This is a genomic window from Acinetobacter sp. 1130196, assembly GCF_000588095.1.
Classification (GTDB): domain Bacteria; phylum Pseudomonadota; class Gammaproteobacteria; order Pseudomonadales; family Moraxellaceae; genus Acinetobacter; species Acinetobacter nosocomialis.
The window spans coordinates 1-42,814 of the sequence record NZ_JFWX01000037.1; the positions used below are offsets into that span (position 1 = coordinate 1).

The window sequence follows — 42,814 nt, forward strand, 5'->3', positions numbered from 1 at the left end:
AACTTAGCACCGGAAATTGCTTTTGCTACAGCCTTACCGTGGCTTGGTGGAAGTAAGCGGTCACGCGAGCCATGTAAGACTATAGTGGGTTGCTTAATTTCACGGTCCAGTTGCAGTAAGGAACCTGTACATAATATTGCTAAAAACTGTTGAAGTACACCAGCAGGATAATAGCTACGTTGATAAAGTTTTCGTGCAGTTTGTACAGCTTCAATATGGTTAATATAACCAGGAGAACCAATCAATTGGAATAATTTTAAGCTGTGGTTAACAATCCCTTCTTCATCACGTGATTCTGGCTTGCCAATTAAGCTTAAAAGTTGTTTAGGAAACGGTGGAGGTAAAAACGGTTGGTTGTTACTTGTAAACATTAAACCTAATTTTTCTACTTTTTCCGGATATTTTGCAGCAAGTATCTGAGCAATCATGCCGCCCATTGAGGCACCGATCACATGCGCTTTACTTATGCCTAAACGGTCGAGAAGCATCGATACATCATCTGCCATATCATAGAGCGTATAAGGTGCACCTTGATTACTTAACCCTAAAGCAAAGCGCCCCATCAATTTCATGGTATTTAAACGTTTACCCTGATGACGTACTTTCGAAGAAAGGCCAATATCACGGTTATCAAAACGAATAACACGAAAACCTTGATCAATGAGCGATTTACAGAAAAAGTCCGGCCAAAATAGCATTTGGGCACCTAGACCCATAATCAGCAAAATGGTGGGATGTTCTGCTTTTCCTCCTACTTCTACATGCAATTCAATACCATTGCCTAAGTTGACTTTAGTTTCTTGCATAAAAGGAGTGTAGGGTGAAATACTAAATTGTAAGGCGCTATTCATGTTATGCATTCCTTGAAGGGAATACTCTCGAGCGAGCATTCCCAATTTAAACCTTATGCTTGGGCAGGAATAAGATCTGGAACAAGCTTAGTTAACGTTAAACGTTGCTTGCCTGCTGTTGCACCTAACAATACGAAACCACGCAATGTTCCTTCATTGTCAATTGCTTTGGCAAGCATACCATCGTCGAATTCTTCAGTTTCCCAATTTACATCGACATCAACCGGAGCCGGTAAAACTGTAAGCGGTGCAGCCGGAGTTTTTACCGCAACTGGCATAGCGGGGTAATGTACATTTGTCTGTTGACCGCTTAATGTTTTTGCTAGAGCACGCGCTTGTTGCATAATTGGCATTACATAAGGAAGCAGGGTACCGTTCACTTCTGCACAGTCACCAATTGCATAAATATCGGCTTTATTGGTTTTAAGCAAGCTATTGGTAATTACACCACGGCTAGTTTGAATATTTGCGCTTTGAGCAAGAGAAATATTCGGTTGTAAGCCAATGGCTGAAAGCACAATATCAGCGACCAAAGTCTGACCATTTGCCAATGTAACCGCGTAATCTTCACCGTTATTGATTTTACTTACTTTTTCAACGGTTGTGCCTAATGCAAATTTAACCCCAGCTTCTTCAAGATTTTCTTGGAAAGCTGAAGCAATGTGTGAAGGTAATAAACGGCCTAACGGTTGAGGCGCTAAATCAATTACCGTTACATCATATTCGCTATGAAGTAAGTCATTGGCAAATTCACAACCAATCAAACCAGCACCCAAAATCACAACACGTTTATCTTTGCGCTGAGCTAGATTTTCACGGAAAGAACGATAATCAATAAGAGAGTTCACCACATGAATGTCATCACTGCCATCACCTGCAATTGCAAGACGAATCGGGTTAGCACCAACGGCTAAAATCAGTTTTGAATACGGCTGATTTGAAGTTACCCCATCTTTTTCCAGAACAAGCTCATGACGCTCAGCTAAAATTTCTTTTACCCATGTAAAAGGTTCAATACGCATATTGAGCTGCGCACTCATTTTTGCGGCATCACCTAAAGGAATCTGTTCTGGAGCCTTTTTACCTGCAAAAGCGTTAGATAACGTTGGTTTTGCATAGTTCACTGCATCATCCGCACAAATCATCACAAGTTCTTGCTCTGGGTTAAGCTTACGGAACTCACGTGCTAAGGTATAACCCGCCATGCCTGATCCGATAATGACGATTGGATGCATTTTTTTCTCCAGAATTAGAATTGTTCATTTAATACGGTGATTGGTGATATATAAAAAAGACCATGTAAATCATGGCCTTTTAATTTAAGACATTAGATCTCGATCATTTCAAAGTCAGCTTTTGAAACGCCACAATCAGGGCAAGTCCAATCATCAGGGATATCTTCCCATTTTGTTCCAGCTGCAATGCCGTCTTGTGGCCAACCTTCTGCTTCATCGTAAATCCATCCACAAACGATACATTGATATTTTTTCATGAGACTCTCCGCACTGATAAGTTTGCTCAAAGCTGCCTTTCAGTAAAACTATTCCATCTATTAATAATGTAACTACGATCCGTTCAATAATAACTAATGTAGCTTTGATCGGGTATCAAATTTTTACGCAGTTCTACATTTAAAGTAAAGCACATAAGGGAGTTTAATCATTCGTAAGCAAAGATGAATGGCATATCGAGACAAATAAGTGGTTATTTAGGCAAAACTTCCACTTAAACGCATAATAAATCATATGTTTTTATTCACTCACTAATGTAATAAGACCTTACGTGATATGAAGGGTTACAAAAAGAACAAAGCATTTATATAAATAAAGCTCTTAAAAACATAAGCTGATTAATAAATAGACAGATAAATTGATGTTTATATAAAACGAGAAAGTTTATTGAACACTTGAGTAACAGAGATAAGGAAATTGAATATGGAAATTCTAGTATATGAAGTAGAAATTAATGCGCCTATAGAAAAAGTATGGGACATACTCTGGAATAGCGAGACATATAATGCATGGACAAAATTCTTTGCACCGGATTCTTCAATGAAGACGGACTGGAAAGTTGGCGGTAATACATATTTTCTAGACGGAGAAGGAAATGGAATGGTTTCAACCATTGAAGAAATGAAAAAGCCTGAAGTATTAATTTTTAAACATTTAGGAATGATTAAAGAAGGAAAAGAAGACTTAGAAAGTGAAGAGGTGAAAAGCTGGAGTGGTTCGTTAGAAAAATATTTTTTAAGCCAAAATGGGAATACTACAACTTTAAAAGTTGAATTGGCCACCTTACCTGAATATATCGGTATGTTAAAAAGTGGCTTTGTTCAAGGTTTTGAAGTTGTAAAACATATTGCTGAAGGAAGTTAATTTATCTTATTCAGTTAATTGTTTAGGCAAAGTATTTTTTATGAATTTTAGAAATAAGATCATTGAGACGAGAAGGATAAGCAAGACGATGATGGCCTCCGTCATATGTTTCTACTGTCATATAAGGTGAAAGCTTTTCCTGTACTTGGTACATATCAAGTTGCTCGTCTCCTAATTCTAAATAAGCCATTTTAGGATTAGAGTGATCAAGATCTTCATCACAAAGGTCGGGATAATCATTACGAAAACTAGGATTAAGGCTTGGATTGGCAACAACAACAGCTAACTTATGTTGAGCAGCTGTTTTTAAAGCCCAATAGCCACCAAGGCTATGACCAACTAATAAATCTGGTTTAATCGTTTCAATTGCTTGATGATAAAAGTCCTTCACTGAGGCATAACTCAAGTTACGATAATCCACATCAATACAAAATTTTTCAGGATGCAAGATGGCATGGAATTTTGTTGATTCACGAGAAGAATCCAAGCCATGTAAAAATAGAATTTTCATTATTTGCTACACAATCTCATAGATAAAATAAAAGGCAAAATAGGCCTTTTAAAAATCGAGGTTATTTGGATTTTTTTATATTTTACTTAAAGCTAAAAAAAATGATCTTAGCGATTGGTCTAACTAATTTTCATCATTCAAACCGCCTTTAATTTGATGGCTTTGACTTTTTTCATTTTTGTTTGATTGAAATCATTCGAAAAACCTCAGCAATCTGTTAAGCTATGCCACTTCATTTTTACTTAATCGAGGCAGAGATGACGCAACAAAACGCTCAATCGACTTCTGAACCAACTATTTCCGAAAACGATTTAATTGCACAGCGTCATGCCAAATTAAAGCAAATCCAAGATGTTGCAAAGGATACTGGAAAGAGTCCTTGGCCAAATACATTCAAACGTGAACATTACGCTGCTGATCTACAAGAACAATTTAAAGATCAGTCGAAAGAACAAATTGAAAGCGCTGAACATGTATATGTAAAAGTCGCTGGCCGTGTCATGTTAAACCGTGGTTCTTTTATGGTGATTCAAGATATGACTGGTCGCATTCAGTTATATGTTGACCGTAAAGGTTTACCAAAAGATACGCTTGAAACGATTAAAGGTTTAGACCTAGGCGACATTATTGCTGCTGAAGGTTATATTGGTCGTTCAGGCAAAGGTGACTTGTATGTACACCTTGAAGGTTTTGAACTTCTTACAAAATCACTTCGTCCGTTGCCAGATAAATTTCATGGTTTGAACGATACAGAAGTTAAATACCGTAAACGTTACCTTGATCTAATCGTAAATGAAGAAACCCGTAAGACTTTTGAAATTCGTGCCAAAGTTGTTGCAGGTATTCGCGCATTTTTAACAAATGAACGTTTCATGGAAGTTGAAACGCCAATGATGCATGTGATTCCAGGTGGTGCGTCTGCACGTCCGTTTGAAACGCATCACAATGCTCTAGATATGCCATTATTCTTGCGTATTGCACCTGAGCTTTACTTAAAGCGTTTGGTTGTTGGTGGTTTTGAGCGCGTGTTTGAAATTAACCGTAACTTCCGTAATGAAGGGGTGTCAACGCGTCACAACCCTGAATTTACAATGATCGAGTTTTATCAAGCTTATGCTGATTATAAAGACTTGATGGCTTTAACTGAAAACATGCTTGAAAAGCTAGCTCTTGATATTTTAGGTACGACTGATGTGCCTTACCAAGGTGAAGTGTTTAGCTTTAAAGGGCCATTCAAGAAAATCTCTATGTTCGATGCGATTTTAGAGAATAACCCTCAGTTCACACCTGAAAATGTAGGTGATCGTGAGTTCCTTGCAAAATTTGTGCGTGAAGAGCTGAAAGAAGAAGTTAAACCTGGTTTCGGTTTAGGTAAACTTCAAACAATTGTATTTGAAGAAACGGTTGAGACTAAACTCCGTCAACCTACTTTTATTACTGAATATCCAGCCGAGACTTCTCCACTCGCTCGTCGTAATGATGACAATCCGCACATTACCGATCGTTTTGAATTTTTCATCGGCGGACGTGAATTGGCAAATGGCTTTAGCGAGTTAAATGATCCGATTGATCAGGCTGAACGTTTCCAAGCTCAGGTTGCGGAAAAAGATGCAGGTGATGATGAAGCAATGCATTACGATGCAGAGTTTGTTGAAGCGCTTGAATATGGTTTACCTCCAACAGCGGGTGAAGGTATTGGTATTGACCGTTTGGTTATGCTTTTTGCAGATGCGCCAAGTATTCGTGATGTAATTTTATTCCCGCATATGCGTCGTAAAGAAGGTTAATTTAATATTCAATAAAAAAGGCAGTGTAAACTGCCTTTTTTATTAACTATTTATATATAAAAAAAACTTAAATTATAGAAAACTTAAGACCTCGTTAAAAAATGTAATTGCACAGTTTAACAATTGCAAATTTGCAATAAAAAAATTAATGTGTTGCTCATAAATAACTTTGAGAATTGTGCTGACATGTTTTTAAGAAAAACACTTTCAATTGCATTATTAGCTACTGCCTCATCAGCTGTTTTTGCCCAAGGTTTGGTGCTTAATAATGATGATTTACGTACAGATTTAAATTGGTTAAATCAGCAAGGTGTCATTAACATCAGTACTTCTACTTGGCCTTTAAGTGGTGATGAAATTCAGCGTGCACTCTCTCAGGCTAAAGTAACACATCCAGCTCAACAAAAAGTTATTAACTCAGTTCTCAATGCATTAAAGGCAGATAACGATACAGTTAAAGTGGGTGCTTTTGCTGGAACAGATATCAAAGATATTCCTCAAGCATTTGGGAATAATCATAAATCACAGTATCAAGGCTCTGTAGAGTTTAATGCTGGTGGTGAAAACTGGGATGCAAAAATCCGTGTAAACGCAGAAAAAGATCCGCAAATTGATAATGGTCATGATGCCAATGTGGAAGGTTCGTATGTCGCTGGTAAAATCTGGAACCAATGGGTTGTTGCCGGTCAAATTCCAACATGGTGGGGACCTGGGCATGATGGTAGTTTAATCCGTGGTGATGCAAGTCGTCCTGTTTATGGGGTGACAGCTCAAAGAGCTATACAAAATGCATTTGATACCAAATGGTTATCTTGGATTGGGCCTTGGCAATACCAACTATTTGCAGGTCAGTTAGATGATTATAAAGCTATTCCACATGCTAAGTTATTAGGTTTGCGTGTTACTGCAAGTCCATTACCTTACTTGGAACTAGGTGCTTCACGAACTTTACAATGGGGTGGTGAAGGGCGTTCTGAAAGTTGGAACTCATTATGGAATGCAATTAAAGGTAATGATAATGTTTATGATGCAGCTGAAGACAGATCTAATCAAATTGCTGGATTTGATGCTCGTTTAAATCTTCAATCACTTTTAAATGCCCCTGTTGGTATTTATGGTCAATATGTAGGTGAAGATGAAGCGGGGCACTTACCATCGAAGAAAATGTATTTAGCTGGTGCTGATTATTCTTCTAGCTATAAAAATATGCCTTATCAACTTTATGCTGAATGGGCAGATACACGTACTAATGGCGATGTAAAAGGAATTTCTTATAACCATTATATTTATACAGATGGTTATTACCAGCATGGTTTCCCTCTAGGGCATGCAATGGGTGGTGATGGTCAAATGTATTCTGTTGGTGGCGATATTCGATTTGACACGATGAATCGCTTAAGTGGTCGTGCAATGGTTGTTAAAGTGAATGAATCTAACTTGGCAATCAATAAAGCTTTCCCTAAAGAAGATAAAATTAAAGCGCTTGATTTAACTTGGACGCATTACATCAAACCAGATCTTCCATTAAAAATTAATGGTTGGATTAGTGACTCTGATTTAGAGGGTAATGATTCAGGTGCATCTATTGGTATTGAAATTCCGTTAGAACGTAAAATGTTTGGTTTCTAAGAATTAAATAATGCTATAGAAAGAGAGAAGCTAAAATGGCTTCTCTTTTTTTATTGTATTTAAAGAAATCTAAAGATGAGATCGTGATTTGCTTCGGTTAACGATGCGAGCTAGGATGGACATGTTATCTATGCGAATCAGTATCTTACATTTATATGATGAATTTGAATATCAATATGAAAAAACAAGCAAAAGAAAACAGTTTTAAATCACTATAATGCATAACTAATGCTATAAGCCTCATAAAGGCTTGTGGTTGGATTATTTATCACAAAAAATTGGAGTTGTTATGGCACTCGTTCCTCCACATGGTCTTCTAAGTGGTGGTTTAATACCACTTCTAGATTTTATGGGCAAAATGGATAGAGAAGGACGTGTTCATGACTGAATCAAGACTTACACATCTCAAGCAACTTGAAGCTGAAAGTATTCATATTATTCGTGAAGTTGCGGCAGAATTTGAAAACCCAGTCATGCTTTACTCAATTGGTAAAGACTCGGCTGTAATGCTCCATCTTGCATTAAAAGCATTTTATCCTGCGAAGCTTCCTTTTCCTTTATTACATGTAGACACTGGATGGAAGTTTAAAGACATGATCGCGTTTCGCGATAACATGGCAAAAACGCATGGCTTTGATTTAATTGTTCATCAGAACAAAGAAGGCCGTGAAGCAGGTATCAATCCATTTGATCATGGTAGCTCAAAATATACAGATATTATGAAAACCCAAGCTTTAAAACAGGCTCTGGACAAATATCAATTTGATGCTGCTTTTGGTGGTGCGCGCCGTGATGAAGAAAAATCACGTGCGAAAGAGCGTGTGTATTCATTCCGTGATAGTAAGCACCGTTGGGATCCTAAAAACCAACGTCCTGAACTTTGGAATCTTTACAATGGTAAAGTGAACAAAGGCGAAAGTATTCGTGTATTCCCATTATCAAACTGGACTGAGTTAGATATTTGGCAATATATCTATTTAGAAAATATTCAAATTGTTCCTCTTTATTTCTCTGCTGTTCGTCCTGTGGTTGAGCGTAGTGGTACGCTCATTATGGTGGATGATGAACGCATGCGTTTAAAAGAGGGTGAAGTTCCGCAAATGAAGTCTGTACGTTTCCGTACGCTAGGCTGTTATCCATTAACAGGTGCAGTCGAGTCTGAAGCTGATACATTGCCAGAAATTATTCAGGAAATGTTATTGGCAACAAGTTCTGAGCGTCAAGGTCGTATGATTGACCATGATGAAGCAGGCTCAATGGAAAAGAAAAAGCAAGAAGGCTATTTCTAAGACAGTTTCTAAATTTGTGGAGTTTGAGCAATGTCTCATCAATCAGACTTAATCAGCCAAGACATTCTGGCTTATTTAAAACAACATGAACAAAAAGACCTTTTACGCTTTTTGACTTGCGGTAATGTAGATGATGGTAAAAGTACCTTAATTGGCCGTTTACTTTACGATTCAAAATTGATTTATGAAGATCAATTGCAAGCTGTAACACGTGACAGTAAGAAAGTGGGTACAACAGGTGATGCACCGGACTTGGCATTACTTGTAGATGGTTTGCAGGCCGAGCGTGAGCAGGGTATTACCATTGATGTAGCTTATCGCTATTTCTCGACTGAAAAGCGTAAATTTATTATTGCTGATACACCGGGACATGAACAATATACCCGTAACATGGCAACTGGTGCATCGACTGCTGATCTTGCAATCATTTTGATTGATGCACGTTATGGTGTACAAACTCAGACTCGTCGCCATACATTTATTGCAAGTTTGCTTGGTATTAAGAATATTGTAGTTGCCATTAATAAAATGGACTTGGTTGAATATTCACCTGAGCGCTTTAATGAAATTCAGATTGAATATGATGCATTCGTGAGCCAGTTAGGTGATCGTCGCCCAGCCAATATTTTATTTGTTCCAATTTCTGCTTTGAATGGCGATAACGTTGTAAATCCATCGGCTCATACTCCTTGGTATAAAGGCCAGACTTTGATGAGTATTCTTGAGTCTGTGGAAATTAGCCGTGAGTCAAATAAACATGAATTCCGTTTCCCAGTTCAATATGTGAACCGTCCAAACCTCGATTTCCGTGGCTTTGCGGGTACGGTTGCTTTAGGTGAAATTAAAGTTGGTGATGAAATTGTAGCGTTACCTTCTGGTAAGCGTTCTACAGTTAAAGAAATTGTTACTTTTGACGGTAACCTTGAGCAGGCAGTTGCAGGCCAAGCAGTTACATTAACGTTAAATGATGAAATTGATATTAGTCGCGGAAACGTGCTGGTACGTGCAGGTGAGCAACCATTAATTTCACGTAGCGTTCGTGCTTCTGTGGTATGGATGAATGAGCATCCACTTGTAAAAGGTAAGTTGTACAATATTAAGATTGGTACACAAACCGTTCCAGCAAAAGTGACGAACATTCACTACCGTGTAAATGTGAATACACTTGAGCATACTCAGGTCGAAGAGCTTGAGTTAAATGCAATTGCGGATGTTGTGGTTGAGTTCGATGCTCCAGTCGTGTTTGACCGTTATCAAGATTCGCGTTACACAGGTTCATTTATATTTATTGACCGTTTAAGTAACGTGACCGTTGGTGCGGGCATGGTAGAGGCGGCTGTAGAATGGACTGCTCATAGCAATGCTGTTACTGCCGAAGACCGTGCTGCTCGTTTAGGTCAAAAACCTGCCGCTATTGGTGTTTCTGCACAATTAATTGAAAAAGCTCAAGCTTTAGAAAGTTTGCTGATTCAGCAAGGTGTAGTTGCAATTGCAAAAGCAAGCTTAACAGCTGAGCAATTGGTTCTATTACGTGAGACGGGTGTTGTGGTTATCACAACTTCTGTGGAAGGTATAGATACAGAGATAACTGCTGAAACTGTGGAAGAAGCAGTAGAAAAAATCGTGGAATTGGTTCGTCTTTAATAGATTGAAAATGAGTTCTAAAAAAACCCGCGTAAGCGGGTTTTTTTATTGAGTTTAGAAAATATTTTGAGTTTTTAACATTAAATATTCTCTTAAATCTTTAGGATAGTTCTGAATCATCTTTAAAAATGTATCTCGATCACCTTGATATAAGGCACGTGTTGCTTCTTCATAATTTGGCATATTACCTAACATGGCAGACATAAAACGATCGATGGCTTGTTTGGCGAGCATAATATTGCCTTCCGAATTTGGGTTATTTAACTCTTTATCAATTAACTTGCGAATCACTGCTGATGCACTCGCACTTTGTTGATCTAACCAATCCCAATGTTTTTTCTGTAAAGTGATTTCACGCGAAATTACGCCAAGTTTAGGTCGTCCAACTTTTTTAATTTCTTCCGGCTCAGCATAACGTTGTTGAAATTCTTGTTCCGAACCAGAAAGGTCAAGATCAATTTGTTGACCTGTTTGATCATTAAAAATCAGAATATTTTCCGTTGTTTTCGGAAGTTCTTTGAGTTTTTTTGCAAGTTCAACAAGGGAGTCACTCGCAATAAACGTGCTTCCAGTGAAAGCAGTATAGGTGATTTTAGTATTCATTTTAGCCGTATATTTTTATCAGGGTAAAATAATATTATCAGGGTAAAATTAATTTGGCAAATAGTAAAATTCATAACCAAAGAATTATCAGGTTTTATGAATGTAGTCTCTTAGATTAGGACTATAAAAATAGTCAAGATAATCGACCATTTAAAATTTTGTTCTGCTTTAATATTGCTTTTATGAGAGAATGTGTCTTTAGTTGTATGTATAAGGACTCCTATGTTTGAGCAATCTCCTGAATCTTTAAGCGATATCGAAATTTTAGACATTTTACAGTCGATGAAAAAAGATAAGCTAGATACGGAAGCACATGAGATCATCCGTAGCGGGGGGAAAGCAGGACGTCAGGAAGCGCATAAACAGGCTTTGGTAGCACTAAATACAAATTTTGAAGAGAAATTTGTAGAAGCAGTTACTCTTGCACTAGGTTTAAATGCAGCTCAAGCTAAAAAAATTCGCTATAAAAAAGATCGAATTCGTATTTTAAAAGCACGTGGTATTGATTATTTAGCTATTGATGGGGCAGAAACAGCGCAAGTTTTGGCACAAATTTCACAAGCAATTGTTCGTGAAGATGGGATAGTTACCCATGACTTACATGATATCTTCCCATTTTGGAAAGAAGGTTGGCCAATGGTGCAATTTGATAATGCCTATAAAATTTTAGAAGAAGATATTACCTTGCACTTTCATGCGTTCTTAGATGCCATGATTGAGTATGTGAATAAATAAAAAAAAGCCCCAATTGGGGCTTTTTTTTTTATAGCAGAATATGCTTAGATTGCACTAAAAAGTGGGAAAACACCAATCACTAAAGCTGTACCCATTAACACCATACAAGTAATAAATGCCCATTTAAAAGTGAACTTTTGATGATCTGCAAAATCGACTTTAGCAAGACCACATAACAAGTAAGTTGATGGAACAAGAGGTGATAATAAGTGTACAGGTTGACCTACAATTGAAGCACGAGCAATCGCTTCTGGACTAATACCATAATGTGAAGCAGCTTCGGCAAGAATAGGCAATACACCATAGAAGAATGCATCGTTTGACATAAAGAACGTCAAAGGCATGCTTACCAACGCTGTAATTGGTGCAAGATATGGTCCCATGCTTGCAGGAATCATTGCGACAAATTCTTTAGACATCGCTTCAACCATGCCTGTGCCAGATAAAATCCCTGTAAAAATCCCTGCCGCAAAAATTAAACCGACAACAGCCAAGATACTATCTGCATGCATAGCGATACGTTTCTTCTGCATATCAACATCTGGATAGTTAATAAGCATCGCAATACAGAACGCCAGCATGAATAACACTGACATTGGTAAAATACCTTTGATCAACGCAATCATAAGAATAATGGTAAGTACCATATTTACTTTACGTAAATGTGGACGAGTCGCTTCCGGATCTTTTGAAACGGTAATGTTGTCACCATGGTGACTTTCAAGCTCAATTACCCCTAGACGTTTTTGCTCATAACGACCATATAAATATGCCAAGAAGAATAACCAGCCAATACTAATCACCATTGGAATGATCATTGGTACAAAAATATGGCTTGGGTCGACTTGAAGCGCACTCGCTGCACGAGCAGTAGGGCCTCCCCATGGTGTTAAATTCATGACACCACTACATAACAACATAAGTGCTGTCATGATCAGTGTATTCATACCTAGACGTTGATAGAGAGGAAGCATTGCTGCGACACAAATCATATATGTAGTCGAGCCATCACCATCAAGAGAAACTAATGTAGTTAAAAAAACGGTCCCTAATGTAATTTTTAGAGGGTCACCTTTAACTTTTTTCAAAATCCATTTAACCGGAGGATCGAAAAGACCTGCGTCGATCATTAAGGCAAAATATAAAATCGCGAATAATAGCATTACGCCAGTAGGCGCAAGTTTTTTGATGCCTTCTAGCATCATTTCGCTGAGACCCTTAAGCTCAATATGACTTAAGCTTTCAAAATAATGACCAAGGCCCCAGGCGATAAGAGAAAAAATAAATGGGATAAGAATTAAAGCAATAATAGGGCTTAAACGTTTGGACATGATTAAATACATGAAGCATAAAATCATGCCAACACCAAGTAATGTCAGCATACAATCAATCCTTTGCCTTTAGTTTTACTGAACAAGTTTATTCAAAACTCTGACTTTGATTATTCTTATGAATTTTTATTAAAAAGACAAATAATATATTTAGTTTATTTGGTTAATATATATTCACTTGGAAAGGTATATTCTAGGAAAATACTGAATATATATATTATTGGTATAGTCTATTTATAATATATAGTAGTTATTATTAGAGCATATAAAACCTTTATCATATTTGGAATTATCATATATTTTTAACAATTATATTTGTTTTTGAATGCTGAAATGAGAAGTATACCCATTTACATTGCTTGCTATAGCTACGTTACATAAGTAAGAGGAAGCTGTAAATGCTTTATGTGCAAATTTTTATTTCTATTTAATTAAAAATTTTTATTTTAATTAAAGAGTTAATTTATATATTTAAAAATATGATTAAGATAATAAATTAAACTTTTAAAATGACAATATCTTAAAATAAGTATGAGTTTAAAAATTATTTTATTAAAAAAATATCCCGCTTTAATTAGCAGGATATTTTGCACCAAAATAAATCAATTTTCATCTGGTGTTGAGGGGAGGTCAGATTTTTCTAATACACGTGTTACCAGTAACTGATCAATTTTAAAATGGTCCACATCGACAACTTCGAATTTATAACCACCGAATTCAACAAAATCTGCGGGGCGAGGAATTTTGCGTAAACGGTACATCATAAATCCGGCTAATGTTTCATAATTTTCTTCATCAGGCATTTCATCAATTTCTAGAGCATGTCTTAGGTCATCAATTGGTGTACTTCCATCAATTAACCAAGAATTATTATCACGTTTAATAATTTGCTGCTCTTCTTCAATTGGGGTAACCCAATCGCCCATAACGGTAATCATAATATCGCTTAAGGTAATAACACCGACCACAAGCGCGTATTCGTTAATTACAACGGCAAATTTTTCTTTTGTTGAGCGGAAGCGATCAAGTAATTCAGAAAGTGTTAAAGTGTCAGGAATAATGAGAACATTACGTATAGTTGATTCATTTAACTGTGTAGGCGATTGATTATTTAAAATACGAACTAAAAAATCTTTGGCATCTACATAACCAATAACCTGATCAATATTTTCATTACAAACCAAAAATTTAGAATAAGGATATTCCGCTAGTTTTTGTCGAATGCTGTCTTCATGTTCATTTAAAGTAAAATACACAACATTTTCACGCGTTGTCATACTTGACGGCACTGTGCGTTCTTCAAGCTCAAATACATTTTCAATAAAGTGATGTTCTTGTTTCTGAAGTACGCCTGCTTGGGCACCAGCATCCATAACTGCTGAAATATCATCAAAAGTTATATTATCTTCACGTGTTGTATTTACTTTAAATAAGCGAAATAACAAGTTTGCAATTGCGTTGATTCCCCAAGCTAAAGGCTTACAGATTTTAATAAAAATCTGAATAGGATTAATCACGCTAATTGCGATTTTTTCAGGTGCAATCATTGCCAATCGTTTTGGCATGAGATCGGCAAATAAAATAAATAAAGAAGTTACCAAGGTGAAAGATAGGGCGAAACCAATTGTTTGCGTCCACGGACCTTGGTAAAAGCGGTCAACTAAGTTGACAAAGAAAGGACGAAATGCAGCTTCACCCAAGATACCGCCTAAGATTGCGACAGCATTTAGGCCAATTTGGGATGCTGCAAAAAAGTCTGCAGATTGTTCTTGTAAATCAAGTACCTGTTGAGCACGTTCTTCGCCAGCTTCGGCCAAAATTTTTAACTTTACTTTTCTGGCACCAGCTAGAGCAATTTCAGTTAAAGATAAAAAGCCTGCTGCGATGATGAGCAGTACGATGATAATGATATTTTGAAAGAGACTCACAAATCACCCGAGGATCATCATTATTATGACTATGTTTTAACACAAAAAAGCGCTGAGGTAATCAGATTGATTGCTCAGCGCTTAAGATAATGTTTGAAAGAGACAATTAAATTAAAATTTATTTAATAGTGGGAAAATTGTGAATTATTAGTTAGGAATTCACGATTTTCCTCTTCGATCATTTGGCGAGCAACGAATAAAATAAGTTGGCGTAACCAGCGATGAGCTGGATGATGATGTAATAATGGACACCATGCCATCTTGAGTTCGAACTCAGGAATATAAAACGGTGGATCCTTAATGACTAATTTTGGATTTTGTGCTTGCAAACGAGCCATTCGAGTTGGAAGCGTCGCAATCAAATCAACATTTTGAGCAAGTAATGCTGGCATTTGATAGTGGCGCGTAAACACAGAAATTTTACGACGTTGACCAATACGTTCTAATGCCTGATCAATCCAGCCTAGGCCACCTTGTTTGTCAGGGTTTACCCCAAAACCTACACCCATACCAGTTTTAGATACCCAAATATGTTGAGCATCTAAATAGCTTTTTAAGTTTAAATGAGTAACAGCAGGGTGTTTGTCATTTAAAATACAGCTAAAGCTATCACGCCAAACTAAAACTTGGTGGAAGCTTTGTGGAATTTCATTGAAGCGATTAATTGCTAGATCAACTTTACCTTGCTCCATGTCTCTATATGACACGTCACTTGGAGTGAGAAAATCGAGTACAACGTTGGGTGCTTCAGAGCGTAGAGCTTTAACAAGACGAGGAACTAGGGTTGCTTCTGCATAGTCAGAAGTCATAATACGGAAAACGCGATTACTGGTATAAGGGCGGAATTCGGTACGCGGTTCCAAAATCATGGAAAGATCAGAAAGGGCATCGCGAATACGTGGTTGTAATTCAAGCGCACGTTCTGTCGGCGTCATCCCTTCAGATGAACGGATCAGGAGAGGGTCATTAAATAAATTACGCAAACGGCGTAAAATATTACTCATGGCAGGTTGAGTAACACCAAGTTGTTCGGCTGCGCGAGTAACATTTTTTTCACGAAGAAGAACATCAAGATATATTAATAGATTAAGATCTACCCGCTCCAGATTCATAAAAAAAATACCGAAAATAAAACCCTAAAATTGTTTCAAATTATGCCATATTTAAAGAACATTGTGTGAAAAAATGATGAGAAAAACGACATTTTTTGTTGAAATTAAGTATGCCTGAAAAGCACCTCAAATGCTCGATTTTGTTATCTTTGATATGTTTTTATATTTGTAGTTATGGAAGAAATATTTTTAATTAATATTTAGTATTGTTCTAGCATGTTGATTGACTTTTTTCATTGGCAAAAGTCGCCTAATTTACAATTGACTTTTAACACTAAAAATGAATGGAAAAATCTTAAGAACTGTATAAAAATAAAACTTGGAGAGTTTTTTGATCAAAATACTATACTCCTTTAGGATTATTTTGTTTTTATAAACAAAGTGTTATGTTTTTTAGTTTTACTTATAATATCGATTTATTGGTATATTTTTTAAATAAATACTGAAGATTAACGAAGGATATTGGATTAATTGATTGGCTAAGTCTAAGCTGTGTACATGAAGAAGCAGCTGGTGTCATAAGAAATTTAAGTAACATGACTCTAGGCTTCGATCGATGAAATCCTAAAATGAATACAGGACAATATCATGACTACATATCAAACAGCGATTGATGCAGTACGTGAATTAAAATCAAAATTCGGCAACACTTGGGCAGACATTAGCCCAGAAGATGCTGCTCGTATGCAACTTCAAAACCGTTTCAAAACAGGTTTAGATATTGCTAAGTATACAGCTGCGATTATGCGTCGTGATATGGCTGAATACGATGCTGATTCAAGCAAATATACTCAATCATTAGGTTGCTGGCATGGTTTCATCGCTCAACAAAAAATGATTGCTAACAAAAAATACTTCGGTACTACTAGCAAACGTTATATCTACCTTTCTGGTTGGATGGTTGCTGCACTTCGTTCAGAATTCGGTCCACTTCCTGACCAATCTATGCACGAAAAAACTTCAGTACCTGCTTTAATCGAAGAAATCTACACTTTCTTACGTCAAGCTGATGCAAAAGAATTAAATGACTTGTTCCGTGCTTTAAACAAAGCAAAAGAAGCGGGTGACTCTGCGAAAGTAGCTGAAATCACAGCTCAAATCGACAACTTCGAAACTCACGTTGTGCCAATTATTGCGGACATCGATGCTGGTTTCGGTAACGAAGAAGCAACTTACTTACTTGCTAAGAAAATGATTGAAGCTGGTGCTTGTGCGCTTCAAATCGAAAACCAAGTATCTGATGCAAAACAATGTGGTCACCAAGCTGGTAAAGTAACTGTTCCACATGCTGACTTCATCGCTAAGATCCATGCTCTTCGTTATGCATTCTTAGAATTAGGTGTAGAAGAAGGCGTTATTGTTGCTCGTACTGACTCTGAAGGTGCTGACCTTACTCAAAGCATCCCAGTAGTTAAAGAACCAGGTGACATCGCCTCTAAATATATTAGCTACTTAGACACTCAAGAAATTGATATTTCTGAAGCAACTGATGATGAAATCTTAATTAAACGTGATGGCAAGTTACACCGTCCAACTCGTTTAGCTTCTGGTTTATATCAATTCCGTGAAGGTACTCAGATTGACCGTGTTGTACTTGACTGTATCACTAGCCTTCAAAATGGTGCTGACTTACTTTGGATCGAAACTCCGACTCCAAACGTAAAAGAAATTGCACACATGGTTAACCGTGTTAAAGAAGTGGTTCCAAATGCGAAGCTTGTTTACAACAACAGCCCATCATTCAACTGGACTTTAAACTTCCGTCAACAAGCGTATGACCGTTGGGTTGCTGAAGGTAAAGATGTATCTGCTTACGACCGTGCTAAATTAATGAGCGCTGAGTACGACAACACTGAATTAGCTGCTGATGCTGATGAAAAAATCCGTACTTTCCAAGCAGACGCTGCGCGTGAAGCTGGTGTGTTCCATCACTTGATCACACTTCCTACATACCACACTGCTGCTCTTTCTACTCACGAATTGGCACAAGGTTACTTCGGTGATCAAGGTATGTTAGCTTATGTTGCTGGCGTACAACGTAAAGAAATCCGTGGCGGTATCGCATGTGTGAAACACCAAGCAATGGCTGGTTCAGACATCGGTGATGATCACAAAGAAATCTTCGCTGGTGAAAACGCACTTAAAGCTGGTGATGACTCTAAAAACACAATGAACCAATTCTCAGCTCACTAAGAATTGACTTCATAAAAAACCGCTCAAATGAGCGGTTTTTTTATTTATATTGAAAAAATTTATTAGTCTTCTTTTTTCAACACATAATGTTCAGCCAAAGAACCTTCAACTTTTTTACCTTCCATGTCTAATGCAGTAGCAGTATTCTCACCAATAAAGAATTTACGGTTTTGAGCTTTATCATCTAAGGTAATAACAGAAGTATTGTCTTTATCGAAAGCAAACTTACCGTGTGTTTCAAATGGGTTTGTATCACCTTTACCTAAATAAGTTTCATTCAACTCATAAGTTTTATCATCTTTTAATTTTAATTCAGTTTTGATGCCTTCACAGTCTGCGCAAGGAAGTGTTCCTTTGTATTTACCATTCCAGTCGAGAGAGTTCTCTGCTGTATGTTCAGTATCTACGGCAACAGCATTACTTGCTTCAGTAGTTTGTACAGGGGTAGATGCATCAGAAGTTGTCTCTGTTTTATTTTCGTGTTTATTACATGCGACAAGGAGAGTACTCATAAGTGCAATTGCTAATAATGATTTTTTCATAATGACCAAAACCTCAAAATAAAAAATAAAAAGTATTTAAAGCCTAGAAAAAAAGAAAATAAAATAAAAGCGTTACTATGTTGCTTAATTTTATCAAAAGGTAAAGTGAATGCTTATTAGGAACCTTTTAATAGTAATTTTTAAAATTAAGTTGGTGGGGTAGAGGTATCCATTCGGGCGATTTAATGGATACCTGTTTTTAATTATGGCTGTGCAGAAACTCCACCTAGAGAGTCGCATGCTGCTTTATAAAGTTCATATTGCTTCTTTACCACTTCATCTAAAGGCATAGCGAATAATTCTTCACCCTCTTTATAACTTTCTACATAAGTGGTCGCTTTATCTTTACTCACGGCTAAAGTTTGTTGGTAATAAGAATTGATAGAGCTTGTAGGCATTTCACTGGTTTCAACATTTTTACATTGAAAATTATTTAATAGTTTTTCTGCACGTTTGAGCTCACTAGATTGGCCAAAAATACACCCAGTTAAAAATACAAAAGGTACTAACACGAAAAAGATTTTCATGGAAAAAATTTATAAGAGCGAGGATGGGCGCTATTGTATAAATAATTCCATGCTTTACTGTGGTTTTATGTTAGACATTGACTATTTTTTAACTCATTAAAATAAAAAAATTGTTTCTAAGTTTGTAATGACCTCTTTTTGTATTTGGTGCATATTTTGCTTACTAAAAAAGCCATTATTAAAAATGAGCCAAAATGAATCGGATTCAGCAATTTTCTCAGACTTCTTTAGCACCATTTTGGTATGCACAATTAGAGCTTGGTTTTAGTTTTAAAAATTCTCGCACCATAATGAGTCATAGAAAACATCATGGCCCTGTTCGGGTGCAAAAAATGCTCTGGCCCGAAAAAACTGGAGTTTGCCACGCTATTATTGTTCATCCACCAGCAGGAATTGCAGGAGGGGATCATCTTACTTTCCAAATTGAAACAGCAGAGCAGGCACATGCAGTTATTACCACACCTGGAGCTGGGAAATGGTATAGAACCAATGGTAAACAGGCTTTTCAGCATATTTATCTGACTGTAAAAAATGACTCTATTTTAGAGTGGATGCCACAAGAAACGATGTTATTTGATGGTGCTGTAGCACATTCGGAAACACATATTCACCTTGAACAAACAGCAAGTTTTATTGGATGGGATATGCTGGTTTTGGGCCGACAGGCTCGAGCTGAGAATTTTGTTCATGGAAGTTATCACAATCAATTTAAGTTATGGCGTGAGAATAAATTACTAGTTGCCGATACTTTATATTTTGAGGGGGGAGATCGCTGGTTAAGCTCATGTTTAGGAATGAATAATCTGGCTGTAATGGCAAGTTTCTGGGCTGTACCGCCAGCAAAATTCCGTTCTTCATTTTATTTAGAGCAACATATTGAACTCATTCGTGAACTCATTATGCGTATGGATGTGCCTGTGACTTTGACGTTACTAGAAGATGTGCTGTGTGCGCGGTTTTTAGGAAATGATGTGCGAGTTTGCCATGATGCTTTCGCGGCTATAAGAGCAAGATTAAGACGGTATTGGTTTGATTTAGATGAGGAATTCCCAAGAATTTGGAAAACTTAATTTACGTTAAATTGCGTATTTTAAAAACGATTAAAACAAGTATGCTGCTTTTGAGCACGCATTTTGCTTAAAGAAAACTAGATGCTATTAGGAAAGAGATATGGAACTCAATCCAACAGAAAAAGATAAGTTACTCATTTTTACCGCAGGTTTGGTGGCTGAGCGTCGTAAAGCACGAGGTTTAAAGCTGAATTATCCAGAAGCTGTTGCGTTTATTTCGGCAGCCTTACTTGAAGGTGCTCGAGATGGAATGACGGTGAGTGAACTTATGCACTTTGGCACGACTTTATTAAAGCGTGAAGATGTTATGGATGGCGTAGCGGAAATGATTGCTGAGGTTCAGGTCGAAGCAACTTTTCCTGACGGTTCGAAATTAGTCACTGTTCATCAGCCAATAGTATAAAAGGAACGCTTATGATCCCCGGTGAAGTTATTACTCCAGACACTGATATTGAACTGAATGTCGGACGAGAAACTTTAAAAGTTGTGGTGGCTAATCTTGGCGACAGGCCTATTCAGGTGGGTTCACATTTTCATTTTTATGAAGCAAACGATGCCTTACAGTTTGATCGTGAGATAGCAAAGGGTTTTCGCTTAAATATTGCGGCGGGTACTGCGATACGTTTTGAACCAGGGCAAAGCCGAGAAGTGGAACTTGTTGCTTTAGCTGGTAAGCGAGAAGTATATGGTTTTGCTGGTCGGGTAATGGGGCGTTTGGATGAAAATGTTGATTAGAAAAGCAACGAAAGATGACACGGATAATATTGTTGCCATAATTGCTCCATATGTAGATCAAGTGATTGCAAATGATGAAGGGCGCTCACGCTTTAAACCAGAAGTCATACAAACAATTTTTGATCGAGAAGATATTCATTATTTTGTTGGAGAGATTGATCAACAGGTCGTGGGTATAGTCGCTTATATGGAACCCTCACATTTAATGCATTTTTTTATTAAAAAAACATATTTGAAACTAGGTCTAGGGCGACAACTTTGGGATTTCATAGAAGAAAAAATTAAAAATGAAAATATAGACGTTGAAAAAATTACGGTGAATTCAAGTTTTTATGCTCAAGATATCTATGAAAAATTTGGTTTTATTGTAAGTGGTGATGCTGCTGAAAAATGGGGAATCCGGTTTATCCCGATGACAAAATATTATGCTTTGCTATCAGAAAAATAAGGAACTAATCGTATGAAAATGTCACGTCGTGCATATGCTGAGATGTTTGGTCCAACGGTTGGAGATCGTATTCGACTAGCTGATACAGAGCTTTTTATTGAGGTTGAACAAGATTTAACGACATATGGTGAAGAAGTTAAATTTGGCGGTGGTAAAGTCATTCGTGACGGGATGGGACAATCGCAACTTTTAGCTGATGAAGTTGCCGATACAGTCATAACCAATGCTTTAATTCTGGATTGGTGGGGAATTGTTAAAGCCGATGTAGGTTTAAAAAATGGCCGAATCTGGAAAATAGGAAAAGCTGGAAACCCCGATATTCAACCTGACATTACTATTCCTTTAGGTGCTGCAACAGAAGTGATTGCGGGTGAAGGGCAAATTTTAACGGCAGGGGGGATTGATACCCACATTCACTGGATCTGCCCGCAGCAGGTTGAAACCGCGCTGATGTCTGGGACAACAACAATGGTAGGTGGGGGTACAGGACCAGCAGCCGGAACTTCGGCAACCACAGTAACTCCAGGGCCTTGGCATATTGCGACCATGTTGCAGGCGATTGATGATTTGCCTATGAATATTGGCCTGCTAGGCAAAGGGAATTTGAGTTTACCTGACCCTATTCGTGAGCAAATTAAGGCTGGGGTAATTGGATTAAAATTACATGAAGATTGGGGCTCAACACCAGCAGCAATTGATAACTGCTTGAGTGTGGCAGACGAGTTTGATGTTCAGGTCGCAATTCACACGGATACTTTAAATGAAGGTGGTTTTTTAGAGGAAACCCTAGCAGCTTTTAAAGATCGTACCATTCATACGTACCATACTGAAGGTGCAGGTGGTGGACATGCTCCCGATATTTTAAAAGCAATTGGGCAAAGTAATGTCTTGCCATCTTCGACCAACCCAACGCGACCTTATACCATTAATACCATTGACGAGCATTTAGATATGCTCATGGTTTGTCATCATTTAGACCCTGCAATTGCTGAAGATATTGCTTTTGCGGAAAGTCGTATTCGCCGTGAAACTATTGCTGCCGAAGATATTTTACAAGACTTAGGTGCAATTGCCATGATGTCATCAGACTCGCAGGCGATGGGGCGCGTGGGTGAAGTCATTTTACGTACTTGGCAAACTGCCCACAAAATGAAAGTACAACGTGGCCCATTAGAGGGTGACAATGAGCTTCATGATAATAATCGGGTTAAACGCTACATTGCCAAGTATACAATTAACCCAGCAATTACCCATGGTTTAAGCCATGAAATCGGTTCGGTTGAAGTCGGAAAACTTGCTGATTTAGTGTTATGGAAGCCTGCGTTTTTTGGCGTAAAACCTTCCATGATTATTAAAGGTGGCATGATTGCAGCTGCACCGATGGGTGACATTAATGCTTCCATTCCAACCCCTCAACCTGTGCATTACCGTCCAATGTTTGGGGCTTATCCGCGTGGTGTGCATAACACTTGTATTACCTTTTTATCTCAAGCAGCAATTGATGAAAAAGTTGCTGAGAAACTAAATCTGAAAAAGTTAATTAGCCCATGTAAAAATACGCGTTCAATTACCAAAGCCGATATGAAACACAATACATATTGTCCAGTTATGCATGTGCATCCCGAAACTTACGAGGTACGAGCAGATGGTGAATTACTAACGTGTGAGCCTGCTGACGTGTTACCAATGGCACAGCGTTATTTCTTATTTTAATGAATTTTATAGAGGTGATTTGCCTCATTAACTTATATGAAAGAAATAAGTAAGGAGAGAAAAGCTAAATGAAAATTTACACCCAACGTCTTGAAGATATTTCTCCTGATCAGACATTTGAAACGGTTGAGCTAACGTTTGATACCCGTCAGAAATCACGTTTTCGAGCGGCTTTAGCAAGTGGCGTAGATATCGGTGCGGATTTGCCTCGTACTGGCATTTTGCGTAGTGGTTCATATATTGCAACGCAAGAGGGCGATGTATTGCGAGTTGATGCAAAACCTGAACGGTTAATGCAAGTTACTGCTCAGACTGAATTTGATTTGCTTAAAGCGGCCTATCATTTAGGTAACCGACATGTTCCATTAATGCTGACACCAACAGCTTTATATTTTGAGCCTGATCATGTACTTGCTGAAATGGTAGAAGGTTTGGGGCTTACTGTGACAGAAACCGATCATCCGTTCGAGCCTGAAAGTGGTGCCTATGCACAGCATAGCCATGATCATCGTTTAAGCCCAATCAAAGCTTTGCACCATGTCCATTCATAACGCAGCGCAATTACTTCAACTGCTGACACTGTCTTCGACGGCATTGCCAGTTGGAGCGTATTGTTATTCACAAGGTGTAGAAACAGCCATTGATATTGGCTTAATACACGATGAAAGCTCTGCCATTGCTTACTTTGAAGAAGTGCTTGAAATGTTGTTGGTACGCTTTGAGTTACCTGTACTTAAGCGTCTTATGCAACATTATGATGACTCAGACGAGTTCTTGACTTGGGCACATTTGTATAAGGCAAGCCGAGAAAGTAAAGAGCTACTTGCTGAATCTCAGCAACTCGCATTTTCTTTAAATGCATGGATTAAAGATGTTTTGAAAAAGCCAGTTGAGGTTAAAAAGCAGTTTGGTTTTGTACCTGTCTATGCACAGCTTTGTGGGCGTTTAGAGCTTAAAGATATTGATGTACTCACGGCGTATACCTTTACTGTTTTAGAAAATCAGGTTTTAGCAGCCGTAAAAACAGTCCCATTGGGACAAATGGCAGGACAAAGAATTTTGTGGCATTTGCATGGGCGAGTACCACACGCTGTAGAGAAGGCTTTAAAACTTAAAGATGAGCAACTGAGTAGTGCTTTACCTCGCTATGCCATGCTGAGTATGAAACACGAAACACAATATTCACGATTATTCAGATCTTAAAATTAGGAAATAAAAGGATAAAAATCATGACAGAACGTAGTCCATTACGAGTTGGAATTGGCGGACCAGTCGGTTCAGGTAAAACAGCACTTACGCTTAACTTATGCCGTGCCTTACGTGATAAATACAATATGGCTGTAGTGACAAATGATATTTATACCAAAGAAGATTCAAACTTTTTAACCCGTAATGAAGCGATGTCACCAGATCGTATTGTGGGTGTGGAAACAGGTGGTTGCCCTCATACAGCAATTCGTGAAGATGCCTCAATTAACTTGGCCGCGATTGATGATTTGTGTGAGAAATTTGATGGCTTAGAACTCATTATTATTGAAAGCGGTGGCGATAATTTGGCCGCAACATTTAGCCCAGAACTTTCTGATTTAACCTTGTATGTTATTGACGTGGCAGGTGGTGAAAAAATTCCACGTAAAGGTGGGCCGGGTATTACCAAGTCAGATTTACTGATTATTAATAAAACTGACCTTGCACCTATGGTTGGTGCAAATCTTGATGTGATGGACCAAGATGCGAAACGTATGCGTGGTGAAAAACCATTTTTATTTTCAAACATGAAAACACAAGATGGGCTTGAAGAAATTATTCAATTTATTGAGAAGCAAGGGCTGTTTAAAGCTTAAGGAGTAACTATGAATTTCATTAAAAAATGTAGTGTCGGGCTCCTTAGCATGTTACCTGTGTTAGCTATGGCACACCCGGGTCATGATCATGAGCATTCTGGATTTGTAGCAGGTTTTATTCATCCTTTTACTGGTCTCGATCATTTAGTGATGGCTTTAGGTTTTGGTATCTTATTATGGTCAGCAGCTAAACAATGGAAAATTGCCGGTGTCATTACTCTAAGTATTGCTTTGATTGTAGGCTTTTTAGTAGGTGCCCAAGGTCTAATACCAGAGAGTATCGCTGAATATGGGATTATTGCTTCTTTGATTGTTACAGCGATTGCATTATGGACAAAATCAAATCGGATATGGCCTATGGCTGCTGCTTTACTCGCAAGTTTTCATGGAGTAGCTCATGGAGTTGAGTTAGCACATGCAGGGCATATTGTTGCATTAGTAACTGGTATGGTTACCGGTATGGCACTTATTTATTGTGCTGGACTTGCATTAGGCGCAATATTTACACGATATGTACCTTATGGCAAAAAAATTATGGGTACCTGCGCAGCAATTGTGGCAGTCATTGGTTTAAGTTAATTAAAACCTTGCAAAAAAAGGTAGCTTTAAGCTACCTTTTTGAATTTGCAAAATAAAATGTGTGTAGAGAAAATTTTTTATACTGTTTTTACAGTGATCACTATGCTTTATAGTGGATATATTCAGGCTTATGATTTTTTTCAACCAGAAAGCGATGATTCTGCTTTATTAAATACAGATCAGTTGTTAGATCAATCAGATTTAAACTTGGAACAAAGGCGGTTGGCAATTGAGCATGATGATGAAATTAATAACTATAATGTGCTTAAAAACGAATTTTATTCAAATGAGTGTTGGGTGATTTATAATTATACAGCTTATGATACGGGGCAACTTCACAGCAAAAGCATCGCTGGTTTAACGAATCATATTAATATTCAAGATTTATCCATTTCAGTTGGGTATGGAGTTAACTATAGTGTTAATCCAAGACTAAAAATTGGTTATGAATATATTTCGAGTTTTCCTTACGACCGAGCTCAACTCATACGATTTTTTACGATCTATTTATTCTGAAATGCAAAATTAAAATAATCTAATTCAGATAAATAGATCAGTTAAAGTAATTCGTTATAAAAATTCTACATGATTAAATTTTCTGATAAAGACCTGCATGGACTGTACCAGCTTTAGTGGTTTTAACTTGTTGCCATGTTGCAGGAAGTTGAAGCTGAGATAAATCTCGGTCAGCTTCAACATAAATGTATCCATTCTTTTTAATATGTGAATCTGCCAAGTGAGCGAGCTCTTGCCATAGATCGAGACTATAAGGCGGATCTAAAAAAACTACATCAAATTGTTCTTTTAGGCGCGGTAATGCTTGTTGAGCAGTTGCATTAACTAAATGACAATTTTGCGCTTTTAAAAGCTGGATATTCTCTTTTAAAAATCGTGCTTGAGTCTTATCAGGTTCAATCATATAAACAAATGCGGCACCGCGCGAAAGTGCTTCAAAGCCTAATGCACCAGAACCTGTACAGATGTCGAGAACCTGAGCATTTTGAATGTCCCACATGAGCCAATTAAATAACGTTTCACGGACACGATCTGGGGTTGGTCTTAAACCCTCAATACTGGCAAATGGCAAAACTCGTCTTTTCCATTCGCCCCCAATAATGCGCAACTGATTTTTCATTATTCATCGATCTCATTTGTAGCAGGGCGAGCAGGAGCAGCTTGTGGAGCAGATGTTGCTGCTGCGGTAGTTGTAGCAGCTGCTGGAGTAGAGCTAGCTGTTTCGCCGCCACTTGGAAGCTCGCCCGGTTTAATTCCGGCTGTCATAAGGCCACCATTAACTTGATGGTTGGCTGGACGAATTGGATTTTTATTGCGGGTTAATAACCAGTAATCAAATATTGGCTTAGCAAGTTGAGCTGCGGAACCACCATGACGACCATTTTCCCAAATGACCGCAATAGCAATTTCTGGTTTATCGGCAGGGGCAAACCCAACAAAAAAACCATGGTCAAGTTGGCGTTCACTAAGCGCAGCTTCGTTGTAGCGTTTACCTTGCGCGATACTCTTAACCTGTGCCGTACCTGTTTTTCCGGCAATTTGATAGAGCGATGTACGGATACCACGTCCAGTACCTGATTGAATTACATCAATCATGGCTTCTCGCATTTTTACCCAGTCTTCGTCTGTACCGTTGAAATTAATTTTTCCATCAGGCGCATTACGGACTGTAAAAGGTTTTGCACCATGCGATGCACGTAAAACATGTGGAACTACATGAGAGCCGTGATTCGCTGTAATAGCAGTTGCCATTGCAAGTTGTAATGGAGTTGCAGTAAATGCACCTTGACCAATACTGACGGAAATTGTTTCACCTTTCATCCATTTAGTTTTGCGTGTACGCATTTTCCATTCTGGACTTGGGTATAAACCTTCACTTTCACTTGGTAAGTCGACACCTGTTTTTTGACCAAAGCCAAATTGGCGCATCCATTGGTTCATCTGGTCGATGCCCATTTGATTTGCCAAAATATAAAAATAGGTATCGCAAGACATGATAATCGCTTTATGCATGTTCACGATGCCATGACCAGTTTTTTTCCAGTCACGGAATTTATGAGAGTCTCCAGGTAAATGGAAGTAGCCCGGATCGGAAATAGCAGTAGACCAGTCGACAATACCATAATGTAAACCACCCATCGCTTCCATTGGTTTAATGGTCGAACCAGGAGGGTATGCCCCTTGAACAGCACGGTTATAAAGAGGTTGATCGATGTTGTCACGTAGCGAGCTATAATCTTTATGATTAATGCCCGTCACAAATAAGTTTGGGTTAAAGCTTGGACTTGAAACCAACGCAAGAATTTCACCTGTACGTGGGTCTATCGCAACAATTGCACCACGGCGTCCAGCAAGTTGCTGTGATGCTACGACTTGTAAACCATAATCTAATGATAAGTACAGGTCATTACCGCGAGTTGGGTCTTTACGTCCTAAATGGCGCAATACATTACTATGAGCATCTGCTTCCACAGATTCATAACCCGGTGTTCCATGAAGTAAATCTTCGTAACTTTTCTCTACGCCGATTTTACCAATCAGGTTTGTTCCAGCGTATAAATCTTTATCAATACTTTTTAATTCTTTATCGTTAATACGGCCCACATATCCAATCACATGAGCAAACAACTCACCATGCGGATAATAGCGCGTCATTTGGGTTTCAATTCTCACCCCAGGGAATTTGTATTTAACTTCACTAAACTTGGCAATATTTGTCTCGGTTAAGTTCAGCTTAATTGCTACGCGTTCAGTTTTACGCGCCGTTTTAATACGGCTTTTAAAGCGGTCTACATCTTCTTGAGTCAGCTCTAAAATGGGTTGTAATTGTTCAATAACCGCATCCGGATCTTCAACATCAGCCTTACTTAATGTTGCGGTAAAAACAGGATAGTTATCTGCTAATAAAACGCCATTACGGTCATAAATATAACCACGAGCAGGGGGGAGAGGTTGTAAGCGAATACGGTTTTTATCCGATGCGGTCGAGAACTCATCGTAATGAAAAATTTGTAGATAGGCGTATCGGCTTGCTAATACTAATAGACAAATAATCACAAGACCTACGGCAAAAAATATACGACCTCGATAAATGCGCTTTTCTTGCTGGATATCTTTTAAAGGAAAGTGCTGTTTCATACGGATCGACTTAATGACATAGGATGAGAAAAATAGCTGCTTATTCTAACGCAAGCGCAGTTAAAATATTGCATAATTTTCAAAGTTTCAGTGAAGAAACAAATTGGCTTTTTTGACTTTGTAGACAACAAAATTGTAGAGTCTTGTATATAAGAAGCAAAATAATTCTGTTAAAGTCTCTCATTCAATAGAATAGGGTTGTTCTCACCATACGATTAGGGAAAATGGAGAAAATAATGAGAAAAATTTATCCCTTACTTGCAGTTTTGACAGTAAGTAGTTGGGCTCATGCTCAAGATTATTCATTTCTTCCAGAAGCAAAATTAGCAGATCATAAAGCAGCAACTTGGAATGTAGGCGCAGGTTTTACTCAAAAATTGTTACATCTCAATGGTGAGTGGGTAAATCCTTATGGGATTGCTTATGCAAAAGTTGGTGCATTTTTAAATGGTGATAAAACTGCCGGTGGACAAGTCGGATTTCGCTATCCTTACTACCTTACCGGAACTGATAAGAATGGTTACTATATTGGCTTTTATGCTGGACATCTTGATAGCAAATCTGTAGACGGAGATTATAAATCTCGTTTAGGTGCTGGCGTCGATTTGGCATATGTATTGTTGAATTCAGAAAGGATTAGTACCTTTAGTGTGGGTATTGGAGCAGCTGAAAAATTAACTGATCAAAATGGAGCCGTTGCTGCCAATACAAAACCGCAAATACAATTTTCTTATTCTCTAAGTTTTGGTTTATAAAACAAAGCAGCTTATCGTTAACTCGCCATAAGCAGAGCACAAATAAATACGAGAGTCTTACATGTTAGAGTACGTCAGCGGATTGTGGCAGACCTTTTTACACAGACCTGATTTTTGGGCCGTTTTGAGTATCATTCCGGTCACTGCCTTTGTCACATGGGCACATGTGTGGATGGCTTTAAAAATGGTGTTTTACCCAATCAAGTTTTGGGGATTCCATTTAGGACCTTTACCAGTCGGCTGGCAAGGTATTGTGCCACGTAAAGCAGGGCGTATCTCAGGAATTATTACCGATAATACTCTATCTAAGTTAGGCTCTTTACGTGAGTTTTTAGAGGCAATGGACCCTGAAGACATGGCACGTATTATTGGTGAACAAGTCGGATTTGAACTTGAGCATTTGATTGATGAAGTGATGATCGATCGTAATGCAGTGCTTTGGGAAAATTTACCTTATTCGATTAAACGCCGTATTTATGCTCAAGCACATAAGCAGTTACCAGGTGTGCTAAGAGAATTAGTAACTGAACTGACCATGAATGTCGAGTCACTGGTTGATATGCGTGAAATGGTGGTGAGCCAAATGGAAGGTGACCGCCGTTTAATGGTACGTATGTTTTTAAAAGTTGGGCAAAAAGAAATCAACTTTATTTGGCATATTAGTGCTCTAATCGGGATGTTCTTCGGTATTTTCCAGATGGTTGTCTGGTTTGTTGTACCTTGGCATTGGACGGTACCATTTTGGGCATCTATTTGGGGCTTTTTAACCAACTGGATTGCAATCTGGATGGTATTTAACCCAATTGAGCCACATTACGTTCGTTATCCGCAAATATTTAGATTAACCAAAGATCGCAAGTTCCCTTGGATTGTGCCTGTTTTACGAATCGGTACCTATAATTTCCAAGGTGCTTTCATGAAGCGTCAAGAAGAAGTCTCTGAAGTCTTTTCTAGTGTAGTGACAGAAGACCTAATTACGTTAAAATCGATTATGACAGAAATGATGTACGGTTCACGCAAGGACAAAACACGTCGTATTGTTAAACGTCATATTAACGAAATTATGGAAACTCCACTTGTTCGTACATCTTTACAGCTTTCTTTGGGCCCAAGAGAGTACGCAAGATTAAAGACGGACTTGATTGATCGTTCAATTGAAATTACGATGGGACCCGTATGTGACCCTGCACTGAATGCAAGCCGGGCACAGAAGATTTTTCAAATGTTTAAAGAGCGTATTCGTGAACTGACACCAAAAGAGTTTCAGAATTTGTTACGTCCAGCATTCCAAGAGGACGAGTGGATTCTTATTGTACTAGGTGGGGTAACCGGATTTATTGCTGGTACAATACATTTGTTTGTGGCTTTCTTATAATTCGAAGTCGGGCAGGATCTATCAGGATCAACGAAATTAAATCTGCCAGACCTCACATTCATTGTTTTAAATGAGGATGTTTTTTATGCGCATTATCTTACTCGGACCACCTGGGGCAGGCAAAGGTACTCAGGCTCAGTTGATCTGTAAGCGCTACAATATCCCACAAATTTCAACCGGTGATATGCTCCGTGCTGCAATTCGTGAAGGTACTGAATTAGGTTTAAAAGCTAAAAGTGTAATGGAATCTGGCGGTTTAGTTTCAGATGAACTCATTATTGGTTTAGTAAAAGAACGTATTGCTCAACCGGACTGCGTGAATGGTTGTATTTTTGACGGCTTCCCACGCACGATTCCTCAAGCAGAAGCATTGGAAAAAGAAGGCATCAGCATCGATCACGTGATTGAAATTGATGTACCTGACGAAGAAATCGTAAAACGTCTTTCTGGTCGCCGTCAGCACCCAGCTTCTGGCCGTGTTTACCACACTGTATACAATCCACCTAAAGTGGAAGGTAAAGATGACGAAACTGGTGAAGATCTTGTTCAACGTCCAGATGACCAAGAAGAAACCATCCGTAAGCGTCTAGCGTCTTATCATACTGAAACAGAGCAATTAGTTGGTTTCTATCAAGGCCGTGCTGCTTCTGGTGAAAATGCGCCAACTTATGACAAGCTTGATGGCTTGCGCACTATTGAAGATGTACAAAAAGATTTGTTCAACATCTTAGACAAATAATTTAATATTATTTGTGATAAAGAGCCCTCTTTATGAGGGCTCTTTTCTTTCATTGAGTGCGGGAGAACGATATGAAAATCATTTTGTTTTTAGTGGTATTGCTGAGTCTGGCACTATTGTTATTTTTACTATATCAAAGTCAAAAAATGTTGCGTCATGTGCAGAAACAACAGGCTTTGGAAAATAAAAAGAACGGACGAGAACGTCAACTACATCCCAAATTGCAGCAGCTTAAAAAACCTCAGGATTAACTGAGGTTTTTTGTTGGAATTGCTTTTGTGGCGCCAAATTCAAAGCGGTCTGGCCAGTTACATACATCAGCAACAACACACTCGAAACATTTCGGTTTACGGGCAATACAGCAATAACGGCCATGTAATATCAGCCAGTGGTGTGCATCTATAATAAATTCTTTTGGAATTACCTTAACTAAACGGTGTTCAACTTCAAGAACATTTTTACCTACTGCTAAGCCAGTACGATTTCCCACACGGAAAATGTGTGTGTCGACAGCCATAGTTGGTTGCCCGAATGCTGTATTTAAAACCACGTTGGCTGTTTTACGACCTACACCTGGTAAAGCTTCCAAGTCTTTTCGATTACTTGGAACTTCGCCGTTAAATTGCTCCATTAAAATCTTACAGGTCTTAATAACATTTTCAGCTTTCGCGTTATAAAGGCCAATGGTCTTTATATATTCTTTTAAGCCGTCTACACCTAAGTTATAGATTTTTTCAGCAGTATTGGCGACAGGATAAAGCTTATCTGTTGCTTTGTTTACGCTAACATCGGTTGCTTGTGCCGATAACATGACGGCAATTAATAATTCAAAAGGTGATGAATATTTTAATTCGGTTTCTGGAGAAGGTCTTTGTTCACGAAGGCGTTCAAAGAAAATTTGAATCTGCTTTTTCGTCATGTTTTTGACGGCCATTCAGACCTCCTGTAATTGAATGAGTTGCTGTTGTAGTTCATCAAGTTGAAGACGTTTTTTTGCATCTTCTCGAACACTGAGCTGCTTTTCCAACTTTTTAATTTGTGTGCGAATTTTAGCTAATTCAATCGTAGTTTTTGCATCATTTACAACCGCTTCTTTTGGCTTCTCAATGATTTGAATTGAAGGTAAATCATCAAGTGCTTGAGAAAACTGTGCAAAAAGTTGTGTATCGATTTCAGCGCGTACAACAGGCCCTTTACGATGTATACGACGTTTTTCTTCGCGTTGAATATGCGCGTAGTAACGTTGTCTTAAATCATCTTGCTCTGCAATGCGCTGTTGTTCGTTCGGCAAAGCTTGAGTGTCTTCGACCAGATCAATACAGTCAACTGGGCAGGGTGGAATACATAACTCACAACCTGTACACAAATCAGTCAAGATGGTATGCATGAGCTTACCACTACCAATAATGGCATCTACAGGACAAGCATTAATACATTTTGTACATCCGATACATTCGTCTTCGCGAATAATCGCTTTCATGCGTTGCGGGCGTCCATCGGCTTGTACAGGCCAGACACTTGTTTCAGCAGGTAACGATGAACGATTTAATAATTTTGCGAGCGCATCTGCCACTGGCTGTCCACCAGGAACACATTTATTTGCTTCTTCACCTTCAGCAATGGACTTTGCGTAAGGTAGACAGCCGTCACGGTGTCCACATAAACCACATTGTGTTTGTGGTAATAACGCATCAATCTCGCGTATGAGAGAAATAGATGGATTCATAGAGGAAAATAGCTTGCTTAAAACGATGCGATAATGAAGAAAAACCTAAGTAAGGTCAATGGATTTTAACGAATTTATTGGCTTTTTGATTGACCTAAAATGTAGCTAATATTGCACAATAATAGATCAATAAAACTGAAAAGATAAATGACTATTTTTGATTTTTAGATAGTTTTTCTAAAATTAAGTTTATGATAATTAAGTAAAATAAAATAATTTAAAATAACTATTGTTAAAATTGATGGAAAGGGATTTAATATTTTGCTGCTAAATGATGCATTTTAAAATGTATTGCACCAATTTAATTCATTACTATGCTGAGGACCGTGCATTGAAATATAACAATCTGAATGAATTCCTGAATTACGTGCAAGCGCGTGATCCGCATCAACCTGAGTTTTTACAAGCTGTCGAAGAAGTCATGACAAGTTTGTGGCCATTCATTGAAAAAAATCCGGAATATGCAGAGCAGGGATTGTTAGAGCGTTTGGTTGAACCTGAGCGTGTGATTCAATTTCGTGTTTCATGGATGGATGATCAAGGGCAGACTCAAGTAAACCGTGCTTTCCGTGTTCAATACAATTCAGCAATTGGTCCATTCAAGGGCGGTATGCGTTTCCATCCGTCGGTCAACCTATCTATTTTAAAATTTTTAGGATTTGAGCAAACTTTTAAAAACTCACTGACTACTTTGCCGATGGGTGGAGGAAAAGGAGGTTCAGATTTTGACCCTAAAGGTAAATCTGATGCTGAAATTATGAGGTTCTGTCAGGCACTCATGATTGAGCTTTACCGTCATTTAGGTCCCAATACCGATATTCCAGCTGGAGATATTGGCGTGGGTGCGCGTGAAGTAGGCTACATGGCTGGCATGATGAAAAAGCTCAGTAATGACACGGCATGTGTATTTACTGGTAAAGGAATTTCATTTGGCGGTAGCTTAATGCGTCCGGAAGCAACAGGTTATGGTACGGTTTATTTTGCAGAAGAAATGCTAAAAACACGTGGGCTATCTTTTGCTGGTAAAACTGTTTCAGTATCTGGTTCTGGTAACGTTGCGCAATATGCGGCAGAGAAGGCAATGTTCTTAGGTGCGAAAGTGGTTACCTTGTCAGACTCGAACGGTACTGTTTATCTAAAAAATGGCTTTACAGATGAGTTGCTTGCTGAGGTCATGGAGCTGAAAAACGTTAAGCGTGGGCGTATTTCGGAGTTTGCTTCTAAGCATGGTTTTGAATATTTTGAAGGTAAAACCCCTTGGCATATTCCTGTAGATATTGCTTTACCATGTGCTACACAAAATGAATTAACAGGCGAAGATGCTAAAACACTTATTGCTAATGGTGTCATTTGTGTAGCTGAAGGCGCTAACATGCCATCTACACTTGAGGCAGTTGAGCATTTTATTGAAGCTAAGATTTTATATGCCCCTGGTAAAGCATCTAATGCAGGTGGTGTGGCAACTTCTGGCTTAGAAATGTCCCAAAATGCAATTCGTTTGGGCTGGACACATGCTGAAGTCGATGAACGCTTACATGCAATTATGAAAGATATTCATGCCAACTGTGTTAGATATGGTACAAAAGAAGACGGTACTGTGAACTATGTAGATGGTGCCAATATTGCCGGCTTTGTAAAAGTTGCTGATGCGATGCTTGCACAAGGTATTTATTAAAATATAGAAATAAAAAATCCGATGCTTATGCATCGGATTTTTTTAGTCTAAAAATTATTTTTTAGGCTTTTTAACCATTTCTTGCTCTACAATCATATCTAACACATCTGCTTGGCTAGATTGATCAGCTGCTGGGTTTTTCACTTCAAAACGTTTTACACGTAAGATTACGCGTTGGTTTGGATTGTGTTCAAAACCTTCGATTTGACCATAATATAATGACCAGTTTTTGTCGGCATAAGTTTTTACGCCTTTGTCATCATATTTAACTTCACGAACTTGCAAACAAGTTTGTGGCGCAACACCCGTACAAGATTTAGTTTCTGGTGCTACTTCAAGGAAAACAGTTTTACCTTCAGACTGGTATTTTGCTTCAGGTGTCATTTTACCTGTGAAAGTATATTTCTGACCTTGAGCATCAAGGATTGTTAATGTTGGTTGATCAGCATTTGTCGTATTAAGCTCAAATGGAATCGCACGTTTTTGGAACAGGCTACTAGAGAATTGTTCCTGTTTCATTAACGCAGGTTCACACGCCATCATTGTCGACATGACATCAGCAGTTACGATAGTATTGTTTTCAACTTTCCAAGTTGTACCTTGGCGGTTACAACCTGTTGCGATAGACAAACGGTCGTTTGTGAAGTTAAGAACGATCGGCTTTTTAGTATTTTCAGGTTGATATGCCCATGAATAATCAGTTAAAGCTTGAGTATTAGTTGCTTTTACGCCTTGGAAAATATGCTTTTGACCTGCTTTATCTGTCACGCTTAAGATTACCTGACCATTGCTATTACTAATTTCGATTGGCAATTTTGCTTCACTAAAGATGCTATTAGACAATTGTTCTTGTTTCATTAAATCGTCTTGGCAAGCCATCATTGTCGATGCGAGAGGAGAGGTTACAAGTTGGTTGCCTTCAACTTTCCAAGTACCACCTTGACCATTACAACCTGTGTTAATTGCTAATTTACCATCTGCATTAAAATTAAGAACAAGTGGCTTAGAAGCTTTTACATTTTGATAAGTCCAAGCATATTCATTTAAAGTTGCTGCAAGATTTTGTTGTTGCTCAGATACAATTGGAGCTTGAGTATTTGAAACTGTTTGACACGCCATCAAAGAAAAAGGTAACAACGCAAGAATTAAATATTTAATTTTCATTTAAAAAACTTCAAGTAAAAAAACAACAGCACTAAGCTTAAAACATTCTTAAAAAAATAAAATGTAAACATATGATTGTTTCGGTTTTTAAAATGTATAAGTTTGTAAATTATTCGAATTTTTAATAAAAATAGTGGTATACCCCGCAAAAACGGGGTATTTCCTAAAAATTAATCAAAACGGTATATATCCATACCTAACGAGCCCATTGTGAAGCTGCTATGAACAATCGTAAAACGATGGCCAGTTCCCATTGCAAAAAATAACGGTGCAAAATGTTCAAGAGTTGGATGATTACGTTTTATATAAGGTAATGATTGCCATTCCAACACGCCATCGTAATCTTGATGAGAAAGTTTATTAACAACAGTATTTCTAAACGTTGAAGCCCATTCAGGAACTTTTGAACTATCACCTTGCCATGACAATTCAGCAAGATTATGGGTAATACTTCCAGAACCAATCAGTAAAATTTGCTTTTCACGTAAAGGCGCAAGTGTTTGCCCAATTCTATAAATTTCTTGTGCGCTTAAGCTCATTGGTAAGGAAATCTCAACAACAGGAATGTCTGCATCTGGATACATATGTAAAAGAGGCATCCATACACCATGGTCGCGAGGGCGGGTACTATTGGCATGAGCAACGAAGTGAGCATCTGCCAACAACTTTAAGATTTCTTCGGCAAGTTCTGGTTGACCTGGTGCGCTATAGCGAATCTCATACAACTCTGGCGGGAAACCACGGAAGTCATGCCATGTTTCTGGACGTGTTGAACTACTTACTTCAAGCGCTTTACTTTCCCAATGAGCAGACATCACGATGATTGCCTTTGGGGTAGGTAGATTCACACTAAGGCGATGTAAGGCAGGGCCCACTTGTTCTGGATCAAGTGCAAGCATGGGTGAACCATGTGAAATAAACAGTCCGGGAAGGGTTTGTAGTTCCATTTCATTACACCTGAGTTGAAAAGCAGAATAATAGTCATTATGCCAAAATCAGGACATGTTAAAAGTATCCTGATTTCAACGGATTGTTCTTAAAATGAAACGTTTGTTCTTTTTATGCACGGTGGTAAGGATGATTATGATTAATAGACATCGCTCGGTAAAGTTGTTCGATTAATAAAACACGAACTAAAGGATGAGGCATGGTAAGTTTTGAGAGTGACCAATGCCAGGCAGCAGCTTTACGTACCTGATCAGACAAGCCATCTGGGCCACCAATAGCCAGTGCAACATCATTACCTTCAAGCATCCATTGTTTCATGGTGTCAGCCAGCTTTTCTGTACTAAGTTCGCGTCCGCCAACTTCTAAAGCAATAAGTGTCTCGTTGGGCTTTAAAGCATTTAAAATACTTTCACCTTCAATTTGGCAGTATTTTAAAATATCTGCTTCTGAGTCATTTTTGCCGCGTTTTGCCATTGGAAGTTCAATCACTTGAGTCTGAACGAAAGGTTGGATGCGTTTGAAATAATCTTCAAAACCAGTAAGTACCCAAGCAGGCATTTTTTGACCAATGGTCAGAATACGAATTTTCATGTGGTCTATTCAGTCAAAACAGCTGACGTATTATACCTGAGGAGACAATAACTGCGGGGGAGTAAGTGAGCATAAAAAACGCAGTCCAAAAAACAGTGTTGGACTGCGATCAAATGATCATCTGTCTGGAGTTCAGATGATCATAGAGAATAAAAACAAGGCTATCTGTAACATAAGATAGATAAGAGTAAATAATAAAATTAATCACTCTTACTTCTTATTATGAGGATGGTTGGATATTTTTCAATCAAATTATGTAACAAAAAAAAGAGAGCCGAAGCTCTCTTTTTTATTTTTTAATTAGTGACGTGCTGCTTTTGAGCCTTCCACCGGTTTTACAATCGGTGTTTTTGGTAAAGGCTTTGGCATTGAAGTTAATGCTAAAGGCAAGATCTCATCAATACTTTTCACAGCTTTGATTTCTAATCCTTCTTTCACATTGTCAGGGATCTCTGCCAAATCACGAACGTTATCTTGAGGAATAAAGACAAGCTTAATTCCACCACGATGTGCAGCAAGAAGTTTCTCTTTCAAGCCACCGATACGCATCGCACGACCACCAAGACTTGTTTCACCTGTCATCGCGATGTCTGGACGAATCGCAATACCAGTAAATGCTGATACAAGTGCAGTTGTTAATGCCAAACCAGCAGATGGTCCATCTTTTGGAGTTGCACCTTCAGGTAAGTGAACGTGTACATCAGTTTCTTCAAAACGAGATGCTTCAATACCAAGTTCATCAGCACGTGTACGTACTACAGTCATTGCTGCGGTAATTGATTCTTTCATTACGTCACCGAGTGAACCGGTTGTAATAAATTTACCTTTACCTTTAACAGCTGCAACTTCAATAGTAAGTAACTCGCCGCCTACAGAAGTCCATGCCAAACCATTTACACGGCCTACTTGTGCTTCATCTTCAGCAATACCAAAGTCAAATTTATGTGGACCTAGGTATTCAGGAAGATTGGCAGAGGTAACATCAAGCTGTAAGTTTTTAGATTTTTTACTTACGGCTTCTTTTACCACTTTACGCGCAATCTTAGAAACTTCACGTTCTAAACTACGAACACCAGCTTCACGTGTATAACGTTGAACAATGTCACGAATCGCTTCTTCATGAATTGTTAACTCTTTTGGACGTAATCCGTTGTTCTTAATTGCTTTAGGAACAAGGTAGCGTTCAGCAATGTTTACTTTTTCATCTTCGGTATAACCCGGTAGACGAATGACTTCCATACGGTCAAGTAATGCTTCTGGAATATTCATACTGTTCGCAGTACAAATAAACATTACTTCAGAAAGGTCAAGATCAAGATCTAAATAATGATCGTTGAACTTACTGTTTTGTGATGGATCAAGTACTTCAAGCAATGCAGAAGCTGGATCACCACGGTAATCTTGTGCCATCTTGTCAATTTCGTCGAGTAAGAACAATGGGTTCTTCACGCCAACTTTTGTTAAAGACTGCACAATTTTACCTGGCATCGCACCAATATAAGTACGACGGTGTCCACGAATTTCTGCTTCGTCACGTACGCCACCAAGCGCCATGCGAACAAATTCACGACCTGTTGCTTTAGCTACTGATTCACCGAGTGAAGTTTTACCAACCCCAGGAGGACCTACTAAACAAAGGATAGGACCTTTGAGTTTTTTCACACGTGATTGAACAGCTAAGTATTCAACAATACGGTCTTTAACATCATCAAGACCATAGTGGTCAGCATCAAGAATTTCTTGAGCTTTATTTAAGTTAATACTGACTTTACTTGCTTTGTTCCACGGCGTATCTAAAATCACTTCTAGATAGTTACGTACCACAGCAGCTTCACTAGATGCAGGCTGCATTGCTTTAAGTTTGCGGAACTCAGCTTCGGCTTTTTTACGTACGTGTTCAGGTAAATCAGCTTCAGCAAGACGTTTCTCAATTTCAGCAACGTCATCTTCAGCACCGCCATTCATATCGGAAAGCTCACGTTGAATGACTTTCATTTTTTCATTTAGAAAGTATTCACGTTGGTTCTTTTCCATTTGGCGTTTTACGCTGTCATGTAAAGTTTGCTCAATTTGCTGTTCAGCAGATTGATTCATCAAGTAGTTCATCAACTCTTGCAAATGAGCTTCAAACTCATCGTACTCTAAAAATTTCTGTTTAATTTCAATATTTAGAGGTACACGAGTTGCTACGAAGAACATCAATTGCAATAAGTCTTCGATTTTATTGGCAGCAGCTACCAGTTCACGTGCATTACGTAATTTTGCTTCTGCATATTGAGCAAATAGGTTACGTAACTCTTGTAAACGAGTTTCTTGAGTTGCCTTATCTACATTAATAGTCATTGGGCTTAAATCATGTTCAGCAGTCAAATAACTATCTTCATCGATAATTTTTGTGAGCTTAGAACGATGTAAGCCTTCAATAAGTACTTTAATGCAGTTTTCATCATTTTCATGATTAACTACTTGTACAATCTTAGCGACTGTACCGTACTGGTATAAATTGTCGTGATCAATTTCTTCTGTAAGCGAATCTTTTTGCGCAACTACAAATACTAAATTGTCACTGTTACGAGCCACATCAACTGCATTGATCGATTTTTCACGACCCACGAATAGCGCAATTTGCATGTGTGGATAAACCACCACATCACGTAAGGCTAATAGTGGTAATACACTTGGAACCTGAGGCTCTAAGTCAGTTTTTTCATTCATAATAAGTTCAGACATGGGCACTCCTAATGAGTGACAACGAGGTTGCCATGTTTTTTATAGTGATGTGTATTTTAAAAATTACAAGGGCATGACAATAGAAAATGTTGAAAAAAGGACTAATTTAGTCAACTTTTTTTTAAAAATGTTATGAATCAATAGATTAATTCTTAAGAAGAATGAAATTTTGTAGTGAAGCTGAGCATTTTTACTTAATAATTATACTTTTCCGTACAAGTAAGGCGGTCAGCTTTCAAAAAAACTTTATTTAGTTTTATTTTATAATAGGTATTTTTATTAAGTATATTTAAAATTTTATTTATTTTATAATTTATTATTAGTAGTATAAAAGCATTATTATTTATAATATACATGTGTATTTTAAATGGATGGTGATTACAGAATAATTATATTAATAGTAATATTTATTTTAGAGTTAATATTCTATTTTTAATAGAGTACAAGTGTATTTTAAAGAGTTTATTTCTTTATTAATTTTATAAAAAATAACCATATATTTAGAGTTATTATTCTATTTTAAAATAAATTTACAAATTATTAACACAATAGAGATAATATGATTTGCTTTTAAAATATATTAATAAATTCAAGTAATTAAAAATTAATCAATATTTTTGTTTTGTGAATTTTGTCTCACTTTTTCATAAATTTAAAGGATCTAATGTTTACCCCTTAAATTTATTCAATTAGGATGCCGCCTCTTTTTTTTGGTCAAATTTTTTTAAAAATGTATTTCTACATTTTTATTGACCTTTAATTTTGGTATTTGTCTGAGAAGTTTTATGAATAAAGTTTATAAGGTCATTTGGAATGCTTCAATTGGAGCATGGGTTGCAACATCTGAAATTGCAAAAGGTAAAACAAAGACTAAATCAAAAACTTTAAATGTATCAGCGGTAGTTTTAACAAGTGTAATTAGTTTTGCTCCAAATGCTTTCGCAGGGACAAATACCGAAGGGGGAGTAGGTCAAGGAACCTCTATTTCAGGTACAACTTCATGTCGTGAGGGGAATGCGAGTACAGCCAATGAAAAAGATGTTGCTATTGGTTGTGGAGCTCAAACACAAGACAGAATGGGCTCTAACATCGCAAACCGTAATAATCCTTATAATAATTCTACTGGTGCTTATGCTGGTGCAATGAAACAAGGCGGTGCGATCAGTGTGGGTACTGGCGCTGTAGTTGAGAAAGGTTTAGGTACCGCAATTGGTTCTTATGCGACAACTCAAGGTATTTCAGGCGTAGCAATTGGGACTGGAGCTTTGTCTTCTGGAAATACTGCTCTTGCACTTGGACGACAATCTGCCGCGACTGCTGATTTTTCTCAAGCCATTGGTAATGTTGCAGCTGCTACCGGTAAAGGCTCTTTAGCAATTGGTCACTCGGCAACTGCAGAAGGTTACCGTTCAATTGCAATTGGTTCGCCAGATATTGAAAATGCTGACCCAGTTGCGGGGCAAGCAGGTGCTGCTTACCAACCTAAAATGGCAACAAAAGCAACGGGTAGAGGTGGATCAGGAAATTTGAACAACACTTATAAGTGATATTTTGCTCCCCAAATGATGTTATAAACATCAATATATGGAGTATTTTATGGCACATAGACCAAGAAGAAATCATTCAAATGATTTTAAAGCTAAGGTAGCACTTGCTGCGATTAAAGCAGAAAAAACACTTGCTGAATTGAGTGCTGAATTTGATGTTCATCAAAACCAAATTATCGACTGGAAAAATCAACTGATTTCAGCTTCCTCGCAAGCTTTCGATCAATCAAAAGCTCCAACAGAACCACCCATCGATCTAAAAAAACTACATGCAAAAATCGGTGAGCAGGCATTAGAAATTGATTTTTTAGAAGGTGTGTTGAAGAAACTGGGCCGCTTCAACCACAAAAGTTAATCGATGACTCACTTCAGATTTCAGTATCTAAGCAAGCTCAGCTGCTGAAAGTCTCCCGTGGTTGTTATTACTATCGCCCAAAACCTGTGAGTGCATCAGATCTGAAGCTGATGCGGTGTATGGATGAGTTACATATGCAATACCCTTTTGCAGGTAGCCGTATGATGCGTGATTTGTTGAATCGTCAAGGACATCATATAGGACGACGTCATACACGTACTTTAATGAAGAAAATGGGCATTAATGCGTTATATTGCAAACCAAATTTAAGCCAGGCTAATCAAGCTCACCGCAAATATCCATATCTGCTCAAAGGATTGGCTATTCAGCGCAGTAATCAAGTGTGGTCTACGGATATAACGTATATCCCTATGGCAAAAGGCTTTGTTTATTTATGTGCTGTGATTGATTGGCATAGCCGCAAGGTACTTGCGCATAGAGTATCGATTAGTATGGAGGTTACATTTTGCATAGAAACATTAAATGAAGCTATTGAAAAATATGGTCGACCTGAAATATTTAATACAGACCAAGGCAGTCAGTTTACCAGTGATGCATTTATTGATGTATTGAAATCAAATGGCATTCAAATCAGTATGGATGGTAAAGG

Annotated in this window: 41 protein-coding genes and 2 pseudogenes; 25 read left to right on the top strand and 18 right to left on the bottom strand. The window is 38.0% G+C overall.

The features are described from left to right. The 3 genes from J671_RS19680 to rubA all read right to left on the bottom strand — a co-directional run. A partial coding sequence (locus J671_RS19680) for an alpha/beta fold hydrolase (RefSeq protein ID WP_050675056.1) occupies positions 1 to 851 on the bottom strand: 851 nt, incomplete at its 3' end. A gap of 53 nt (positions 852 to 904) precedes the next feature. Further along, positions 905 to 2,086, bottom strand: a complete 1,182-nt coding sequence (gene rubB, locus J671_RS19685) for a rubredoxin reductase RubB (protein WP_031983163.1) — start codon at positions 2,084 to 2,086, stop codon at positions 905 to 907. A gap of 92 nt (positions 2,087 to 2,178) precedes the next feature. Continuing rightward, positions 2,179 to 2,343 (bottom strand): rubredoxin RubA, encoded by a 165-nt coding sequence (gene rubA / locus J671_RS19690; RefSeq protein WP_000760495.1) that lies wholly within the window; start codon positions 2,341 to 2,343, stop codon positions 2,179 to 2,181. Between the two features lie 442 nt (positions 2,344 to 2,785). On the opposite strand from rubA, the gene J671_RS0104910 reads away from it, so the two are divergent. Continuing rightward, complete coding sequence (locus J671_RS0104910) at positions 2,786 to 3,226, top strand: SRPBCC family protein (protein ID WP_004888223.1); 441 nt, start codon at positions 2,786 to 2,788, stop codon at positions 3,224 to 3,226. A gap of 22 nt (positions 3,227 to 3,248) precedes the next feature. Here J671_RS0104910 and J671_RS19695 read toward each other — a convergent pair whose 3' ends face one another. After that, on the bottom strand, positions 3,249 to 3,737 hold the full coding sequence (locus J671_RS19695; RefSeq protein WP_000697206.1) for a YqiA/YcfP family alpha/beta fold hydrolase: 489 nt from the start codon (positions 3,735 to 3,737) through the stop codon (positions 3,249 to 3,251). A 257-nt stretch (positions 3,738 to 3,994) separates the two neighbouring features. On the opposite strand from J671_RS19695, the gene lysS reads away from it, so the two are divergent. The 5 genes from lysS to cysN all read left to right on the top strand — a co-directional run bounded on the left by lysS (position 3,995) and on the right by cysN (position 10,086). Beyond that, positions 3,995 to 5,524, top strand: a complete 1,530-nt coding sequence (lysS, locus tag J671_RS19700) for a lysine--tRNA ligase (protein WP_002054306.1) — start codon at positions 3,995 to 3,997, stop codon at positions 5,522 to 5,524. Positions 5,525 to 5,710: 186 nt separating this feature from the next. Then, positions 5,711 to 7,153 (top strand): capsule assembly Wzi family protein, encoded by a 1,443-nt coding sequence (locus J671_RS19705; RefSeq protein WP_004888221.1) that lies wholly within the window; start codon positions 5,711 to 5,713, stop codon positions 7,151 to 7,153. 256 nt (positions 7,154 to 7,409) lie between these two features. Next, a complete protein-coding gene (locus J671_RS25385; protein ID WP_002054314.1) occupies positions 7,410 to 7,541 on the top strand; it encodes a hypothetical protein in 132 nt (43 codons plus the stop codon). After that, a complete protein-coding gene (cysD, locus tag J671_RS19710) occupies positions 7,534 to 8,442 on the top strand; it encodes a sulfate adenylyltransferase subunit CysD (RefSeq protein ID WP_000140408.1) in 909 nt (302 codons plus the stop codon). Before J671_RS25385 ends, cysD begins: the two co-directional genes overlap by 8 nt. 30 nt (positions 8,443 to 8,472) lie before the next feature. Continuing rightward, a complete protein-coding gene (cysN, locus tag J671_RS19715) occupies positions 8,473 to 10,086 on the top strand; it encodes a sulfate adenylyltransferase subunit CysN (protein WP_004888218.1) in 1,614 nt (537 codons plus the stop codon). A 54-nt stretch (positions 10,087 to 10,140) separates the two neighbouring features. Here cysN and J671_RS19720 read toward each other — a convergent pair whose 3' ends face one another. Then, complete coding sequence (locus tag J671_RS19720) at positions 10,141 to 10,689, bottom strand: DUF2239 family protein (protein WP_004888216.1); 549 nt, start codon at positions 10,687 to 10,689, stop codon at positions 10,141 to 10,143. A gap of 222 nt (positions 10,690 to 10,911) precedes the next feature. Between J671_RS19720 and J671_RS19725 the strand changes: the two genes are divergently transcribed. Then, complete coding sequence (locus tag J671_RS19725; RefSeq protein ID WP_002054476.1) at positions 10,912 to 11,424, top strand: hypothetical protein; 513 nt, start codon at positions 10,912 to 10,914, stop codon at positions 11,422 to 11,424. Positions 11,425 to 11,468: 44 nt separating this feature from the next. Here the strand turns inward: J671_RS19725 and J671_RS19730 are convergent, their stop codons facing one another. The 3 genes from J671_RS19730 to J671_RS19740 all read right to left on the bottom strand — a co-directional run bounded on the left by J671_RS19730 (position 11,469) and on the right by J671_RS19740 (position 15,795). Beyond that, the gene (locus J671_RS19730) at positions 11,469 to 12,806 is read right to left on the bottom strand and encodes a CitMHS family transporter (protein WP_002054475.1); all 1,338 of its coding nucleotides are present in this window, start codon (positions 12,804 to 12,806) and stop codon (positions 11,469 to 11,471) included. 551 nt (positions 12,807 to 13,357) lie between these two features. Beyond that, positions 13,358 to 14,683 (bottom strand): hemolysin family protein, encoded by a 1,326-nt coding sequence (locus tag J671_RS19735; RefSeq protein ID WP_002054376.1) that lies wholly within the window; start codon positions 14,681 to 14,683, stop codon positions 13,358 to 13,360. A gap of 122 nt (positions 14,684 to 14,805) precedes the next feature. Further along, a complete protein-coding gene (locus J671_RS19740) occupies positions 14,806 to 15,795 on the bottom strand; it encodes a LysR family transcriptional regulator (RefSeq protein WP_001047619.1) in 990 nt (329 codons plus the stop codon). Positions 15,796 to 16,383: 588 nt separating this feature from the next. Here J671_RS19740 and J671_RS19745 point away from each other — a divergent pair. Next, positions 16,384 to 17,988: an isocitrate lyase gene (locus J671_RS19745; RefSeq protein ID WP_002054455.1), complete on the top strand. Its 1,605-nt coding sequence runs from the start codon at positions 16,384 to 16,386 to the stop codon at positions 17,986 to 17,988. Positions 17,989 to 18,050: 62 nt separating this feature from the next. Here J671_RS19745 and J671_RS19750 read toward each other — a convergent pair whose 3' ends face one another. After that, on the bottom strand, positions 18,051 to 18,530 hold the full coding sequence (locus J671_RS19750) for a copper resistance protein NlpE (RefSeq protein ID WP_004888215.1): 480 nt from the start codon (positions 18,528 to 18,530) through the stop codon (positions 18,051 to 18,053). Between the two features lie 203 nt (positions 18,531 to 18,733). After that, entirely contained in the window at positions 18,734 to 19,057 is a 324-nt protein-coding gene (locus J671_RS19755; RefSeq protein WP_004888213.1) for a hypothetical protein, read from the bottom strand. Positions 19,058 to 19,251: 194 nt separating this feature from the next. On the opposite strand from J671_RS19755, the gene J671_RS19760 reads away from it, so the two are divergent. The 10 genes from J671_RS19760 (at position 19,252) to J671_RS0104925 (ending at position 25,962) form a co-directional block, all read left to right on the top strand. Then, the gene (locus tag J671_RS19760) at positions 19,252 to 20,127 is read left to right on the top strand and encodes an urease accessory protein UreD (RefSeq protein ID WP_004888212.1); all 876 of its coding nucleotides are present in this window, start codon (positions 19,252 to 19,254) and stop codon (positions 20,125 to 20,127) included. Between the two features lie 100 nt (positions 20,128 to 20,227). Continuing rightward, positions 20,228 to 20,530 (top strand): urease subunit gamma, encoded by a 303-nt coding sequence (gene ureA / locus J671_RS19765; protein ID WP_002054385.1) that lies wholly within the window; start codon positions 20,228 to 20,230, stop codon positions 20,528 to 20,530. Between the two features lie 11 nt (positions 20,531 to 20,541). Beyond that, a complete protein-coding gene (locus J671_RS19770) occupies positions 20,542 to 20,862 on the top strand; it encodes an urease subunit beta (RefSeq protein WP_004888211.1) in 321 nt (106 codons plus the stop codon). Further along, positions 20,852 to 21,310: a GNAT family N-acetyltransferase gene (locus J671_RS19775; RefSeq protein ID WP_004888210.1), complete on the top strand. Its 459-nt coding sequence runs from the start codon at positions 20,852 to 20,854 to the stop codon at positions 21,308 to 21,310. The genes J671_RS19770 and J671_RS19775 overlap by 11 nt, the downstream gene beginning before the upstream one ends. A 12-nt stretch (positions 21,311 to 21,322) precedes the next feature. Next, on the top strand, positions 21,323 to 23,023 hold the full coding sequence (gene ureC, locus J671_RS19780; protein WP_004888209.1) for an urease subunit alpha: 1,701 nt from the start codon (positions 21,323 to 21,325) through the stop codon (positions 23,021 to 23,023). A gap of 68 nt (positions 23,024 to 23,091) precedes the next feature. Next, entirely contained in the window at positions 23,092 to 23,574 is a 483-nt protein-coding gene (ureE, locus tag J671_RS19785) for an urease accessory protein UreE (RefSeq protein ID WP_002126865.1), read from the top strand. After that, complete coding sequence (locus J671_RS19790; RefSeq protein ID WP_002060172.1) at positions 23,561 to 24,226, top strand: urease accessory protein UreF; 666 nt, start codon at positions 23,561 to 23,563, stop codon at positions 24,224 to 24,226. Before ureE ends, J671_RS19790 begins: the two co-directional genes overlap by 14 nt. Before the next feature lie 26 nt (positions 24,227 to 24,252). Further along, the gene (gene ureG / locus J671_RS19795) at positions 24,253 to 24,867 is read left to right on the top strand and encodes an urease accessory protein UreG (RefSeq protein WP_000140200.1); all 615 of its coding nucleotides are present in this window, start codon (positions 24,253 to 24,255) and stop codon (positions 24,865 to 24,867) included. Positions 24,868 to 24,876: 9 nt separating this feature from the next. Further along, a complete protein-coding gene (locus tag J671_RS19800) occupies positions 24,877 to 25,446 on the top strand; it encodes a HupE/UreJ family protein (protein WP_004888204.1) in 570 nt (189 codons plus the stop codon). 57 nt (positions 25,447 to 25,503) lie between these two features. Then, positions 25,504 to 25,962 carry a hypothetical protein gene (locus tag J671_RS0104925; RefSeq protein ID WP_004888202.1) on the top strand — a complete coding sequence of 153 codons (459 nt, stop codon included), beginning with the start codon at positions 25,504 to 25,506 and terminating at the stop codon, positions 25,960 to 25,962. Between the two features lie 73 nt (positions 25,963 to 26,035). Here the strand turns inward: J671_RS0104925 and rsmD are convergent, their stop codons facing one another. Further along, entirely contained in the window at positions 26,036 to 26,581 is a 546-nt protein-coding gene (gene rsmD, locus J671_RS19805; protein ID WP_004888199.1) for a 16S rRNA (guanine(966)-N(2))-methyltransferase RsmD, read from the bottom strand. Further along, positions 26,581 to 28,599 (bottom strand): penicillin-binding protein 2, encoded by a 2,019-nt coding sequence (mrdA, locus tag J671_RS19810; RefSeq protein WP_031983164.1) that lies wholly within the window; start codon positions 28,597 to 28,599, stop codon positions 26,581 to 26,583. The genes rsmD and mrdA overlap by 1 nt, the downstream gene beginning before the upstream one ends. Before the next feature lie 236 nt (positions 28,600 to 28,835). On the opposite strand from mrdA, the gene J671_RS19815 reads away from it, so the two are divergent. The 4 genes from J671_RS19815 to J671_RS19830 all read left to right on the top strand — a co-directional run bounded on the left by J671_RS19815 (position 28,836) and on the right by J671_RS19830 (position 31,719). Next, positions 28,836 to 29,354, top strand: a complete 519-nt coding sequence (locus tag J671_RS19815; protein WP_002054381.1) for a hypothetical protein — start codon at positions 28,836 to 28,838, stop codon at positions 29,352 to 29,354. A gap of 61 nt (positions 29,355 to 29,415) precedes the next feature. Beyond that, complete coding sequence (locus tag J671_RS19820) at positions 29,416 to 30,729, top strand: membrane protein (RefSeq protein ID WP_004710044.1); 1,314 nt, start codon at positions 29,416 to 29,418, stop codon at positions 30,727 to 30,729. An 85-nt stretch (positions 30,730 to 30,814) separates the two neighbouring features. Next, entirely contained in the window at positions 30,815 to 31,468 is a 654-nt protein-coding gene (gene adk / locus J671_RS19825) for an adenylate kinase (RefSeq protein ID WP_002054405.1), read from the top strand. Positions 31,469 to 31,539: 71 nt separating this feature from the next. Beyond that, positions 31,540 to 31,719 (top strand): hypothetical protein, encoded by a 180-nt coding sequence (locus J671_RS19830; RefSeq protein ID WP_004888196.1) that lies wholly within the window; start codon positions 31,540 to 31,542, stop codon positions 31,717 to 31,719. Here J671_RS19830 and nth read toward each other — a convergent pair. Beyond that, positions 31,716 to 32,402 carry an endonuclease III gene (gene nth / locus J671_RS19835; RefSeq protein ID WP_002054431.1) on the bottom strand — a complete coding sequence of 229 codons (687 nt, stop codon included), beginning with the start codon at positions 32,400 to 32,402 and terminating at the stop codon, positions 31,716 to 31,718. The two genes, J671_RS19830 and nth, sit on opposite strands and share 4 nt — an antisense overlap. Further along, positions 32,403 to 33,194, bottom strand: a complete 792-nt coding sequence (locus J671_RS19840; protein ID WP_002054379.1) for an RnfABCDGE type electron transport complex subunit B — start codon at positions 33,192 to 33,194, stop codon at positions 32,403 to 32,405. It lies immediately after the preceding gene. Between the two features lie 271 nt (positions 33,195 to 33,465). Here J671_RS19840 and gdhA point away from each other — a divergent pair, with 271 nt between their 5' ends. Beyond that, positions 33,466 to 34,869 carry an NADP-specific glutamate dehydrogenase gene (gene gdhA, locus J671_RS19845; protein ID WP_004888194.1) on the top strand — a complete coding sequence of 468 codons (1,404 nt, stop codon included), beginning with the start codon at positions 33,466 to 33,468 and terminating at the stop codon, positions 34,867 to 34,869. Positions 34,870 to 34,923: 54 nt separating this feature from the next. Here gdhA and J671_RS19850 read toward each other — a convergent pair whose 3' ends face one another. The 4 genes from J671_RS19850 to lon all read right to left on the bottom strand — a co-directional run bounded on the left by J671_RS19850 (position 34,924) and on the right by lon (position 40,302). Beyond that, positions 34,924 to 36,033: an META and DUF4377 domain-containing protein gene (locus tag J671_RS19850; protein WP_006581012.1), complete on the bottom strand. Its 1,110-nt coding sequence runs from the start codon at positions 36,031 to 36,033 to the stop codon at positions 34,924 to 34,926. Between the two features lie 170 nt (positions 36,034 to 36,203). Beyond that, a complete protein-coding gene (locus J671_RS19855) occupies positions 36,204 to 36,980 on the bottom strand; it encodes a dioxygenase (RefSeq protein WP_004888192.1) in 777 nt (258 codons plus the stop codon). A gap of 112 nt (positions 36,981 to 37,092) precedes the next feature. Continuing rightward, positions 37,093 to 37,572 (bottom strand): 23S rRNA (pseudouridine(1915)-N(3))-methyltransferase RlmH, encoded by a 480-nt coding sequence (rlmH, locus tag J671_RS19860; RefSeq protein WP_002054393.1) that lies wholly within the window; start codon positions 37,570 to 37,572, stop codon positions 37,093 to 37,095. A 300-nt stretch (positions 37,573 to 37,872) separates the two neighbouring features. Then, positions 37,873 to 40,302, bottom strand: coding sequence for an endopeptidase La (gene lon, locus J671_RS19865; protein ID WP_004710036.1), 2,430 nt, complete (start codon positions 40,300 to 40,302; stop codon positions 37,873 to 37,875). Between the two features lie 785 nt (positions 40,303 to 41,087). Here lon and J671_RS19870 point away from each other — a divergent pair. Together J671_RS19870 and J671_RS25390 are read left to right on the top strand one after the other, a co-directional pair. After that, positions 41,088 to 41,813: pseudogene (locus J671_RS19870) on the top strand (ESPR-type extended signal peptide-containing protein); the annotation flags it as partial. A 73-nt stretch (positions 41,814 to 41,886) separates the two neighbouring features. Further along, positions 41,887 to 42,814, top strand: a pseudogene (locus J671_RS25390) (IS3 family transposase); the annotation flags it as partial.

Coding starts and splice junctions, on each gene's coding strand:
- lon (WP_004710036.1), bottom strand. CDS start 40,302: ATGTCTGAACTTATTATGAATGAAAAAACTGACTTAGAGCCTCAGGTT.
- J671_RS19800 (WP_004888204.1), top strand. CDS start 24,877: ATGAATTTCATTAAAAAATGTAGTGTCGGGCTCCTTAGCATGTTACCT.
- J671_RS19815 (WP_002054381.1), top strand. CDS start 28,836: ATGAGAAAAATTTATCCCTTACTTGCAGTTTTGACAGTAAGTAGTTGG.
- J671_RS0104910 (WP_004888223.1), top strand. CDS start 2,786: ATGGAAATTCTAGTATATGAAGTAGAAATTAATGCGCCTATAGAAAAA.
- J671_RS19850 (WP_006581012.1), bottom strand. CDS start 36,033: ATGAAAATTAAATATTTAATTCTTGCGTTGTTACCTTTTTCTTTGATG.
- gdhA (WP_004888194.1), top strand. CDS start 33,466: ATGATGCATTTTAAAATGTATTGCACCAATTTAATTCATTACTATGCT.
- J671_RS19730 (WP_002054475.1), bottom strand. CDS start 12,806: ATGCTGACATTACTTGGTGTTGGCATGATTTTATGCTTCATGTATTTA.
- ureG (WP_000140200.1), top strand. CDS start 24,253: ATGACAGAACGTAGTCCATTACGAGTTGGAATTGGCGGACCAGTCGGT.
- J671_RS19720 (WP_004888216.1), bottom strand. CDS start 10,689: ATGAATACTAAAATCACCTATACTGCTTTCACTGGAAGCACGTTTATT.
- lysS (WP_002054306.1), top strand. CDS start 3,995: ATGACGCAACAAAACGCTCAATCGACTTCTGAACCAACTATTTCCGAA.
- J671_RS19755 (WP_004888213.1), bottom strand. CDS start 19,057: ATGAAAATCTTTTTCGTGTTAGTACCTTTTGTATTTTTAACTGGGTGT.
- adk (WP_002054405.1), top strand. CDS start 30,815: ATGCGCATTATCTTACTCGGACCACCTGGGGCAGGCAAAGGTACTCAG.
- rsmD (WP_004888199.1), bottom strand. CDS start 26,581: ATGAAAAATCAGTTGCGCATTATTGGGGGCGAATGGAAAAGACGAGTT.
- J671_RS19705 (WP_004888221.1), top strand. CDS start 5,711: ATGTTTTTAAGAAAAACACTTTCAATTGCATTATTAGCTACTGCCTCA.
- J671_RS19790 (WP_002060172.1), top strand. CDS start 23,561: ATGTCCATTCATAACGCAGCGCAATTACTTCAACTGCTGACACTGTCT.
- cysN (WP_004888218.1), top strand. CDS start 8,473: ATGTCTCATCAATCAGACTTAATCAGCCAAGACATTCTGGCTTATTTA.
- rubB (WP_031983163.1), bottom strand. CDS start 2,086: ATGCATCCAATCGTCATTATCGGATCAGGCATGGCGGGTTATACCTTA.
- J671_RS0104925 (WP_004888202.1), top strand. CDS start 25,504: ATGTGTGTAGAGAAAATTTTTTATACTGTTTTTACAGTGATCACTATG.
- ureC (WP_004888209.1), top strand. CDS start 21,323: ATGAAAATGTCACGTCGTGCATATGCTGAGATGTTTGGTCCAACGGTT.
- J671_RS19750 (WP_004888215.1), bottom strand. CDS start 18,530: ATGAAAAAATCATTATTAGCAATTGCACTTATGAGTACTCTCCTTGTC.
- J671_RS19745 (WP_002054455.1), top strand. CDS start 16,384: ATGACTACATATCAAACAGCGATTGATGCAGTACGTGAATTAAAATCA.
- J671_RS19725 (WP_002054476.1), top strand. CDS start 10,912: ATGTTTGAGCAATCTCCTGAATCTTTAAGCGATATCGAAATTTTAGAC.
- J671_RS19760 (WP_004888212.1), top strand. CDS start 19,252: ATGAATCGGATTCAGCAATTTTCTCAGACTTCTTTAGCACCATTTTGG.
- J671_RS19695 (WP_000697206.1), bottom strand. CDS start 3,737: ATGAAAATTCTATTTTTACATGGCTTGGATTCTTCTCGTGAATCAACA.
- J671_RS19840 (WP_002054379.1), bottom strand. CDS start 33,194: ATGAATCCATCTATTTCTCTCATACGCGAGATTGATGCGTTATTACCA.
- J671_RS19820 (WP_004710044.1), top strand. CDS start 29,416: ATGTTAGAGTACGTCAGCGGATTGTGGCAGACCTTTTTACACAGACCT.
- rlmH (WP_002054393.1), bottom strand. CDS start 37,572: ATGAAAATTCGTATTCTGACCATTGGTCAAAAAATGCCTGCTTGGGTA.
- J671_RS19855 (WP_004888192.1), bottom strand. CDS start 36,980: ATGGAACTACAAACCCTTCCCGGACTGTTTATTTCACATGGTTCACCC.
- rubA (WP_000760495.1), bottom strand. CDS start 2,343: ATGAAAAAATATCAATGTATCGTTTGTGGATGGATTTACGATGAAGCA.
- ureE (WP_002126865.1), top strand. CDS start 23,092: ATGAAAATTTACACCCAACGTCTTGAAGATATTTCTCCTGATCAGACA.
- J671_RS19740 (WP_001047619.1), bottom strand. CDS start 15,795: ATGAATCTGGAGCGGGTAGATCTTAATCTATTAATATATCTTGATGTT.
- J671_RS19775 (WP_004888210.1), top strand. CDS start 20,852: ATGTTGATTAGAAAAGCAACGAAAGATGACACGGATAATATTGTTGCC.
- J671_RS19830 (WP_004888196.1), top strand. CDS start 31,540: ATGAAAATCATTTTGTTTTTAGTGGTATTGCTGAGTCTGGCACTATTG.
- cysD (WP_000140408.1), top strand. CDS start 7,534: ATGACTGAATCAAGACTTACACATCTCAAGCAACTTGAAGCTGAAAGT.
- nth (WP_002054431.1), bottom strand. CDS start 32,402: ATGGCCGTCAAAAACATGACGAAAAAGCAGATTCAAATTTTCTTTGAA.
- mrdA (WP_031983164.1), bottom strand. CDS start 28,599: ATGAAACAGCACTTTCCTTTAAAAGATATCCAGCAAGAAAAGCGCATT.
- J671_RS19770 (WP_004888211.1), top strand. CDS start 20,542: ATGATCCCCGGTGAAGTTATTACTCCAGACACTGATATTGAACTGAAT.
- ureA (WP_002054385.1), top strand. CDS start 20,228: ATGGAACTCAATCCAACAGAAAAAGATAAGTTACTCATTTTTACCGCA.